This window comes from Ideonella sp. (assembly GCF_041287625.1).
Classification (GTDB): Bacteria; Pseudomonadota; Gammaproteobacteria; order Burkholderiales; family Burkholderiaceae_C; genus Ideonella.
In genome coordinates, this window is the sequence record NZ_JBGGNH010000037.1 from 1 (window position 1) to 56,787 (window position 56,787).

At 67.4% G+C, this 56,787-nt stretch carries 51 protein-coding genes and 1 pseudogene (1 of these 52 only partly in view); 35 read left to right on the forward strand and 17 right to left on the reverse strand.

Annotated elements, in window-relative coordinates; all coding sequences use genetic code 11:
- The 4 genes from ACAH41_RS14735 to ACAH41_RS14750 all read right to left on the reverse strand — a co-directional run.
- Nucleotides 1-1,049: 3-isopropylmalate dehydratase large subunit (locus ACAH41_RS14735; protein WP_370538347.1), on the reverse strand; the 1,049-nt coding region annotated here is incomplete at its 3' end.
- Nucleotides 1,050-1,108: 59 nt separating this feature from the next.
- Nucleotides 1,109-2,062: a LysR substrate-binding domain-containing protein gene (locus ACAH41_RS14740; protein WP_325654026.1), complete on the reverse strand. Its 954-nt coding sequence runs from the start codon at nt 2,060-2,062 to the stop codon at nt 1,109-1,111.
- A 335-nt stretch (nt 2,063-2,397) separates the two neighbouring features.
- Nucleotides 2,398-4,635 carry an NADP-dependent isocitrate dehydrogenase gene (locus tag ACAH41_RS14745; protein WP_325654028.1) on the reverse strand — a complete coding sequence of 746 codons (2,238 nt, stop codon included), beginning with the start codon at nt 4,633-4,635 and terminating at the stop codon, nt 2,398-2,400.
- 171 nt (nt 4,636-4,806) lie between these two features.
- Nucleotides 4,807-6,720 carry a propionate--CoA ligase gene (locus ACAH41_RS14750; RefSeq protein ID WP_370538348.1) on the reverse strand — a complete coding sequence of 638 codons (1,914 nt, stop codon included), beginning with the start codon at nt 6,718-6,720 and terminating at the stop codon, nt 4,807-4,809.
- Between the two features lie 447 nt (nt 6,721-7,167).
- On the opposite strand from ACAH41_RS14750, the gene ACAH41_RS14755 reads away from it, so the two are divergent.
- The 10 genes from ACAH41_RS14755 to ACAH41_RS14800 all read left to right on the forward strand — a co-directional run bounded on the left by ACAH41_RS14755 (nt 7,168) and on the right by ACAH41_RS14800 (nt 16,941).
- Nucleotides 7,168-9,324 (forward strand): hypothetical protein, encoded by a 2,157-nt coding sequence (locus ACAH41_RS14755; RefSeq protein ID WP_325654032.1) that lies wholly within the window; start codon nt 7,168-7,170, stop codon nt 9,322-9,324.
- On the forward strand, nt 9,321-10,646 hold the full coding sequence (locus tag ACAH41_RS14760) for a glycosyltransferase (protein WP_325654034.1): 1,326 nt from the start codon (nt 9,321-9,323) through the stop codon (nt 10,644-10,646). Before ACAH41_RS14755 ends, ACAH41_RS14760 begins: the two co-directional genes overlap by 4 nt.
- A 38-nt stretch (nt 10,647-10,684) precedes the next feature.
- Nucleotides 10,685-10,936, forward strand: a complete 252-nt coding sequence (locus tag ACAH41_RS14765; protein ID WP_325654036.1) for a hypothetical protein — start codon at nt 10,685-10,687, stop codon at nt 10,934-10,936.
- Complete coding sequence (locus ACAH41_RS14770) at nt 10,933-11,952, forward strand: hypothetical protein (RefSeq protein ID WP_325654038.1); 1,020 nt, start codon at nt 10,933-10,935, stop codon at nt 11,950-11,952. Before ACAH41_RS14765 ends, ACAH41_RS14770 begins: the two co-directional genes overlap by 4 nt.
- Before the next feature lie 118 nt (nt 11,953-12,070).
- Entirely contained in the window at nt 12,071-12,889 is an 819-nt protein-coding gene (locus ACAH41_RS14775) for a hypothetical protein (RefSeq protein ID WP_325654039.1), read from the forward strand.
- On the forward strand, nt 12,886-13,056 hold the full coding sequence (locus ACAH41_RS14780) for a hypothetical protein (protein WP_325654040.1): 171 nt from the start codon (nt 12,886-12,888) through the stop codon (nt 13,054-13,056). The genes ACAH41_RS14775 and ACAH41_RS14780 overlap by 4 nt, the downstream gene beginning before the upstream one ends.
- A gap of 117 nt (nt 13,057-13,173) precedes the next feature.
- Entirely contained in the window at nt 13,174-13,908 is a 735-nt protein-coding gene (locus ACAH41_RS14785; RefSeq protein ID WP_325654041.1) for a hypothetical protein, read from the forward strand.
- A 16-nt stretch (nt 13,909-13,924) separates the two neighbouring features.
- A complete protein-coding gene (locus ACAH41_RS14790) occupies nt 13,925-14,962 on the forward strand; it encodes a hypothetical protein (RefSeq protein WP_325654043.1) in 1,038 nt (345 codons plus the stop codon).
- A 65-nt stretch (nt 14,963-15,027) separates the two neighbouring features.
- Nucleotides 15,028-15,327 (forward strand): hypothetical protein, encoded by a 300-nt coding sequence (locus ACAH41_RS14795; RefSeq protein ID WP_325654044.1) that lies wholly within the window; start codon nt 15,028-15,030, stop codon nt 15,325-15,327.
- Between the two features lie 699 nt (nt 15,328-16,026).
- A complete protein-coding gene (locus ACAH41_RS14800; protein WP_325654045.1) occupies nt 16,027-16,941 on the forward strand; it encodes a hypothetical protein in 915 nt (304 codons plus the stop codon).
- 120 nt (nt 16,942-17,061) lie between these two features.
- Here the strand turns inward: ACAH41_RS14800 and ACAH41_RS14805 are convergent, their stop codons facing one another.
- Entirely contained in the window at nt 17,062-19,038 is a 1,977-nt protein-coding gene (locus ACAH41_RS14805) for a DUF1631 family protein (RefSeq protein WP_325654046.1), read from the reverse strand.
- A 472-nt stretch (nt 19,039-19,510) separates the two neighbouring features.
- Here ACAH41_RS14805 and ACAH41_RS14810 point away from each other — a divergent pair, with 472 nt between their 5' ends.
- The 14 genes from ACAH41_RS14810 to ACAH41_RS14875 all read left to right on the forward strand — a co-directional run bounded on the left by ACAH41_RS14810 (nt 19,511) and on the right by ACAH41_RS14875 (nt 28,282).
- On the forward strand, nt 19,511-19,801 hold the full coding sequence (locus ACAH41_RS14810) for a RebB family R body protein (RefSeq protein ID WP_325654048.1): 291 nt from the start codon (nt 19,511-19,513) through the stop codon (nt 19,799-19,801).
- 16 nt (nt 19,802-19,817) lie between these two features.
- Complete coding sequence (locus tag ACAH41_RS14815) at nt 19,818-20,087, forward strand: RebB family R body protein (protein WP_325654050.1); 270 nt, start codon at nt 19,818-19,820, stop codon at nt 20,085-20,087.
- 37 nt (nt 20,088-20,124) lie between these two features.
- Nucleotides 20,125-20,391: a RebB family R body protein gene (locus ACAH41_RS14820; protein ID WP_141291254.1), complete on the forward strand. Its 267-nt coding sequence runs from the start codon at nt 20,125-20,127 to the stop codon at nt 20,389-20,391.
- An 89-nt stretch (nt 20,392-20,480) separates the two neighbouring features.
- Nucleotides 20,481-20,753 (forward strand): RebB family R body protein, encoded by a 273-nt coding sequence (locus ACAH41_RS14825; RefSeq protein ID WP_141291256.1) that lies wholly within the window; start codon nt 20,481-20,483, stop codon nt 20,751-20,753.
- 55 nt (nt 20,754-20,808) lie between these two features.
- Nucleotides 20,809-21,042 carry a RebB family R body protein gene (locus ACAH41_RS14830; RefSeq protein ID WP_325654053.1) on the forward strand — a complete coding sequence of 78 codons (234 nt, stop codon included), beginning with the start codon at nt 20,809-20,811 and terminating at the stop codon, nt 21,040-21,042.
- Nucleotides 21,039-21,605, forward strand: a complete 567-nt coding sequence (locus tag ACAH41_RS14835) for a RebB family R body protein (RefSeq protein ID WP_325654055.1) — start codon at nt 21,039-21,041, stop codon at nt 21,603-21,605. The genes ACAH41_RS14830 and ACAH41_RS14835 overlap by 4 nt, the downstream gene beginning before the upstream one ends.
- Nucleotides 21,606-21,641: 36 nt before the next feature.
- The gene (locus ACAH41_RS14840) at nt 21,642-21,989 is read left to right on the forward strand and encodes a hypothetical protein (protein WP_325654056.1); all 348 of its coding nucleotides are present in this window, start codon (nt 21,642-21,644) and stop codon (nt 21,987-21,989) included.
- 40 nt (nt 21,990-22,029) lie between these two features.
- On the forward strand, nt 22,030-23,115 hold the full coding sequence (locus ACAH41_RS14845; protein ID WP_325654058.1) for a hypothetical protein: 1,086 nt from the start codon (nt 22,030-22,032) through the stop codon (nt 23,113-23,115).
- Complete coding sequence (locus tag ACAH41_RS14850) at nt 23,115-23,393, forward strand: hypothetical protein (protein ID WP_325654059.1); 279 nt, start codon at nt 23,115-23,117, stop codon at nt 23,391-23,393. The genes ACAH41_RS14845 and ACAH41_RS14850 overlap by 1 nt, the downstream gene beginning before the upstream one ends.
- 52 nt (nt 23,394-23,445) lie before the next feature.
- Entirely contained in the window at nt 23,446-25,035 is a 1,590-nt protein-coding gene (locus ACAH41_RS14855; protein WP_325654060.1) for a hypothetical protein, read from the forward strand.
- Nucleotides 25,036-25,094: 59 nt separating this feature from the next.
- A complete protein-coding gene (locus ACAH41_RS14860; RefSeq protein ID WP_325654062.1) occupies nt 25,095-25,985 on the forward strand; it encodes a hypothetical protein in 891 nt (296 codons plus the stop codon).
- Nucleotides 25,986-26,006: 21 nt separating this feature from the next.
- Nucleotides 26,007-27,152: a hypothetical protein gene (locus tag ACAH41_RS14865; RefSeq protein ID WP_325654064.1), complete on the forward strand. Its 1,146-nt coding sequence runs from the start codon at nt 26,007-26,009 to the stop codon at nt 27,150-27,152.
- A 19-nt stretch (nt 27,153-27,171) separates the two neighbouring features.
- Nucleotides 27,172-27,927, forward strand: coding sequence for a GH25 family lysozyme (locus ACAH41_RS14870; RefSeq protein ID WP_325654065.1), 756 nt, complete (start codon nt 27,172-27,174; stop codon nt 27,925-27,927).
- A 97-nt stretch (nt 27,928-28,024) separates the two neighbouring features.
- A complete protein-coding gene (locus tag ACAH41_RS14875) occupies nt 28,025-28,282 on the forward strand; it encodes a hypothetical protein (protein ID WP_325654067.1) in 258 nt (85 codons plus the stop codon).
- Nucleotides 28,283-28,291: 9 nt separating this feature from the next.
- Here ACAH41_RS14875 and ACAH41_RS14880 read toward each other — a convergent pair whose 3' ends face one another.
- From ACAH41_RS14880 to scpA, 10 genes and pseudogenes are all read right to left on the reverse strand, one after another.
- Nucleotides 28,292-29,950, reverse strand: a complete 1,659-nt coding sequence (locus ACAH41_RS14880; RefSeq protein WP_325654069.1) for a helix-turn-helix domain-containing protein — start codon at nt 29,948-29,950, stop codon at nt 28,292-28,294.
- A 301-nt stretch (nt 29,951-30,251) separates the two neighbouring features.
- Complete coding sequence (locus ACAH41_RS14885) at nt 30,252-31,607, reverse strand: cytochrome P450 (RefSeq protein ID WP_370538349.1); 1,356 nt, start codon at nt 31,605-31,607, stop codon at nt 30,252-30,254.
- A gap of 28 nt (nt 31,608-31,635) precedes the next feature.
- Complete coding sequence (locus ACAH41_RS14890; RefSeq protein WP_325654074.1) at nt 31,636-32,103, reverse strand: VOC family protein; 468 nt, start codon at nt 32,101-32,103, stop codon at nt 31,636-31,638.
- Entirely contained in the window at nt 32,100-33,374 is a 1,275-nt protein-coding gene (locus ACAH41_RS14895) for an FAD-dependent oxidoreductase (RefSeq protein WP_370538350.1), read from the reverse strand. The genes ACAH41_RS14890 and ACAH41_RS14895 overlap by 4 nt, the downstream gene beginning before the upstream one ends.
- A gap of 7 nt (nt 33,375-33,381) precedes the next feature.
- A complete protein-coding gene (locus ACAH41_RS14900) occupies nt 33,382-35,535 on the reverse strand; it encodes an acetyl/propionyl/methylcrotonyl-CoA carboxylase subunit alpha (RefSeq protein ID WP_325654077.1) in 2,154 nt (717 codons plus the stop codon).
- A 20-nt stretch (nt 35,536-35,555) separates the two neighbouring features.
- On the reverse strand, nt 35,556-37,088 hold the full coding sequence (locus ACAH41_RS14905) for an acyl-CoA carboxylase subunit beta (protein WP_370538351.1): 1,533 nt from the start codon (nt 37,086-37,088) through the stop codon (nt 35,556-35,558).
- Nucleotides 37,089-37,130: 42 nt separating this feature from the next.
- Entirely contained in the window at nt 37,131-38,135 is a 1,005-nt protein-coding gene (gene meaB, locus ACAH41_RS14910) for a methylmalonyl Co-A mutase-associated GTPase MeaB (RefSeq protein ID WP_325654141.1), read from the reverse strand.
- Between the two features lie 552 nt (nt 38,136-38,687).
- Nucleotides 38,688-38,897, reverse strand: a pseudogene (locus ACAH41_RS14915) (GIY-YIG nuclease family protein); the annotation flags it as partial.
- Nucleotides 38,894-39,358, reverse strand: coding sequence for a GNAT family N-acetyltransferase (locus ACAH41_RS14920; protein WP_325654081.1), 465 nt, complete (start codon nt 39,356-39,358; stop codon nt 38,894-38,896). The pseudogene ACAH41_RS14915 and the gene ACAH41_RS14920, both read right to left, overlap by 4 nt.
- 88 nt (nt 39,359-39,446) lie before the next feature.
- Nucleotides 39,447-41,609, reverse strand: coding sequence for a methylmalonyl-CoA mutase (gene scpA, locus ACAH41_RS14925; RefSeq protein ID WP_325654083.1), 2,163 nt, complete (start codon nt 41,607-41,609; stop codon nt 39,447-39,449).
- Between the two features lie 174 nt (nt 41,610-41,783).
- Here scpA and ACAH41_RS14930 point away from each other — a divergent pair, with 174 nt between their 5' ends.
- The 11 genes from ACAH41_RS14930 to ACAH41_RS14980 all read left to right on the forward strand — a co-directional run bounded on the left by ACAH41_RS14930 (nt 41,784) and on the right by ACAH41_RS14980 (nt 53,852).
- Nucleotides 41,784-42,434, forward strand: a complete 651-nt coding sequence (locus ACAH41_RS14930) for a GntR family transcriptional regulator (RefSeq protein WP_325654084.1) — start codon at nt 41,784-41,786, stop codon at nt 42,432-42,434.
- A gap of 52 nt (nt 42,435-42,486) precedes the next feature.
- Nucleotides 42,487-43,287 carry a hypothetical protein gene (locus ACAH41_RS14935; protein ID WP_325654085.1) on the forward strand — a complete coding sequence of 267 codons (801 nt, stop codon included), beginning with the start codon at nt 42,487-42,489 and terminating at the stop codon, nt 43,285-43,287.
- 47 nt (nt 43,288-43,334) lie between these two features.
- Nucleotides 43,335-43,919, forward strand: coding sequence for a TMEM175 family protein (locus tag ACAH41_RS14940; protein WP_325654087.1), 585 nt, complete (start codon nt 43,335-43,337; stop codon nt 43,917-43,919).
- 251 nt (nt 43,920-44,170) lie between these two features.
- Nucleotides 44,171-45,925, forward strand: a complete 1,755-nt coding sequence (locus tag ACAH41_RS14945; RefSeq protein WP_325654089.1) for a GspE/PulE family protein — start codon at nt 44,171-44,173, stop codon at nt 45,923-45,925.
- A gap of 4 nt (nt 45,926-45,929) precedes the next feature.
- The gene (locus tag ACAH41_RS14950; protein WP_325654091.1) at nt 45,930-47,177 is read left to right on the forward strand and encodes a type II secretion system F family protein; all 1,248 of its coding nucleotides are present in this window, start codon (nt 45,930-45,932) and stop codon (nt 47,175-47,177) included.
- Nucleotides 47,178-47,306: 129 nt separating this feature from the next.
- Nucleotides 47,307-47,714 carry a type II secretion system protein gene (locus ACAH41_RS14955; RefSeq protein ID WP_325654093.1) on the forward strand — a complete coding sequence of 136 codons (408 nt, stop codon included), beginning with the start codon at nt 47,307-47,309 and terminating at the stop codon, nt 47,712-47,714.
- Nucleotides 47,715-47,751: 37 nt separating this feature from the next.
- The gene (locus ACAH41_RS14960) at nt 47,752-48,213 is read left to right on the forward strand and encodes a prepilin-type N-terminal cleavage/methylation domain-containing protein (protein ID WP_325654095.1); all 462 of its coding nucleotides are present in this window, start codon (nt 47,752-47,754) and stop codon (nt 48,211-48,213) included.
- A gap of 40 nt (nt 48,214-48,253) precedes the next feature.
- Nucleotides 48,254-48,853 (forward strand): type II secretion system protein, encoded by a 600-nt coding sequence (locus ACAH41_RS14965; RefSeq protein ID WP_325654097.1) that lies wholly within the window; start codon nt 48,254-48,256, stop codon nt 48,851-48,853.
- Nucleotides 48,840-49,688, forward strand: a complete 849-nt coding sequence (locus tag ACAH41_RS14970) for a type II secretion system protein (protein ID WP_325654099.1) — start codon at nt 48,840-48,842, stop codon at nt 49,686-49,688. The genes ACAH41_RS14965 and ACAH41_RS14970 overlap by 14 nt, the downstream gene beginning before the upstream one ends.
- Entirely contained in the window at nt 49,660-50,148 is a 489-nt protein-coding gene (locus tag ACAH41_RS14975; protein WP_325654100.1) for an agglutinin biogenesis protein MshP, read from the forward strand. The genes ACAH41_RS14970 and ACAH41_RS14975 overlap by 29 nt, the downstream gene beginning before the upstream one ends.
- Complete coding sequence (locus ACAH41_RS14980; RefSeq protein WP_325654101.1) at nt 50,145-53,852, forward strand: LamG domain-containing protein; 3,708 nt, start codon at nt 50,145-50,147, stop codon at nt 53,850-53,852. The genes ACAH41_RS14975 and ACAH41_RS14980 overlap by 4 nt, the downstream gene beginning before the upstream one ends.
- On the opposite strand, the gene ACAH41_RS14985 is transcribed toward ACAH41_RS14980, so the two are convergent.
- Together ACAH41_RS14985 and ACAH41_RS14990 are read right to left on the reverse strand one after the other, a co-directional pair.
- Nucleotides 53,846-54,931, reverse strand: coding sequence for a sn-glycerol-3-phosphate ABC transporter ATP-binding protein UgpC (locus ACAH41_RS14985; protein ID WP_325654103.1), 1,086 nt, complete (start codon nt 54,929-54,931; stop codon nt 53,846-53,848). The two genes, ACAH41_RS14980 and ACAH41_RS14985, sit on opposite strands and share 7 nt — an antisense overlap.
- On the reverse strand, nt 54,918-56,787 hold the 3' portion of the coding sequence (locus ACAH41_RS14990) for a glycoside hydrolase family 127 protein (protein ID WP_370538352.1). Its footprint extends 32 nt past the window's final position; the window shows 1,870 of its 1,902 coding nt (coding positions 33-1,902); the start codon falls outside the window, past its right edge — the gene reads right to left on this strand; it ends in the stop codon at nt 54,918-54,920. The genes ACAH41_RS14985 and ACAH41_RS14990 overlap by 14 nt, the downstream gene beginning before the upstream one ends.

Here is a 56,787-nt window from a genome sequence, read left to right on the forward strand (position 1 = left end):
GTGCACGAGCCGATGAAGACCTTGTCGATGCGGATGTCGCCTATCGCCTTGTTCGGCTCCAGCGCCATGTACTGCAGCGCCCTCTCGATGGCGCCGCGCTTGACGCTGTCCTTCTCCTTGTCGGGATCCGGCACGCGGTCATCGATCGAAAGCACCATCTCCGGCGAAGTGCCCCAGGTGACCTGCGGCTTGAGTTGCGCGGCGTCGATCTCGACCACGTGGTCGAAATGCGCGCCCGGCTCGGAATGCAGCGTGCGCCAGTAGGCGACGGCCTGCTCCCACTCCACTCCCTTGGGCGAGAACGTGCGGCCCTTCACGTACTCGATGGTGGTGTCGTCCTCTCCCACCAGGCCGGCACGCGCCCCAGACTCGATGGCCATGTTGCACACCGTCATGCGGCCTTCCATGCTCAGAGCGCGGATGGCGGAGCCGGCGAACTCGATGGTGTAGCCCGTGCCGCCGGCCGTGCCGATCTTGCCGATGATCGCCAGCACCACGTCCTTGGCGCTGCAACCCGGGGGCAACTGGCCCTCGACCTTGACGAGCAGGTTCTTCGCCTTCTTGGCCAGCAGCGTCTGCGTGGCCAGCACATGCTCGACCTCGCTGGTGCCAATGCCATGCGCCAACGCGCCAAACGCGCCGTGCGTGCTGGTGTGGCTGTCGCCGCAGACCACCGTCATGCCCGGCAGCGTGGCGCCCTGCTCCGGGCCGATCACATGCACGATGCCCTGGCGCATGTCGCTCATCTTGAACTGCGTGATGCCGTAGCGGTCGCAGTTGGCGTCCAGCGTGTCAACCTGCAGCTTGGAGATCGGGTCGGCAATGCCTTGCGAGCGGTCTGTGGTCGGCACGTTGTGGTCGCTCACCGCCAGGTTGGCCGACAGCCGCCACACCGGCCGGCGCGCGATCTCCAGCCCCTCGAAAGCCTGCGGACTGGTGACTTCGTGCACCAGATGCCGGTCGATGTAGAGCGTGGCGGTGCCGTCTTCTTCGGTGTGGACGACGTGTTCGTCCCACAACTTGTCGTACAGGGTGCGTGCGGTGGTCATGGCGTCTGGCTTGTCAAGGCGGCTGGTGGCCGCAGGAGAAGGATTGTCGGGGATTCCGATCAGGGATTCAGCGGCAGGACCGGACTGCGGCGCGGGTCGGGCAACGCCGGCTCGGCTTCGGTGCCGGCCAGCGCTCGCAAGGCATCGGCAAAACGCTGCACCACTGTGGGCAGCACCGCTTGGTCACGCGCGGCCAGCAGGTAGCGGCGCTGCGCCCAGGGCTCGTCCAGCGCCCGCACTTCGATGGCGAACAGCTTGGCGAACCGGTGCGCCACGGCGGCTGGCAATACCGCTACACCCAGGCCGGCATCCACCAACTGGGCAATCGCGTCGAAGCCGCGCACCTGCAGCCGCGCGTTCAGCGTTCGGCCACGCTCCAGCGCGCGCTGCAGCATCAGTTCGTGCACCGAGGCGCCGATGTGCAGGCCGACGATGTCGAAATCCAGCAAGGCGTCGAACGGCAGCGGCGCGGGCCGGCTGGCCAGCGCATGGCCACGTGGCATCACCACCGCCAGCTCGCCGGTGCGATAAGGCCAGGCGCGCAGCCGTGGATCGATCAACGGCGGCGCGAAGATGCCGATGTCCGCCCTGCCCTCGGCCACGGCGGTCTGCACGTCCGCGCTGGTCAGGTCTTCCAGGCTGATGCGGATCTGCGGGTGCTCGCGGGAGAACGCGGCCAAGTCGGCCGGCAGGGCCTCGGCGATGGCACCGGCATTCGCAGCGATGCGCAAATGACCCTTGATGCCGCGGCTGAACTCCACCACCTCGCTCTCCAGCGCATGCAGCGAAGCGTGCAGGCTGCGAATATGGCGCACCAGCGCGCGGCCGGCCTCGGTGGTCTCCACGCCGCGAGCGCGGCGCTCGAACAGCTGCACGCCCAGCCGCGTCTCCAGGTCCTTCAGCCGCTTGCTGGCTGCCGCCAGCGCCAAGTGCTCACGCTCGGCCGCCCGCGTGATGTTGCGCGTCTCGGCAATGGCGAGCACCAGGTTGAGCGTGACCAGATCGAAGCGCATGCGGGGCGGCGGCTTGGAGCAGCGGAGCGGAAAGAAAGCAAGTGTGAAGGAAGCGAAGGCCGCTTGCACTGCCTCGTTTCACCCCGGTCGGGCGGACGAGACAACGGGGAGAGGCACCGGTAAGCGCCAAGCCGGCAACCGTCGCAGACTCGATGATGAACGAAGGCTTGGCGGCGCGCACACGGAGCTTGACTACTGAGGATTCGTGAAGAACGAACGGTAGCAGCATTCTTCGCCGTTCCTGCCGCGTTTGCCGGCCCCATTCCAACGTCAGGTTCCCCAGAAAAGCGGCCACCCGAAGGTGGCCGCTTTTCATGCTGCGAGCAGATGCCTGATCAGCTGTGCGCTGCTTCGAGGGCCGCGTTGAAGGTCTTGCTGGGGCACATCACGGCCTTCAGCTTTTCGGCGTCCGGCTGGTAGTAGCCGCCGATGTCGACCGGCTTGCCCTGCACCGCGGCCAGTTCGGCGACGATGGTGGGCTCGTTTTCGGTCAAGGTCTTGGCCAGCGGGCCGAAGTGGGCGGCCAGTTCCTTGTCGACGGACTGTACGGCCAGTTCCTGGGCCCAGTACATGGCCAGGTAGAACTGGCTGCCGCGGTTGTCCAGCTGGCCGGTCTTGGGCGACGGGTTCTTGTTGTTGTCCAGCAGCTTGCCGGTGGCCGCGTCCAGCGTCTTGGCCAGCAGCTTGGCCTTGGCGTTGCCGGTCTTCAGGCCCAAGTCTTCCAGGCTGACGGCCAGCGCCAGGAACTCGCCCAGCGAGTCCCAGCGCAGGTGATTTTCTTCCACCAGTTGCTGCACGTGCTTCGGGGCCGAGCCGCCGGCACCCGTCTCGTACATGCCGCCACCGGCCATCAGCGGCACGATGGACAGCATCTTGGCGCTGGTGCCCAGTTCCATGATGGGGAACAGGTCGGTCAGGTAGTCGCGCAGGATGTTGCCGGTGGCCGAGATGGTGTCCAGGCCGCGGATCACGCGCTCCAGCGTGAAGCGCATCGCGCGCACCTGCGACATGATCTGGATGTCCAGGCCGCTGGTGTCGTGGTCCTTCAGATAGGTGTTGACCTTCTTGATCAGCTCGGCTTCGTGCGGACGGTACGGGTCCAGCCAGAAGATGGTGGTCATGCCCGAATTGCGCGCGCGGTTGACGGCCAGCTTGACCCAGTCGCGGATCGGCGCGTCCTTGACCTGGCACATGCGCCAGATGTCGCCGGCTTCCACCGTCTGGCTCAGCAGCACTTCGCCGGTGGCGATGTCGACGATGTTGGCCACGCCGCCTTCGGCGACCTCGAAGGTCTTGTCGTGCGAGCCATACTCTTCGGCTTGCTGCGCCATCAGGCCCACGTTGGGCACTGTGCCCATGGTCTTCGGGTCGAAGTTGCCGTTGGTCTTGCAGAAGTTGATGACTTCCTGGTAGATGCGGGCAAAGGTCGATTCCGGGATCACCGCCTTGGTGTCCTTGGGCTTGCCATCGGCGCCCCACATCTTGCCGCCGATGCGGATCATCGCCGGCATCGAAGCGTCGACGATGACATCGTTGGGCGCGTGCAGGTTGGTAATGCCCTTGGCCGAATCGACCATCGCCAGCTCCGGGCGGTGCTCATGGCAGGCGTGCAGGTCGCGGATGATCTCTTCGCGCTTGGAGGTCGGCAGCGTGGCAATCTTGTCGTAGAGATTGACCATGCCGTTGTTGACGTTCACGCCCAGCTCGTCGAAGAGCTTGCCGTGCTTGGCGAAAGCTTCCTTGTAGAAGATGCGCACCGCGTGACCGAACACGATGGGGTGCGAGACCTTCATCATCGTGGCCTTGACGTGCAGCGACAACATCACGCCGGTCGCACGAGCATCTTCGAACTGCGTTTCGTAGAAGTCGCACAGCGCCTTCTTGCTCATGAACATGCTGTCGATGATCTCGCCTTCGAGCAGCGAGACCTTGGGCTTGAGCACGATGGTCTTGCCGCCCGCGGTGACCAGTTCCATCCGCACGTCGCGCGCCTTGTCCAGCGTCATCGACTTTTCGCCGTGGTAGAAGTCGCCGTGCGTCATGTGCGCCACGTGGCTGCGCGAAGCCATGCTCCATTCACCCATCGAGTGCGGGTGCTTGCGGGCGTAGTTCTTGACGGCGGCCGGGGCGCGGCGGTCCGAGTTGCCTTCACGCAGCACCGGGTTCACCGCGCTGCCCAGGCACTTCGCGTAGCGGGTGCGGATCTTCTTCTCGTCGTCGGTCTTCGGATCTTCCGGGAAGTCCGGCAGCGCGTAGCCCTTGGCCTGCAGCTCCTTGATCGCGCTGGTCAGCTGGTGCTGGGAAGCGCTGATGTTGGGCAGCTTGATGATGTTGGCATCGGGTTCCAGCGTCTTCTTGCCGAGCTCGGCCAGCGTGTTGGGCACGCGCTGGGCTTCGGTCAGGAACTCGGGGAACTCGCCCAGGATGCGCGCGGCGACCGAGATGTCGCTCGGTTCGACCAGGATGCCGGCCGGCTGCGTGAAGGTGCGAACGACCGGCAGGAAGGCGGCTGTCGCCAGCAGCGGCGCCTCATCGGTCAAGGTGTAGATGATGGTGGGCTGCGAAGTGCTCAAGGCGGTTTCCTGAGAGAGAGGGAGAGAACAGCGGCCGCGCCCGGCGCGACCACAAAAGCCAGTCCTGGATTTTGATTTGCCAGCCGGCGCCGTGGGATGCTTTTTTGAAGTTCGATACCACAATGCGAAATTTCCGCCGTAACCGGCCGAAATTTCTGGGCTCACGCCCGCTTAAGTCGGCCGCGAATCCGGCGCGCCAAGCAGGTCCCTGATTTGCTGCAGTGCACCAGGATCGTCCATCGTCGTCAGGTCGCCCGGGTCACGGCCTTCGCAAACCGCCTGCATCGCGCGGCGCAGCAGCTTGCCGCTGCGGGTCTTGGGCAACAGGCTGACAAAGCGCACCCGCGCCGGCCTGGCCACGGCGCCGAGCTGTTCTTCGACCTGCTTCGTGATCGCGCCTTCCAGCTTCAGCGCGTCGGCCGGCTCGGCCGCCAGCGCGGCGTCCTTCAGCACCACAAACGCCATCGCCACCTGGCCCTTCAGTGCATCGGCCACGCCAACCACCGCGACCTCGGACACCGCTGCATGGCTGCTGATGCTTTCCTCGATCTCACGCGTGCCGAGCCGGTGGCCCGCCACGTTGATCACATCGTCGGTGCGGCCGAGGATGAAGTAGTAGCCGTCTGCGTCGCGCAGGCCCCAGTCAAAGCTGCTGTACAGCGCCCTGCCCGGCACGCTGGACCAATAGGTCTTCACATAACGCTCGTCGTCGCCCCAGACCGTCTGCAGGCAGCCCGGTGGCAGCGGCCCCTGCACGGCGATCACGCCCTTGCGGTTCGGCTCGGTGATCTCCTCGCCGCTGTTCTCGTCGACCAGCCGCACATCAAAGCCGTAGACCGCGCGGCCCGGCGAGCCGTAGCGCGTCGGCGCCAGCTCCACACCGTTGCAGATGGCCAGGATCGGCCAGCCGGTCTCCGTCTGCCAGTAGTTGTCGATCACCGGCTTGCCGATGGCCCCGGACATCCAGGTCGCCGTCGGCTCGTCCAGCGGCTCGCCGGCCAGGAACAGCGCTTTCAGGCTGGACAGGTCATGCCGCGTCAGGCAGGCCGGATCCTGCTTCTTCAGCACCCGCGCGGCCGTGGGCGCGCTGAACATCACATTGACCTTGTACTGCTCGACGATGCGCCACCACACTGCCGCGTCCGGCCGCGTCGGAAGCCCCTCGTACATGACGGTTGCCATGCCGTTGAGCAGCGGCCCGTAGACGATGTAGCTGTGGCCCACCACCCAGCCGATGTCGCTGGTGGAGAAGAAGGTCTCGCCCGGCTGCGCCATGTAGATGTGGCGCATGCTGGCCGCCAACGCCACCGCATGGCCGCCGGTGTCGCGTTGCACGCCCTTGGGCCTGCCGGTCGTGCCGCTGGTGTAGAGGATGTAGCTGGGGTGCGCACTGTCCACCCATTCGCAGGGCACCACGGCGTCCATCTGGGCGGCGCGCTCGGTCGCGAAGTCCAGGTCGCGGCCGGCCACGCGGGCAAAGTCCACCAGCCCCCGGTCCACCATCAGGACTTTGGCCGGCTTGTGCGCGGCGAGTTCGATCGCCTCGTCCAGCAGCGGCTTGTAAGCCACGACCTTGCCGCCGCGCATGCCGGCATCGGCACTGACGACCAGCACCGGTTGCGCATCGTCGATGCGGCTGGCCAGCGCGTGGCTGGCAAAGCCGCCGAACACCACCGAATGGATCGCACCAACGCGCACGCAGGCCAGCATCGCAAACGCCGCCTCGGCGACCATTGGCATGTAGACCAGCACCCGGTCGCCGCGGCCCACGCCCTGCGCCTTCAGGATGGCGGCAAAGCGCTGCACCTCCGCATGCAGCTCGCGAAAGCTGTAGGTCTTTTCCACGCCGGTTTCGCTGGAGACAAAGATCAGCGCCGCCTGGTCCGCCCGCTCGCGCAGGTGGCGGTCCACTGCGTTGTGGCAGAGATTGGTCAGTCCACCGGCAAACCACTTCGGGAAGCGGGGATCTGCTGCATCGCAAACCTGGTCAAACGGCCGCTGCCAATCGATCAGCGCAGCCTGCTCGGCCCAGAAACCGTCGCGCTCGTCGAGCGAGCGGCGGTAGAAGTCGGTGTACGACGGCATCTGCTTTGTCTCCTGTTGGCTTTGGCTCTTGACGGCACCGGGCAAGGTTAGCAACCCCGCCTGACGCCCGCCTGAAACCAGCGCGGCAAGCCGCGCCTGTCGCGCTCATTCGCCATGTTTGAGCTTGGACAACCCATGAAGACCCACAAGTGTGGGGGGACCATGACATGCGTCACGGAATTGACGCTGCGCAAACCTATCTTTCGCATATCGCGGCGCACAGAAGTAGCAAACAGGCCGCGTGAAGCGCCGCGGCCACCGCCCGGCTGACCGCAGGGAGACATGCACCGCGCCGCCCGCGTGGCTTCGCAGCGCCGCAGTGCGCCAGCCTTCCTGCACGCCGAACCGTGTTTGGAACCACTAGGCCCGCGCCGCCATGCCGAAGATTGCCCCCCTCTCACCGCGACACCTGCTCACCCCGCCGAGCCAGGCCGTGGGTGGCCCGCGATGAACGGCCCGATGCTGGGGCTGCTCAGCGCCGCCGCCCTGGAAATGCGCCCTCGGCCGCCGCGCAGCCAGGCGCCCCGGCACGCACAAGACGCTCCGCATGACTCGCCTTACCGCGGCTATGTGGAAGCGCTGGACCTCATGCGCGGCCTGGTCGGCTGGGCCGCCCATCAAAGCGGCAGCGAGCTGCCGACGGTCACGCTGTGGTGCGACGACCGGCCGCTGGCCGAGACCACGCTGCAGGGCACACGGTCCGACATCTGGCTGGGCAGCAAGCGCGACATGCCCACCTCGTTCGCCTTCGACACCGACGAACTGCTGCGCATTGCCACGCTGACCGACATCAGCCCGCTGGCCAGCCTGCACGTGCGCTGCAACGACCGCGAGGAAGACCTGCCCACCGCGCTGGAGTGGACCTTCGGCGACCTGCAACTGCTGCGCAGCGCCACCGAACGCAGCGACTTCATCGAAGGCGAGCCCGGCCCGCTCGCACCCGAGCTGCGGCGCCTGGCGCGCAAGTCCTATGCTTCGCTGGCTCAGCCACTGCGCCAGGACCCGCAGCGCCAGAGCGGCGTGATCGAATTTGCGGCCCGACTGTCGGACACCCACCTGCTGGTGGGCGGCTGGATGCGCGCCTGCCAGCCCACGCTGTGCGCCATGGTCGTGCTCAGCGAAGGCCACAAGCGCCCGGCCGCGCTGGGCGTGGTCGCCGCGCCGCGGCCTGACCTGCCCGAAGACGCCTGGGCCTTCGCCGGCGTGCTGCACGTGGCCGACGGGCTGGACCTGGCCCAGTTGCAGCACCCCGCACAAATCGCCTTTGCCGGCCAGGCGCAGGAATGGCTTTGCGCCGTGCAACCACTGCGCAAGCCCCGGCTGGCCGAGGCCCTGGGCGAGGCCGAGGCGCTGATCGCCCGCGCAGGCGCCGCCCAGACCGAGCGCGGCCGCGAGCTGCTGGCGCTGATGCGCGCCTGCCTGCCCTGGACGCCGGTGGCCCAGCGCTTCGACACGCTGGGCATCAAGATCGGCATCGACCACTGCCTGGTGATCCCGAACTTCGGCATCGTGCTCTCGGGCTGGCTGCTGCACCCGATGAGCCACCCGAGCATGGTGAGGGCCCGGCTCGGGCAGGCACTGTACGAGCTGGAACCCGGCACGCTGGCCTTCACCCCGCGCAAGGATCTGGCGGCCAGCTTCCCGACCATGGCCGACCGCACGGCCACCGCCGGCTTCAGCTGCGTGCTGCGCAGCGACTCCAAGCCCGACAACCTCGACACCTGGATGCTGCGCTTCGACTTCGAAGACCACAGCACCTGCCTGCACGAGCTGACGCTCGAAACCATCCGCTGTACCGACTACCAGCTGGACCTGGCCAGCATCAACGCCATCCTGCCCGGCATCGAATGCATGCCCTGGCTGGACGAGCTGGTGCACTCGGCCGCCTCGCTGTTGCGCCAGAGCCGCGACAAGCAGCTGACCTGGGTCAAGCGGCAGGCCATGCCCAAGGCCATCGTCTGCGTGCTGCCGCAGGCGCAGCAGCACCAGCTGCTGGTGCTGGAAGCGCTGGCCAGCTGCCTGCGCCGCATTGCCGCACCTGACCTGGGCCTGGTGATCCTGCTGCCCGCCACGATGGCGCCCGGCACCTGGGCCGGCTGGCTCAGCGAACTGCGTGCCAGCAGCCACCCGCGCATGCCGCTGGCCATCGCCCGGCTGGCCGCCGGCGCCGAAAGCTGGTCGCTGTTGCCGGACCTCCTGGCCACCTGCGCGGTGCGGCGCTTTGCCTTCCTTGGCCCTGCCGTGCTGCTCACACCCGCGGGCACCGAGGCCGTGCAAAACCACCTGCAGCAAGCCAGCAGCGAAATCGGCTACCTGGACATCGAATTCTTCAAGGGCAGCCAGGCTGAGACCGGCCACGAAAGCCAGGCCTTTGCCTGGCACACCGCCGGCTTCGAGGCGCACCGCGTCCAGGCCCCCACGCTGCTGCCCGGCTACTGGCGCACCAACGCGCTGCCCCGGCCGCCGGTGCGCCCGCGTGCTGCAGCGGTGCCGCATTGCCTGCGCCTGAGCCGGCCGACCAGCATGCCGCTGCACGACCGCGTCAACCAGCAGCTGATCGCGCGCTGGCAGCCGGATGTTGAGGCGCCCGGGGCCGCGCCATGATCATCGTCTTCTCGCACGCCCACCCGTCCATCAGCAAGGGCGGTGCCGAGGTCAGCGCGTACACGCTCTACAAAGGCCTGCTGGCCCTGGGCCAAAAGGCCGCGTTCGTCGCGATGTGCCCGGAGGCGCAGCTGGCCAAGGTGCGTTTCGAGACGCCGGACGAACACACCATCGCCTACCAGCCAGCGCGCTACGACCACTACTTCCACCTCGCCGAGCCCAGCCAGGTCGGCGCCATGGCCGAGCTGGTCCAGGCGCTGCAGCCCAGCGCGATGGTCTTCCACCACTTCCTGTTCATCGGCATCAACACCGTGCGCCGGCTGGCCGAACGCTTCGCGGTGCCCTCTGTGCTGGTGCTGCATGAATTCCTCGCCATCTGCCACCACCACGGGCAGATGGTCACCCGGCCAAAGAAGAAGCTCTGCACCAGTGCCGGCGCCGTGCACTGCGCCGGCTGCTTTCCCGAGCACGACGCCGAGGAATTCAACGTGCGCAAGCAGTCCTTCCTCTCGGCCATGATGCTGATGACCCGGCTGGTCTCGCCCAGCCACTTCCTCGCCAGCCGCTTCATCGAATGGGGCATCCCGAAGCGGCAGCTGGCCGTCATCGAGAACGGCCTGGCCGGCTACGTGCCACCGCCGCCCACGGCTGACAAGCCACCCCCGCTTCGCGCCGCCAGCGGCCTGCCGTGGCAGCGCAGCGAAGCCGCACCCCGCGCCGTCCAGACGGTGTTCGGCTACTTCGGCCAGATCAACCCCTTCAAGGGCATTGACCAGATCCTCGACGCGCTGGACCTGCTGCCCGCCAGCGTGGCCGGCGCCGCCACCATCCGCGTGCGCATCCACGGCAACGTGGTCGGCGTGACCGAGGAATTCCAGAAGCGCTTCGAAGACGCCCAGGCGAAAGACCCTCGCATCGAATACGTCGGCCCCTACAACAACCAGGACGTGCACCAGCTGATGCAGGCCTGCGACTACATCGTGATGGCCAGCAAGTGGTGGGAGAACTCGCCGGTGGTCATCCAGGAGGCCTACGCCGCCGAGCGCCCCGTCATCGTGCCCGGCCTGGGCGGCATGGCCGAGAAGGTCACCGAAGGCGTGAGCGGCCACCACTTCAAGCCCAACGACCCGGAGGACCTGGCCCGCGTGCTGCTGAAGTGCGCCAGCCGCCCCGGCGCGCGCAAGAAGATGCAACTCCCCCGCCCGCTCACGGCCGCACAGATGGCCAAGCGCTACCTCGTGGCCGCCGGCCTGGGGCCGACCGATGGTCCGCATGCGAACAAGCCGGGACAGCCGCGGCCGCAGGCCGAAGGCATCCATTGAGACGACCGACATACAGCCACAGAACTCCGGAGCACCCCATGAACATCAAGCAAGCCAGCGAGAAGATTGCCCAGACCAACCCGGTGATCTCGGCCACTGCTGCTGCCATCGTCATCCGTGCCTTCGTGGCCCAGCTGCGCGACGAAATGGAAGCGACCACCAGTGGCTCAGTCGCAGTGCCCGGCCTGGGCCAGTTCCGCATCACCGAAGTGACGCAGGGCGACCAGGTCACCCGCCGCGTGATGCTGGTCGCGCCCAAGGTCCAGCCCGAGACCACATCAGCCGCATGAAAAAGCTGTTCCTGCACATCGGCGTCGAGAAGACCGGCACCACCTCCATCCAGACTTATCTCGCGAGGAACCGGGACGTCTTGCGCGCTCGCGGCGTGCTCTATCCCACTGCGCCGGGCGCCCAGAACCACATCGGCCTGGCGGTGCTGGCGTGCAACCGCCGCCAACGCGTGCAGGACCTGCTGATCGGCCTCGGCATCGAATCTGACACGGACTGGGACGCCTATCGCGAACGGCTGTGCGAGCAATTGCAGGCCTCTTCAGCCCAAGCCGACGTGGACAAGATCGTGCTGTCCAACGAGCACATGTCCTCGCGGCTGATCGAGGCCGGTGAACTGCAAGCCCTGCGCGAGGCCCTGCTGCCGCTGGCCGATGAGATTCAGGTCATTCTTTATGCCCGCCGGCAGGACGAGGTCATCCTCAGCGACTATTCGACGCAGGTGCGCTCTGGTGTTTGCGAGCCCTTCCGCTACCTGCCTTACTACCGGCGCAAGTACAGCTACTACGAGCTGGCCAAGCTGTGGGCGGGGGTCTTCGGCGAGTCGGCCATGCACTGCCGCGTGTTCGATCCGCAGCACTTCGTGGAAGGCAACCTGCTGACCGACTTCATGGCCGCGATCGAAGTCCCGGCCGACGGCAGTTTCATTTCCGGCTCGCGCGAGAACGAGAGCCTCAGCGCACGCGCGCTGGAATACCTGCGCATGCTGAACCAGCACCTGCCGGCCGTCGTCGACGGCAGGGCCAACGTCGAACGCGGCCCGCTGGCGCACGCGGTGAGCCGCATCCCCGGCGAGCGCGCCCGTCTGGACGGCATGACGGCGGCCGGCATCCTGTCCCTCTTCGCCGACAGCAACGCCCGCTTCGCCCACAACTACCTCCATGGCAGCGCCGATCCTTTCAGCGCCTGTCCGGACCCGACCGTGCGCGGCAACCTGGCAGCGCTCAGCGCGGCCGACAGCGTGGAGCTTTCCGCCTGGCTGTGGCGCGCCAGCAGCCAATGGCGCGCGGCCGGATGACAGCCATTCGCGGCCCTCGCGATGCGCTGCGGCCGCCGCCCCTTTTCTGCAGTACCCGCTGCGGCGCCACCGGCCGGTGCGGTAGCCAACTCTCCATTGAACACAGGGAACGAACAATATGCTGAAGGGCTTCATTGAGCAGATCTCCGAGACCGCGATTTCGGGCTGGGTCTACTGCGCCAATTTCAACGTCGCCGGCCATCGCCTGCTGGCCTTCGACCGGGACCAGTGCATTGGCGCCGGCCACATCGACATCCACCGCCCCGACCTGGAAGCCGCTGGCATGGGCCAAGGCCCGCAAGGCTTCAAGATCACCTGCGCGCCCGGCGCCTTGAAGCGCAATGCCAGGCTCAGCGTGCGCCTGGACAACTCCGACTTCGCGCTGCTGCCCCTCGCCGCGCTGAAAGGCGGCGAACCACGCGAGGTGACCGCCGGCCTGTTCAGTGCCACCGAAGCCCGACGCGTCGAATGGATGGCGCGCCAGGGCTGGCTCTCGCAAGACCAATTTCTCGCACTGCTCGCACTCAATGGCCTGGGCGCCTACCAGCGCACCTTCTCTCGCAGCGAGCTCGGCGACCTGCCGCTGGCGCGTAAGGCCGCGGACCTGTACCTGGAAATCATGTGCCTGCTGTTTCGCAGCGAATTCGGCGCCGCGCAGCTTCAGTCGCACGCGCTGACATCGCGCGACCTGTCGCAGCTGGACTTCCTCCTCATCGGCGGCGAACACGGCTTTGTCGGCCTGTTCGGCGGCGAGCTGACGGCCGAGGTGGCCGAGGGCGCCCACATGCCAGGCGGGGACGGCAGCGACGCGGCTGCGGCACCAGTCAGCTACCGCTGCGCACCGCATCAGCTGCTGCTGGTACACGCCAGTTGCCTGCGCTCGCTGTCTCTGGCCAAGGACAGCGGCGTGCAGGTGGTTGCGATGAACGCCGTATGAAGCTGATCCTGCACATCGGCCCCGGGCAAGCCACTGCCAGCGCCCTGCAGGCCTCGCTGAAAGCCAACGCCCGCACGCTGGCCACACATGGCGTGCTGTACCTGGGCCAGATGCTCGAACACGCGCCCGCGCAGTTGTTCGACTGGCAGCGCCCGGACGGCCACTAAGCCTTTTTCGCGCTGCCGCGCGCCGAGGCCGAAGCCCAGTTCAACCGGCTGTGGCAAGGCACGCTGCGCCGCACCGGCCAGGCGGGAGTGCACACGCTGATATGGAGCAACCCCGGATTGTTCAACCGATCCGAGCCGCTGCTCGCGCCGCTGCAGCGCGCCCGTGCGCAAGGCCTGGACTTGATGGTCCTGGCCCACGTGCAGTCGCACGCCGCCTGGGCACGCGAGGCCTACGTCGAGTGGGCGCTGCAGCACAAGCACTACCCGGGCCGCTTGCGCAGCTTCGAACAGTGGGCCGAACAGCGCATGCCCCTGTTCGCCCCCGCATTGGCACGTCACGACCGGGCCTTTCCTGGCTGCCTGACCGTGCGCAATGCTGATGCATGTGACGACCCGGTGCAAGACGTCTGGCAACTCGCGGGCCTCGCCGACTTGCCGTTTGAACGCGCCGCCGCGATCCGAGCGCAGGCGGGCACCGAGCTGTTCCTGCGTGCGCTGTTCAACGACCGCCCGGAGCGCGACGCTTCGCCAGCGGCCTTCGCCGAAGCCATCGGCCGGATGCTGCCGCAAGCGGTGTCGCCCACGGCCTTCCTGCAGGCGCTCTACCCCGGCCCGCAAGACATCGACCATGTCGTGCGCGATGCCGAAGGCGACCGGCTCGCGGTGGACACGATGCTGGTGCAACAAGGCCAGCCGCCACTGTTCACCGGCGCCACGCCGCCCAAGTCGCCCAGCATCGACGAGGATCTGCTGCTGGGTGCGCTGGCGCAGCTGTGCATTGCCAACGCCAGGCGGCTCGAGGCACTGGAGGTCGCGCACCGCCAGCCGTCCACGGGTGCCACGGCGCGCTGAACGGTCGCGACACGCCATGACCCGCTCGCCTGTCCGCCTGATCCTGCACGCCGGTTGCGGCAAGACCGGCACCACCTCGATCCAGGCAACACTGGCGCAGGCGCGCCCGGCGCTGGAGGCGCAAGGCGTCTGGTATCTCGGCCTGACGCTGGAGCATGCGCCCGTCGTGCACCATGCCTGGCAACAGTTCGGCGGCCCGCCTCGCCTGAATGCGCTGCCGCATGCCCAGGCTGTCGACGAGATCCACGAGATCCTGTCGCTCACCGTGGATGCCGCCCTCGCGCGCGGCATCCACACACTGATCTGGAGCAGCGAATCGCTGATCGATCGGCCGGAAAAGGCGATTGCCGCGATCCAGCGGCTGGACCCGACGCAGGTCGACCGGCACGTGCTGATCTACGTGCGCCGCCATGACGCCTGGGCCGTCTCGGCCTATGTGCAATGGGGCATCCGCCACAAGACCTACCGCGGCCGGCTGCAGCACTTCGCGCTGTGGGTGGAACGTCGCGGCGGCGTGCGCTTCCACCAGAAGATCCAGCGTTTCGCTGAGGCCTTCCCGGACAAGCTCACGCTGCGCAATTTCGACCACGCCCACAACGCCGTGGCCGACTTCCTTGCCGTCTGCCGGATCGACGCCAGCGGCATCACCGAGTTGCGCGGCAACGTCACCGCCGACGACACCGAGCTGTACCTGCGCGCGCTGTTCAACGACCAGTGCCACGAACCGCAGTTCCCCATGGCCTTCAACAAGGTCATCGCACGCGCCATCAGGCACGACTCATCGCCCGACGCATTGCTGCATCACCTGCTGGGTGCCGACCCACTGCCCGCTGGCCATGAAGCCCAGGTCCAGGCGGACAGGCTCAGGGTCAACCGATGGCTCGCAGCCAGCCACAGCCCGCCGCTGGCCGAAACGGGCACCACGCCTGCGCCACCACGGGTCGACCGGCAGCGGCTGCTGCTCGCGCTGGCCGCGCTGGCGCTGGACCAAGGCGTGCGCATCCAGCAGCTCGAAGCCCGGTTGGCCGTGCCAGCTTGCGACCCCGCCGCCTGACCGCCTTCTTTCCTGCCGCCAGTCGCGGACGGCATCCATTCCGCGCCCCCCCGAGGAACCCCACCATGAAACCCGCAGAAATCGTTTCCCACCTCCGCCAGCACGACCCCAAGGTCCTGGGCGACGTGCCCGACAAGCGCGCCGAGCAGATCCTGCGCGCCGCCTTCTCGCTGATCCGTGAAAACGTGGCGGCCACCACCGAAGGCAATGTCAACGTGCCCACACTGGGCCGCTTCATGGCCCGCGAAGTGGTGCGCAAGGATGCCGGCGAGGACGCGCCCAAGGTCAAGCGCGTGGTGTTCTTCCCGGCCAAGCCACTGGAGAAGAACGTTGCCCCCCTGTTGGTGAATACTTCAACAGCCTGAGACCGCCTACCTTTGCGGGTGAGTCCCGCAACGCGGCCAAACACACACGCCGCATCCCAATCGGGCATTCCGACGTTGAAATTGCAGCAACCTGAAGCTGTTTTCGCCTGAATCATTTGGAGCATCGACGATGCGGCGGACAAACAACCCTCCGAAGCACATCACCACAGTAGCCGCCTTTATGGCGTTAACAATCCCGCTGCTTACATCCCAAATCGCTTATGCGCTGGCTGATACAGGTCGAGGTTGCCCGTATGTCAACCCGCTGCCGACGCAGAATTCGCCGGTCATCCTCGACGTTTCGAGCCGGTTTTCCACACCAGCATGGGGACCGGTGGACCGACCAGCGCTCCAGCAAGCCATCGCATGCGCGAAGACGGCGCTAGGCAGCACTTGGCCCGGTGCCGGCAACACCGTAGTCGTGCAACTGCCATCTGGATCGGTGGATCTTTCGACTGCAGTGCGAGATCCGTCAGGCGCGCTTCTAACGGGGTCTATCGACCTATCGGGCCTGAACTGCCCCAGCTTCACCGCTGCAAATTGCGGTGTGCCGCCGTCAGCGGGGGTTTCCCCATCTGCCAACCTATTTGTGCTTCAAGGCGCAGGTGATGGCTCGACAGTAGTCACATTTACGCAAGATCAGATACGCACATTGAAGAGATTCCAGGAATTTTTCTTCGCAACTCGATCAACGTTTCAGTGAAACAAATCACATTCACCTATCCCCACCCTACTGTTACACAGGGGCAAATAAAGCGCATTGACAATGTTTCAGCGGACATCGCCATTGAGCCCGGATATCCCGATCCCTCAATTATAGCCGATCCCGTTAATTTCCCTACGCAAGGCCGATACCTGCATCGTTATCAGCAGGAATTGGACCCGGTGACCGGACACCTCTCCTGCAAATTCGCGCCCGATGCTGTCGACGCAAATGAGGCGTTAGTATTGACCCAAATTCCTTATCAGGCTAACGGAATTTCGCAAACAACCCAAGGGTGGTGGCATGTAGATTTCGGCACAACGTACTCCGCAGTACGCCCCCCGCCACTGAAAGTCGGTGACTACGTGGGAATTAAATCCAAGGCGGGGGTCAACGCATATGATGTCCGCAATGCTGCATTTTTCAGGTTTGATAGCGTCCTCTGGCGTCGCAAGTCACGGGGAGTTTTTGGTGGTACAAACAACGGCGGCGCCCATGCGCCGACTCAAATCACTGTCACTCGCAGTTCAATTGCCTTAGAGGATATGCCAGGCTTGGCATCGCCTTGTTTGTCAACGCCAGACGGCGGCCCTCAATTCGGCGGCACTACCGGATTCCCGTCCTCGGGACATATTGTGACGGACAATACTTTTGCCTCCACGGGCGACGATGCGGTGGCGTTCTTCGATGCCACAAATACAGAGGTGAGCAGAAACATTTTAGCTGATGCCTATTCAAATCGAGCTGTATTTTTCCGCTTTTCCGCGACAACTGCACCCGCCATATCACCAACCCAAGGCGGTGCTGGATTCACAGTATGCACACCCGGAAACCAGTTGTTGCGCGACAGCTACTTCTGGAACGTGGGCGACGAGTCGAATATAAATACAAAAAAAATCGCTTGCCCGTGACGATGTGCATAACAGGATGGTCTACCAGTGTCAGCCAGGTGACCAGCGCCAGATAGTGAGGCGCCATGCAGGCGAAAATCGGATCCGAGCCACTGCAACCACAAAGCCAACCTGACTATCCTATGTAACTTCACCTGAGCTGAGCGCCTGCCGCGCCCGCGCCAGCATCTGCCCGGGCTCGATGTGCGTGGCCAGGCCTTCGCGGCGCAGGCGGTCCAGCGCGCGGTGGGCCAGCGTGTGGCTGCCGGCGGCGTGGCGGCTCTTGAACATGAAGAACTGGCCGTTGTCGCTGCGCCAGGTCAGCAGCGCGGTGGTCCAGCGGCCTTGCAGCATCAGCCGGCACAGCTGGCCGGCTTTCAGGCCTTGCAGCCAGGCCTCGCGTGCCGCCCTCGCGGCCTCCGCTTCTTCGGCCATGGCCATCGGCACGGTGGCGAGTTCGGCGTGGCCGTGCCACTCCTCGCGCGCGGTGTCGGTCCAGCCGCGCATGTTGGTCGGATCAAAAGCCGGTGGCGGCGGCTCGGGTTCGGGCTCCGGCGGCGGCTCTCCCTTGGCGGCCGCCAGCATCGCAGGTGTGATGACCAACGTCGGCGAATCGGCCGCCTCCGGGCTGCTGTGGGTCGCCGCCACCCCGCTCAGCACCGCGGCCAGGTCGGCCAGGTAGCCGTTCACCATGTGGCCCGGCAGGCCTGCGGCGTCCATGCCGTCTTCGGCGGCGTCCAGCAGGCGCTGGCGCGCCATCGGCGCGAGTGGCTGGCCGCGGCGCTGCTGCGAGGCTGCGGCCAGCAGGTCCGGCACCAGGTTCATCGCATGCAGCGTGGCCGGGGCCTGGGTGCCGTCGCGCGCCAGCACCCGGCTCAGCACCTGCACCCAGGGGCCGAGCAGGAACTGCTTGAGCACCGGAGGCAGCATCAGGGCCCGCAGCTGCTCGACCAATTGGCCGCGCACCGCCGGCTCCATTTCGCGGCGCCGCGCCTCGTGGTCCAGCGCCGATTCGAGCGCCTGCGGGCTGACGGCCGGCATCGGCGCGGGCAGGCTGTCGAGCTGCGCCAATGCGCTGTCGAAACTGGCGCCGGAGAGCGTGTCGCCGGCCGCCTCCAGCTGCACCAGCATCGGGTCCAGCTGGTCGGCCAGGCGCTGCATCTGCGGGTCGTCGGCCGACTGGACTTCGCTGAGGCCGGCAATGCGGTCCAGCAGGCGCCAGAACGGGTGATCGTCCTGCTGAAGCGCGGCCAGCTGCGCGGGTGCCAGCCGCGTCATCGGCGAATGCAGGCGCTGCCAGACGGTGTCCATTGCCGGGCCTGAGTGGCTTTGGCGGGACAGGATCTGCAGCAGCTCGCCAAGTTGCCGGGGCTGGGTCCCTGCCGTGTCGGCGCGGTCTTGCGCCGGGGACTGCGGGCTGGGCGCGGCAGCAGCCGTTTCGCCCCAGGCCAGGCCCGCACCGCTGGCCGAGCGGATCACCAGCGGCGCCGGCAAGACGCCCGCGTCACGCAGCAGCTGCAGGTGCTGCTCGAAGACCTGGGCCAGCTGCTTGGCCAGCAGCGGGCCGGCCAGCCGCATCGCCGTCAGCTGCTGCTGCGCGGTGAAATGCAAGGCCTTGAGCGCGCGGCCATAGGCCTCGGCGCAGACCTCGGGCGTCAGCGGGTAGGCGCTGCCGGGCAGGTGCATCGGCCGGCCCGGCAGGTTGCCGCACAGGCCACGCAGCTCGCGCAGGGTCCATTCCCCCGCCTGGTCGATCTGCCGTTCGATGCGCACCTGCTCGATGCCGGCCTCCACGTCGTGCTCCTCCATCAGGCTGAGCGTGCCGGCGTCTTCCATCAGGTGCAGCGGCCGGTCGTGGTTCAAGGGTGCCGGCTCGGCCAGCTCCTCGCGCATGCGCTCGGCCAGGCTGCGGGCAAAGGCTTCGCCGAGCTGCCGCGGCCGGCCGCGCAGCGCGCTGACCAGTTCGTTGACCTGCCCGCGCTGCCCGGCGCTTTGCCAGGCATCGCCCAGCGCCACCGTGGCGGCGTCGAGCAGGCGCTGCTCGACCTGCCCGGTCCAGCCCGGCAGGCCATCGAGGAGCTGTTGCAGGAAGGACGCGAAATCAAGGGAACTGGACATGCAAGGGCGCAAACGACGGCGACACGGCAGCGATACAGCAAGGCCCGGCACGGCTGGCCGGCTCTCGCCAAGCGGAACAAGTTTAGGCCCGCCCGGCCCGCAGCGATGCAACAAGCGGTCAAGCCGGTAGCGCGGGACGTGAACAGGTGGACAGGCGCCCGGCCCGCAGATCGTCGATTCCACCGGGTCTCCCTCGGCACCGGCTCGGCGCCCGCACCAGGGGCCGGTCGCCGAATGCGGCCAAACCGCTTGCCGGCTTTTGCCGCACCGCACGTGGCCAGCGTCATCGGCGCCGTGTTTCCCCGTCGCTGAAGCGTCCTATTCCGTCATCGGCACAGATCGCCGGCGGACCGGTCCTCCTAGCATGAACTCACGCAAACGACGGGTCTGCAGCCAGCGCAAAGCCAGCCACCCGCCGTCTGCCGGCCCATCCACCACAGGACCCGCGAGGTCCGAACGCACAGGAGTCGACATGGCATTTCCCACCTCCGTCAACGACCAGATCACCGATTCGGTCACCCAGGCCAACACCAAGGTGCTGGGCGATGCGCCCGCCATCGCGATGGGCAACCTGTTCCAGGCCACCGCCCAGGCGCTGGCCAACGCCGCGCACAACGCGACCAACGCCCAGCAGCAGAGCTACGTGACGGCCCAGTCGGCCACCACGATGGGCGTGGCCACGCTGTATTCGATCGACACCGCCACCACCGGCGTCGCCACCAAAAGCATCCTGAGCACCGGCGTCAAGGGCCTGGGTTCTTAACTCCTGAGGAATCGACATGGCCTTCCCTACCGCCGTCAACGACCAGATCACCGACTCCATCACCCAGGCCAACACCAAGGTCCTGGGCGACGCACCGGCGATCGCCATGGGCAACCTGTTCCAGGCCACCGCGCAAGCGCTGGCCAACGCAGCGCACAACGCCACCAACGCCCAGCAACAGAGCTACGTGACGGCGCAGTCGGCCACCACCATGGGCGTGGCCACGCTGTACGCGATCGACACCGCGAGCACCGGCGTGGCCACCAAGACCATCCTGGGCAGCTGAGCCCCGATCCCACCGCTAACGACAAGGAGCTGAGCACATGGCTTTTCCAACCGCCGTCAACAGCCAGATCACCGACTCCGTGACGCAGGCCAATGTCCAGGTGCTCGGAACCTCGCCAGCCATCGCGATGGGCAACCTGTACCAGGCCACTGCCCAGGCGCTGGCCAACGCGGCCCACAACGCCACGATGGCCCAGCAGCAGATGTACGTCACGGCGCAGGCCGCGACCACGATGGGCGTCACGCTGCTGTATTCGCTGGACACCGGCGCCACCGGCGCAGCCACCAAGAAGATCCTCGGCTGAGCCGGGCGACGCGCGGGCTGCGCTGAGGCGCCCCGTGTTCCCTCGCTGTTTCCAACCGTTCCCTCCCTCAACTGCAAGGAGCATTCACCATGGCATTTCCAACTGCCGTCAACAGCCAGATCACCGACTCCGTCTCGCAGGTCAACACCAAGGTGCTGGGCGACTCGCCTGCCATCGCGATGGGCAACCTGTTCGTGGCCACCAGCCAGGCGCTGTCCAACGCGGCGCACAACGCCACCAACAACCAGCAGCAGTCCTACGTGACCATGCAGGCCTCGACCACCCAGGGCGTGGCCACGCTGCTGGCGGTGGACACCGCGTCCACCGGCGTCGCCACGACCGAGATCCTCGGCCTGAAGTAAGGCTGGCAGCCCGGCCTGGTTCGCGCCCGGCCGGGCCCTGCAGCGGAGCCGCTGATTGCCACGCCCGTCGGCCGTCGTCAGCCTGAGTGGCGACATCGCCGCCGGCTCGCTGGCCGCCATTGGCCAGGCCCCCGCGCTGGCCATGGGCATGACCTATGTCGCGATGGCCGACAGCATCGGCCTGGCGATGGAAAACGCCGTGGCCAACCAGCAGCGCGGCCAGGTGCTGGCCGATGCCGCACTGGCCCAGGTCCTCGCATTGATCATCTACAAGGGAGCCGGTTCATGACCGACGACAGCAGCGTGAACAGCCAGATCGTCGACGCCGTCAGCAGCGTCGTCACGCTGGCCACTGGCCAGTCGCCCTCGCAGGCCCACGGCATGCTCGATGCCGTGCTGCTGGAAACGCTGGGCATGGCCATGTACAACGCGGTGAACCGCCAGCAGAGCGCCAGCATGATCGGCTCGGCCGCCGTCACCGCGGCCTGCGCCAGGATGCTTTCGGCGCCCTTCCCCAGCCCGCCGCCGGCGCCCGTGCCGCCTCCCGGGCCGCCACCGGTGGTGCTGCCACTGCCCGGCCCGCCGCCTGAGCCGCCGCCACCCGCGGTGGTGATCGCCGCCGCGCTGGCCGAGGGCCAGACCGCGATCCAGGTGCTGCAGGCCCAGGCCACCGATTCCTCGCAAGACGCCAGCACCGCACAGGCCGACCTGCAGCAACTCGCCCAGGCCGCCGCGGCGCCAGTGCCGGCCCCTGCGCCTCCGCCCGCACCGGCGCCTGCCCCCGCCCCGGTGCCACCCGCACCCGCACCTGCGCCGGAACCCGCCCCGGCCCCGCCCCCCAGCGGCAGCTGAAGCCGCTGAAGCGCCCCCGCCCACCCAGGAGCAGCCATGGATCCGACAAAGGTCAACGCCCAGGTCATCGACGTCATCAACCAGGTCCAGCTGGCCACGATGAGCCCGCAGGTCGTGATGACCAGCGGCGCCGGCAAGGCCTACCAGTCGGTGGCCCAGTCCACCGCCATCGCGGTGCAGGACGCGGCCGACGCGCTGCGCAACATCTCGACCATTGCGACCACCGCCGTCGGCGTGGCCATGGCCCAGCTGCTGGCCACCGGCGACACGAAGTACCAGACGGCCATCAGCGAGGCGCAGAAGCTGATGCAAAACGCCACCACCGACTTCAGCAACGTGGGCACCGCCGCGGCCAACGTGCTCAAGGGCTTCCCGGCGGGCTGAGCCAGCCGCTTGCACGCACAACGCAACAGGAGCCATCGCCATGTCCGTCTCCGTCGCCGGCCGGCCGGTCCAACAGCCAGGCTCGCTGTCCGACCTGGGCCGCCTCGCGCTGGCCTTTGTCGACGGTGGCCTGGAGTGGCTCGCCTGGGCCATTGCCAGCACCGCCGTGCGCTATGACTTCCCCGACGAAACCACCTTGCTGGCCCAGGTCCAGCTCGGCCTGCACGGCTCGCCGCTGGCGCTGCTGCCGGTGCTCACGCTGTTGGCCAGTCCGGTCAAGCTGATGTCGCTGGGCCTGGCCGACCTGCGCGTGCTGGCCAAGGCCGAAGGCGACGACGACAACGCGCTGCTCGCCACCCAGCTGCGCCGCGTCTGCACCGAACACCAGTTGCTGAACCAGGCCGAACTCACCGCGCCGCAGGCCTGGCTGGCCAAGCTGGGCGTGGACGGCGCGCCGGTCTTCCAGGCCATGGACTTCCTCGACCGCGTGGCCCTGGTGCGGCTGATGAACGACCCGCTGCTGGCCGCTGGCGACAACGCCGTCACCAGCGAGGCCGCCACATTTGCCGTGCAGCAGGCCCGCACGCCGCTCGAGTTTTGCGACTACCTCGGCTTCTACCAGGCGCTCGCCGCCCAGCCCGGCGCCCCGCAGAGTCCCGAACAGCGGGCCACGCAGGCCGAGGATGCCAAGAACACCCTGCTGCCGCTGTTCTTCGCCGCGCTGGACTGCCCACAAGTCAACGGCCTGCCCTCACCCGCCGAGGTCGGCCAGGCGGTCGGGTCCTGGCTCGCCAGCGGCAAGCAGGTCGGCTTCTCGCGCCTGTCCGAGGGCCTGATGCAGATCGTGCGCCACACCAAATTCCAGGGCGAAACCGGCGACGCCGCCCGCCGCCTGGTGGACACCTACCTCGCCTCCGCCCAGAGCCTGCTGGCCGCCACCCGCCCCCACCACGCCCGCATGGGCCAGGACGGCCACACCTGCCTCTACCGCCTGTCCTCAGGCGAACAGCAGGCCGAGCTGCTGCTCAGCGGCAACGGCGTGATCTCACTGCGCGAATTCGGCCTGCGCAGCGCGCCAACCGAGCCCCGCATCCCGCTGGCCCCCACTGAACCGGAGAACACGTGATGAACGACGACACCCTTCCGTCCAGCCCACCCGATACCGCTCAAGCGGCGCTCAACTTTGCGATGCGCGCCGCTGAAGACGCGGTACGCAACACACAGCAGCAAATCGCCGCGGCCATCGCAGCAACCGACGCCGCACTGCGCACGGCCTTGCAAGTGGCCACTGGTGCCACGGCCATGGCAACAACCATGGCCGAGACCGACGCCGCCCTGCGCGCCAGTGAAGCCAGCGTGTCCCAGGCGGTGCAGCAGACCGCGCCATCTGTCGGCGGGCCATGAGCCCGCGGGCCATTGCCTGCACCCGAGCTTCCATGGCAAGCGGAGACGAAAAATGAAGATCCTCAGAGAAGGAAATGGACAGATCACCTTCGTCTTGGACCAGCCAGGGCAGGTTCAAATCCATTTTGTGCGCGGTGCAGAACAGCTGCCGAACAACACGTATGGCTTCGAAATCGAGTTCTGCTCTCACGACAACCCCATTTTCACTTTCACCCATGTGGAAGTGATGAGCTTGGTGATCAATGGCTTTGGAAAGTGGCTGGTCGAATCAGACTCTGGCTCCGTTCTTGAACTTGTGACGGAACCTTTGATATTTGCAAAACCGGAAGATGCACACGCATTCAAGCTGGAACTCGGCCAGTTGCTGACAGAATCGGTGGATGTTCCAATGGAAAACCTCAGATTCATCTCTTTGGGTGATTGGAGAAATTACATTCGGAGCCGCCTCCAAAAACTTACCAACAACTACTTTCAACAAAGAAAGTTGTCAGTTTCGAATGAAACAATCAGCTTCTCTGAATACCAGATGAGCAGCTGGGAGAAGGTGAAATCCCAAATATCCATTGAAAACGTAGATGACGGCATCAACATTGCTGCGGCACGAGCCCGCCTCGCATCCAATGCAGGAGAAAAATGGGATCCGTTCATTGCCAGCACCATCTTATGCCGCAGCGAGAAGGATTGGGGGCGCGGCTATTCCTCTCAGGCCAATGTGCCCATGACGCTCGCCGGATATTTTCTATACTCGATCAGCAAAACACAACAAGCACGCGACCGTGAAGTTGAACTGCGCACCGGACCAATCGCACCCAGCACCTCGGATGCAAAAATCCAAAAAGACTTTGACACATGGTTCTGGCGCCGACTGATCTGGGAGGTTTTTGCCTGGCTGGGCGATGCCATCTTCGGCGATGGCGCGACCAACGTCGACGCGTCGCACTGGACGCTCGATAGGGCCAGGCAAATGGGGTTACTGTACGTGATGGTCAATAAAACCTTGACCGGCGCGATGGGCGCCCTCAGCGAACCGTATCAACTTCTTCTGCAAACCAAGGCATTCGAAAAGCAATCCACCCAAGTGCTCTGTTTCGACAATCCGGAGCAGGAAACCTCCGAACTGCCAGGAAGCGATGCCACCTGGTTGGAATATCACAGTTCAATGAAGGATTTGACTGGACTATGGTTCAAGGCATCGCTGGTGTCCGTCATTGGGGATGTGTTGAGCAACGCAACTGCCGAACAGGCCAGCAATTTCATTGCTGCCATCGTGCAGCGCCTGGTGCAACTTCCAGCCATTTGGTACAGCTGTTTCAGCCTGGGCAGCAAGCTGGAAAACGAGTTCTATTCCAACATTTCCCAAAAGCGGCCCAACATTTCCAGCGATTTGAACAGGGACTGGTCTCCCTTGGTCGGGCAGATCAAGGAGGTATGCGAAGCGCTGGCCGATTTTCTTCACAACTGGCGAATCAATTCCCTCACCCCTCAGCAACAGTCGTGGCAAACATTGCCGCCGCGCAGTGAGCGAAGGTTTCTGCACTACCGATCCGCACCGCCGTGGGAGGGCCGATACGACACCATGTACCCGCCCTTCGATCGATTCAAACCCGCTTTCACCTATCTTGTCGAGCACAGGTTTAATTGATTTCAAGGCCAGCCCGCTGACTCGGCAACACGACAATTCCTCTCGAAGAAAGCACCAACATGCCCAGCCTCCGACTTGCGACCTGGAATTCAGGCGGTGAAGCCGCCGGACGCGGTGCCCAACTGGCGGCGGCCGTGAACATGACCAACGGCACGCCGCCGGCCGTCGAACTTGTGGCGATCCAGGAAGCCAAGGTCGCCCTGGTGCCACAAGGTACGATCCGGGCCCAACTGACCAGCGGCGCCGCACCCTTCGCCACCTTTGCCGTGCCGCCGGACCACGTGCGTGAACTTGGGCCGGGCCAGCCTTTTGCCGTGGGCGTCAACCGGGCCTACCTTGTGGCGTGGGACGCTGCCGGCCCGGGTGCGCTGGCACCGGCCGCTGCAGCCGCACGCATCTCGCTCGCGCCGGTGGCAATGCCCGCCGCCAACGGGGTCGAGACGTACATCGCCGCGCTGCCCATCAGCGGGGGCCAAAAAAACAACCTGCGACAGGCCGCGCGCAACATCCGCGCGCCGGTGCGCAAGCAGTTCACGCTGACAGCCGGCATGCCACCGGTGGCGCACACCGTCTATTTCTACACCTGGCACGCCGATTTGCAGGCCAATTGGCTCAACGCAACATGGGCCACCGTCGGGTTGGTCGCGAACCCCTTCACCGGCCCCGGGATGTATCCCGCCTTCGAGTTCTTCCAGAACTCGGACCAGTTCCAGGCGGACCTGGCTGCCACGGGGCCCAACGACGTGATCGTCATCGCCGGGGACTTCAACATCACCGGCGCCGACCTGAACAACAACCCGGCCCTGTTCCCGAACTTCGCCGGCGCGTCCCACAACCTGAGCCATGTGCTGGCCTACAGCCCCAGCATGGCGTTGGGGCTGGCCCAGACCTGGAACGTGGTCACGCCCTACCCGCCACATTGCATCATCACCGTCGAAGTGCAGTGGTGAGGAAACGAAATGGGAGCCCCAATGAACATCACCGATCCCAACGGCAACCCGCCTGCCACCGCGTTGGCACCCTTCACCCAGGCCACCTACCGCCTGTCGAACCTGCCGCAGGGACCCGGCACTGTCGCATGGACCTTGTCCGGCGACACCTCGGCGCTCGCGACCACTGGTGCGACCGACACCGACCAGCTCACGCTCATCGCCCGGCAACGGTCGCAGCAGGCCAATGCCAGCGTGCTCACTGCGACCTTCACACCGCAAAACCAGGGATCGCCCACTGTGGCCAGCCTGGGCCTCACCGTCTTCGAACTGGCCATCGCCATGGCGCCGCCGACTGCGGAGGACGCTGCCGAGAGCCTTTGGATGGGCGTTGGCGAAACCCGGGTGCTCAGCGCCAGCACGCTGCCAGCAGGCGTGGTGGCCGGCCAGGCAGGCCAGTGGCAATGGACGGTGGGCGCGGACCTGCAGGTCATGGGCGATGCAAACGGCCCGGCGGCCACGGTCGTGGCCAACAGTGCCACCAACAATGCCGGGGTGGCCGTGTCGCTTGGGTTCGCCGGCGGTACCGCTCAGGCCCAGCAGCAACTCATCACTTGCGCCGTGCAGATCACGGGCGCCGACGGTGGCCCGCCCCTGTGCGGCGTGCCAGTAGGCCTGCCGGTGGGCTACCAGGTCCAGGTGCTGCCTTCGCCCGATGACGCCCAGCTTTTCTGGACCGGCAGCGGCGGTTTCGCCCTGGCAGTGCAAGGCGCGGCGGCCGTCCTGCAAGGTGTGCAACCCAGTTCAGCCGAAGGGGCCGATGGCTTGGCGGTGAACGTGCTGATGAACGGCGCCCAGGCCCATGCGGTGATACCGGTGACTGTTTACGCCACCACCATCACGGCGCCTGGGGGCACACCGGCCCTCACCCAATTGCCGGCGAATGGGCGCCAGCGCTACGCCGTGAGCACCGCTCCGCCGCTGTCCGAAGTCACGGTGAGCTGGGCAGTGCTGGGCCCGGCGGCGCTCACAGGCGCCACCACGCAGGCAGAGGTGGAATTGGTGACCCTGGGGCCGAGTGAAAGCGCGGGCGACATCGTGCTTGGCGTTTCGGTGCTTCCCCCCGGCATGGCCCATCCTCAGCCCACGGCGATTCTGCGCATCACCGCCGGCACGCCCAGGCGTTAACCCCCGTAGACCACCGGCCATGCCTGCACGTCATCGATTCGCCGCACTGCTGCTCGCCGCCTGCCTGGCTGCTTGCGACAAGCCGTCGCCCGACGTGGCCGCGAGCGGCCAACCGGCCCAGGCAGGTGTCACTGCCCCGGCGCCCGCCGATGCCGGCGCCCCCATCGCCGGCATCGACCTGTCCAACTGGCAAGGCGGCGCGGTCGACTTCTCGCACCTCAAGGCCGCCGGCAAGAGTTTTGTGTTCATCAAGGCCACGCAGGGCGCCAGCGTCGTGGACCCTGACCATGCTGGCAACCTGCAGCGCGCACGTGCTGCCGGAATACCGGTGGGCAGCTACCACTTCTACGTCACCAGCGACACGCCGGACAGCCAGTTCGCCAACTTCTCCGCCCAGGTCAGCGCGCTCCAGCCTGGCGACCTGCCGCCGGTGGTGGACATCGAAGTGCTGAGCAAGCAGTCGCTGCCGGGGCTGTCGGCCGACCTGCAACGCCTGCTGACGCTGATGGCGCAGCGCTACGGCGTGAAGCCCGTTGTCTACACCGGCGAGTCCTTCGCCAGCGAGTACCTGGCCGGGTTCTCGGCCTATCCCCTGTGGCTGGCCGAATACAGCGGCAACCCGGCGCCAAAACTGCCGCTGGACTGGTCGCAATGGACCTTCTGGCAGTACAGCCAGAGCGGCACCGTCGAAGGCATCACCGGTGCGGTGGACCTGAGCCGCTTCAACGGCACGCCGCAACAGTTCGACCGTCTGCGGGTGCCACCGGCCCCCTGATCGATTCCCCAGGGCTTCTTTCCGCCCTCCCGGCCTGCCCAGCGGCGCCAGGCCGGGCCAGTGCGTGCGCCGCGACATCCCCATAGAAAGGTACTCCATGTCCAACTCATTGAGCAATGTCTCCATCACGATCGCCGGCCTGGGTGCGCTGATCGTCTACGGCGCCGAAGGTAGCGTCGACGGCCCCGTCGTGAAATGCGGCGGCGGCACCGTGGTCGAAGGCCAGGACCCGCCCGAGCAGCAAGGCGCGTACAACATCAAGTCGGACCAGCAGTCGTTCAGCGACCTCACTTGCATCGGCACCTCGGGCAACAGCTGGACCTTCCAGCTGAACAACAGCGCCGCCGCGGAGTAAGACCGCGGCTCAGGCCACGCCCAACTGCGCCCGCCGATGTTCGCGGGCGCTCTGGCCGATGGCGCGGCGGAAGCAGCGCTCGAAATGGCTGAGGTCGGCAAAGCCGGCGCGCAACGCCACTTCGGTGATGCGCAGCTGCGGCTCCAGCAGCAACAGTTGCTGCGCCACATGGATGCGGATGCTGAGCAGGAAGGACTTGAAGCTCAGGCCCAGCGTGCTGCGAAACAGGTAGCTCAGATGAGAGGCGCTGACATGCGCCTGCTCGGCCAGCTCGCCCAGCGCGATCGGCTCGGCATGGTGCTCGGCCAGGAACACCAGCGCCCGCCGCAGGCCGGCATGCACCGTGTCCAGCACCCGGGTCTGGCGCTCCAGCACCACCTGCACCCACTGCGCGGCCGTGCGCGGTGCGGCGGTGGGCCGTGAACTGACGGCGGCAGGCGGCGGGCGCAAGGCCGCTGCCGCCGGCAGGCTGGCGGACTGCTCCGGCTGCGCTGTGGTCGGCGCCACGGGTTCCACCGGCGCCGCCGCGCGGTGGCCACCCGTCAACCATGGCGCATGCTGCAGCACCTCGGCATGGCCGATGGCCGGCTGGTCCGTCATGACCGCGAGGCGGGCAATGGTGCGTTCCAGTTCGGAGACGTTTTCCGGCCAGTCGTAGCCGCGGCAGGCCTGCAGAAGCTCGGCGCTGCAACGCTGGGGCGCGGAGAAACCATGGCGCTCCAGCGTGGCGCTGATCAGCGCCTCCATGTCGTCCTCACGCACCCGCAGCGGCGGCAGCTCGGCACCGAGGAAATCCAGCTCGGCCAGCAAGGCCCTGGAGAAGCCGGCTTCGGCGCCCGGGCGCCACAGGTCCGCGGTGGCCGAGGCGACGATGCGTGCGCCGCCGGCCCCGGCGGTCTCGCCCAGGTGGGTCGGGCAAAGGTGTTGCAGGTGGCGGTGCAACTGGGTCTGCAGTCGCGGGCTCAGCTCGTCAATGCCGTTCAGGAACAGCGTGCCGCCCTGGGCGCTGGCCAGCCACTGGGCCGGCTCGCCGGCAGGGTCTGCGCAATGCACCTCCACCACCGGGCCGGCACTGCGCCGGCTGCCCACATGGATGGCCGCGGCCGCCCAGGCCTTCTCGGTGCCGAACTCGCCGTGCAGCAGCACTGGCAGGTCGCTGCCGGCCGCGCGTTCGATGAAGCATTCCAGTGCGTGCAGCGGCTGGCTGATGCCCACCAGCAGGCTGGCCCGGCGCAGCTGCTGGCGCGACCAGGCCTGCACCCGGTAGCGGTGCGCCAGGTAGGCGCAGCGCTTGGCAAAATGCGCCACCCAATCGACATGCCGCGCGCCACCCTCGGCCTGCGCCTGCCAGCCCAGCGTGAGCTCGCCGATCGGCATGCCGGCGTAGTGGGCGGTGAACGCGGTCTGCACGTCTGCCGCCGGCAGCGGCTGGCTGTCCAGCGGCAGCCAGCCCTGCTCCCACGCTGCGTCGTGCCACCGGGTGCCGATGCCGCCCGCAGGCTCGCCGTGAAAGCTCAGCCGGCCCACGCCGCTGACTTCCAGGCTGCCATGCTGCACCGGCAGCTGCGCCATCAAGGCGCAGGCCAGGCCGCTCAATACCGCGGGCAAGTCGCGATGCGGGCGATAGGCACCACGGACCAGCGCGTCGACCTGCGCCGTCGAAACCATCGCTTGACCCGCCGTCGCTTGCACCGCCCGTTCTGATCCAGGCACCGTCGACCCAACGTGATGTTTTTGAGCTTCCCGGCGACTCGGCGCGGAGAGCAAGGATCACAAGGGCTGGCCACCAACGGGCAGGCGCCTTGCAGCGCAACTTCCTGGATCCAGCATAGGTGCTGCGGCGCGCGGTCGGACCTGTCAAGCTTGACAGGCCGCGCCCCCAGTGTGGAGGACGCCTGCGGCCTCCGATTGACGATGGCTCAACGCATGAGCTGATGCGCCTGGCGATGAGGTCTGCTCAGCCCTGCAGCTACAGCACCAATGGGGCATGCACATGCCGTGCCGGCATCACCGGCAGGCTGCGCAGGCCGCGGTACAGCGCATCGGGAATCCAGTCCGGCTGGGAGGCCAGCAGTTGCGGCGGCTCGTGCCAGCGCTGCACCATCTGCTGCAGCACCACCTCGGCTTCCATCTGCGTCAGCGCCGCGCCGATGCAGACGTGCGGACCGGTGCCAAAGGCCAGCGACGCGCCCTGCTGGCGCGCCAGGTCCAACTGCTCGGCTTCGCTGAAGCGGGCTTCGTCTCGGTTGGCGCAGCCCACCATCGCCAGCACCAGCTCGCCGCGGCGGATGGTCTGGCCGTGCCACTGCACGTCCGCCACCGCGCGGCGGCCGGTGTATTGCACCGGGGTTTCCAGCCGCAGCACCTCGCGCACCGCGCGTGGAATCAGGTCAGGCTGCTCACGCAGCATGCGCCAGCGCAGCGGGTCGCTGGCCAGCGTCTGCACCAGGCTGCCAATCAGGTGGCGTGTGGTCTCGTGGCCGGCGAACAGCAGCATCACGCATTGCGCCAGCAGCTCGGCATCGCTGGTGATGCGGCCCTCGGCCTGGCCTTGCAGCAGGCGGTCCAGCAGGTCGGGGGAAGGCGTGGCCTGCACCGGCGCGCAAGGAACCGCCGGGCCGCCCCAAGGTTCCTTGTCCCCCTCGGGGGGCGGGCTGGGCGCAGCCCTGCCCTGGGGGCTCCGTGTCTCGAGCACGGCTTCGAAGCCGCGCGCCAGCCGCAGCATCGCGCGCTGGGCGCGGCGGGCCTGCAGTTCGCTGGGCTGGGCCGCGCCGATGAAGGCGGCCAGGTCGTCGGACGAGGCCACGCTGAACAGCTCCGGGTCTTCGTCGGACAGGCCCAGCAGCAGCGCCATCACACGTGCCGGCAGCGGGCGGGCCAGCAGCGCGATCAGGTCGGAGGACTGGCCCACGGCGGCTGCCGCATCGGCCTGGTCCAGCGCCTGCGCGACAAAGCTTTCGATCTCGCTGCGCAGGCCACGCATGGCCGCCGGCGTGAAGCCGGGCTGCATCAGCTGGCGCAGGCGGCCGTGGTGCGGCGCGTCCACGAACAGCATGGCGCGGGCGAACAGGCGCTGGAACTCGCTCAGCTCGCCGCGCTCGCTGGCCTGCTGCGTGACCCAGCCACCGGTGCGGCGGGCCGAGAAACGGGTACTGTCGCGCAGCAGCGCTTCGCAGTCGGCGTAGCGGGTGACCAGCCAGGCGCCGTCGAACCAGGCCTCGCTCCACAGCAACGGGCCAGCCTCGCGCCAGTGGCGGTACTGGTCATACGGCAGGGGCGGCGCGCTCAGGTCCTGGCGCCAAACGGCTTGCGGTCTCGTCAACATGACCCCGAAGGTAACACCAGGTTCGGGATTACCCGAGGACGGCGATCACGTCAGCCGGCGCCTGCACCAGCTCGATCAGCACGCCCTCGCCCGAAAGCGGGAACTCGTCGTTGGCCTTGGGATGGATGAAGCAGATGTCGTGGCCGGCCGCGCCAGCGCGGATGCCGCCCGGCGCAAAACGCACGCCATTGGCCGTCATCCACTCGACGGCCTTGGGCAAGTCATCCACCCACAGGCCCACGTGGTTCAGCGGTGTGGTGTGCACGGCCGGCTTCTTGTTGGGGTCCAGCGGCTGCATCAGGTCCACCTCCACGGCGGTCGGCCCGCTGCCCAGCGCGCAGATGTCCTCGTCGACGTTCTCGCGCTCGGAGACGAAGCTGCTCTTGACCTGCAGGCCCAGCATGTCGACCCACAGCAACTTCAGCCGCTGCTTGTCCGGCCCGCCGATGGCGATCTGCTGGATGCCAAGAATGCGGAAGGGTTTGCTGCTGCTCATGAGGTTTGCTCCATCGGAAACGAAAGCGGGGGCGGCGTGGCGGTGTCCAGGTCCAGGCGACCAAACAACCAGCCGGACTTCATGCCACTGAGCGTGGCCATGGACTGGCCCTTGATCCACGGCAAGCGACCGGCAGTGCCGAAGAAGGCGTCTCGGAAGGCGGGGCCCAGGCGTTGGTCGGACTGGAACAGCGGCGTGAGCCAGCGGCTGGCAGCCTGGTAGAAGCGCAGGTGGGCGCGGCGCTCGCGGCTGTAGTCGGACAGCGCGGCGAGCACGTCGTCACGCGCGGCCAGTCGTTGCGACAGCACCCAGGCGTCGATCAACGCCATGTTCGCGCCCTGGCCCAGCTGCGGGCTCATGCCGTGCGCGCAGTCGCCCAGCGCCACCACGCGGCCCTGGTGCCAGTGCCGCATGCGCACGTCGGCGTAACGGGCCACGCGCAGCTGCGCCGGGTCGGTCAGGCCGGCCAGCAGCGGCGCGACCTCGGGCAGCAAGGCCTGCATGTCGGCCTTCAGCGCCGACAGCGCCGCGGCATCGGGCTGCGATTGCCAGCGCTTCAGGGCGTCGTCGCGCAGACTCCAGAACAGGTTCACGCCGGGCGGCGCGTGCGGCGCACCGTGCGGGCGGCCCACCGGCATCAGCCCCAGCATCTGCCGCGCGCCGCGAAAGCGCTGGCGCAGCAACTGCAGCGGCGCGTCTTCGGGCTGCGGCAGCACGCACCACACGGCGCCCCACGGAAACAGCGTTTCGCGCTGCGGCACCGCGAACTGGCGGCGCAGCTGCGAAAACGTGCCGTTGGCCAGCACCAGCAGGTCGAAGCGGCCAAGTTCACGCTCCCGCTGGCGCAGCGTCACGCTGGCCTCGTCCTGCGTGAACCCTTCCACCGCCATGCCGCAATGCCATTCGGCGCCGCTGGCTCGCAACGCCTGCCACAGCAAGCCCATCAGTGCGCCGCGCTGCGCGCCCAGGCCGTGCACCTGCGGCCCGAGGCAGCGGTAGTCCATGTCCAGCACGCTGCGGCCGGTGGCCGTGTCGCCCACCAGCTGATGCACAACTGCGCCCAGCGCAATCATTTCGTCGCGCAGCCCGAGCTGCCCAAGCACCTGCAAGCCGGTGGGCTGCAACAGCACACCCGCGCCAATCGGCGCCGGCTCGGCGACCGCCTCGAAAACCTGTACCGCATGGCCTGCGCGGCGCAGCAGCACGGCCGCCGCACAACCGGCCACGCCGGCGCCCACGACCGCGACCTTCAGTGGGCCCGAAGACTTCAACACGGCCTCACTCGAAGGCCAGGATGGACTGGTCCACCGCCAGGCTGTCACCCTTCTTGGCGAGTACGTCCTTGACCACGCCGTCCTGGGTGGCGACCAGGATGTTCTCCATCTTCATCGCCTCGATCACCGCCAGCTTCTCGCCGGCCAGCACCTTCTGGCCGACCGCGACGGAGACCTCGGCCAGCAGGCCGGGCATGGGCGACAGCAGGAACTTGGACAGGTCCGGCGGGGCCTTGTAAGGCATCAGCCTGAGCAGCTCGGCGGCACGCGGCAGCAGCGCCAGCGCGTCAATGGCCGTGCCGTTGTGAGAGACCCGCAGCGCCAGCGGCAGGCGGGCCGGGCCACGCTCGACCTGCGCGCTGAAAGGCTTGCCGTTGACAGTGCCGGTCATCAGCACTTCACCGAGCTTGGTGTCGCTCTGGATCACGAAGGTCTTGCCGCTCACGGTCACGTCCAGCGTGCCTTTGAGGGCGCCGAACTCGCCCAGCCTCACGGCATGGTGCACATGACTGCCCTGCTCGCCCAACTGCACCACGACCAATTCGTCCGCATGCGCCACGTCATGGCCCTGCAATTGGCCGGTGATGCCGGCGGCACGCTCGCGGGCCTTGCGGCGAACGAATGCGGCCAGCGCGACCAGGAACAAGGGGTCATCGTGCGGCACGTCCTCGGCGCGGAAGCCGTGGCCATAGTGCTCGGCGATGAAGCCGGTGTTGAAGTCGCCAGCGACGAACTTCGGGTGTGCCAGCAGCGCGGCCTGGAAGGGGATGTTGCTGGAGATGCCGCGGATCACAAACGCGTTCAGCGCTTCGCGCATCTTGGCAATCGCGTCCAGCCGGTCGCGGCCATGCACGATCAGCTTGGCGATCATCGAGTCGTAGAACATCGGGATCTCGCCGCCTTCGTAGACGCCGGTGTCGACCCGCACGCCGTAGGTTGGCTGGGCTTCGACAGGCTCAGCCCGAACGGAAAGGGGATTTGCGGCGCCAACTGACATCTCAGCCACCCCGCTCCCCGTTCGGCCTGAGCCTGTCGAAGGCCCAACCCGAGACATTCCCGCTTCCAGCGTCGTCGCCGGCGGCTGGTAACGCACCAGCCGGCCGGTGGACGGCAGGAAGTTGCGGAACGGGTCTTCGGCGTTGATGCGGCACTCGATGGCCCAGCCCTCGCGCTTCAGGTCCGCCTGCGTGAAGCCCAGCGGCTCGCCGGCCGCCACGCGGATCATCTGCTCCACCAGGTCCAGCCCGGTGATGCACTCGGTCACCGGGTGTTCCACCTGCAGCCGGGTGTTCATCTCCAGGAAGTAGAAGCTCTGGTCCTTGCCGACCACGAACTCCACCGTGCCGGCGCTCTGGTACTTCACAGCCTTGGCCAGCTGCACCGCCTGCGCGCCCATGGCCTGGCGCGTCGCTTCGCTGATGAAGGGCGACGGCGCCTCCTCGATCACCTTCTGGTGCCGGCGCTGGATGGAGCACTCGCGCTCCCACAGGAAGACCGCATTGCCCTGCGAATCGCCCAGCACCTGGATCTCGATGTGGCGCGGCTCCTCGACGAACTTCTCGATGAAGACCCGGTCGTCGCCAAAGCTGTTGCGCGCCTCGTTGCGGCAGGACGAAAAGCCCTCGAAGGCTTCCTTGTCGTTGAAGGCCACGCGCAAGCCCTTGCCGCCGCCGCCGGCGCTGGCCTTGATCATCACCGGGTAGCCCACGCCCCTGGCAATCTCCACCGCCTGCTCGGGCGTGTCAATCGCCTCGTTCCAGCCCGGGATGGTGCTGACGTTGGCTTCCTTCGCCAGCTTCTTCGAGGCGATCTTGTCGCCCATCGCAGCAATCGAGTAGTGCTTAGGCCCGATGAACACCAGGCCCTCTTCTTCGACGCGGCGGGCAAACGCCTCGTTCTCCGACAGGAAGCCATAGCCGGGGTGGATGGCATCGGCGCCGGTGGCCTTGGCCGCGGCAATGATCTTGTCGGCCACCAGGTAGGACTCGCGCGAAGGCGCCGGGCCCAACAGCACGGCCTCGTCGGCCAGCGCCACGTGGCGCGCCTCCTTGTCGGCCTCGGAATACACCGCCACCGTGGCAATGCCCATCTTCTTCGCAGTCTTGATGACGCGGCAAGCGATCTCTCCGCGATTGGCGATCAGGATTTTCTTGAACATGTTCTTCTTCTCCGGCTCACTCACAGAGGGATGTTGCCGTGCTTGCGCCACGGGTTGTCGAGCTGCTTGTCCTTCAGCATGACCAGCGAACGACAGATGCGCTTGCGGGTTTCGTGCGGCTGGATCACGTCGTCGATGAAGCCGCGGCTGCCGGCCACGAACGGGTTGGCGAAACGGGCCTTGTATTCGGCTTCCCTGGCGGCCAGCTTGGCCGGGTCGCCCTTGTCTTCGCGGAAGATGATCTCCACCGCGCCCTTGGCGCCCATCACCGCGATCTCGGCGTTGGGCCAGGCGAAGTTGACGTCGCCGCGCAGGTGCTTGGAGCTCATCACGTCATAGGCGCCGCCATAGGCCTTGCGGGTGATCACGGTGATCTTCGGCACCGTGCATTCGGCGTAGGCATACAGCAGCTTGGCGCCGTGCTTGATGATGCCGCCGTACTCCTGCGAGGTGCCGGGCATGAAGCCGGGCACGTCGACGAAGGTGACGACCGGGATCTGGAACGCGTCGCAGAAGCGCACGAAGCGCGCGGCCTTGATGCTGCTCTTGATGTCCAGGCAGCCGGCCAGCACCTGCGGGTTGTTGGCGACGATGCCGACCGTGGCGCCTTCCATGCGCGCAAAGCCGATCACGATGTTGGCCGCGTAGTCGGGCTGCAGCTCGAAGAAGTCGCCGTCGTCCACGACCTTCAGGATCAGCTCCTTCATCTCGTAGGGCTTGTTCGGGTTCTCCGGCACCAGCGTGTCCAGCGACAGGTCCATGCGCGTTGCGGGGTCGCCGCTGGGGCGCACGGGCGGCTTCTCGCGGTTGGACAGCGGCAGGTAGTTGAAGAAGCGGCGCAGCATCAGCAGCGCTTCCACGTCGTTGTTGAAAGCCAGGTCGGCCACGCCGCTGCGGCCGGTGTGGGTGAGCGCGCCGCCCAGTTCCTCGGCCGTGACGCTCTCATGCGTCACTGTCTTCACCACCTCGGGGCCGGTGACGAACATGTACGAGCTGTCCTTCACCATGAAGATGAAGTCCGTCATGGCCGGCGAATAGACAGCGCCCCCAGCGCACGGGCCCATGATCATGCTGATCTGCGGCACCACGCCGGAGGCCATCACGTTGCGCTGGAACACGTCTGCATAACCACCCAGCGAGGCCACGCCTTCCTGGATGCGCGCGCCGCCCGAGTCGTTCAGCCCGATCACCGGCGCGCCGACCTTCATCGCCTGGTCCATCACCTTGCAGATCTTCTCAGCGTGCGCCTCGGAGAGCGCGCCGCCGAAGACTGTGAAGTCCTGGCTGAAGACAAACACCAGGCGGCCGTTGATGGTGCCGTAGCCGGTGACCACGCCATCGCCGGGAATCTTGTTATCGGCCATGCCGAAGTCGGTGCAGCGGTGCTCGACGAACATGTCCCATTCCTCGAACGTGCCTTCGTCCAGCAGCAGCTCCAGGCGCTCGCGCGCCGTCAGCTTGCCCTTGCCATGCTGGGCGGCGATGCGCTTCTCGCCGCCGCCCAGCCGGGCCTTCTGGCGCTGGTCTTCCAGCCTTTGCTGAATGTCTTGCATGGCTTGTCCTCTTGTCTTGTTTGGTATCGGGATGAATCGGGTTCAGCGCTGGTCGAGCAGGTCCAGCAGCCGGCGCGCGGCGACGGACGCGGCCAGTTCACCGGCGCGCACCGCGGCCGTGAGCGGCGCGAGTTGTTCGCGCACGCCAGGATGGGCGCGGAAACGGGCCTTCAGGCCGGCATCCAGCCGCTCCCACATCCAGGCCTCGTCCTGGCGCTGGCGGCGCGCCGCGATCTGGCCGGCCGCGGCGCGCAGCGTGCGGAAGCGCTGAACGGTCTGCCAGAAGCTGTCCACGCCCTGTGCCTTCAGCGCACTGAGCTGGATGACCGTGGGCTGCCACTGCTCGGGCGCGCCGGGTTCAGGGTGCGCCATGCCGTGGCCGTGGAACAGGCGCTGCGCCGAGCTGATCTGTGCGCGGGCGCGGGTGGCGGCGGCTTCGTCCAGGTCGGCCTTGTTGATGACGACCAGGTCGGCGATCTCCATCACGCCCTTCTTGATCGCCTGCAGGTCGTCGCCAGCGTTGGGCAGTTGCATCAGCACGAACATGTCGGTCATGCCGGCGACTGCGGTTTCGCTCTGGCCCACGCCCACGGTCTCGACGATGACCACGTCGTAGCCCGCCGCCTCGCAGACCAGCATCGCCTCGCGCGTGCGCTCGGCCACGCCGCCCAGCGTGCCGCTGCTGGGGCTGGGGCGGATGTAGGCGGACTCGTTGACGCTGAGCTGCTCCATGCGCGTCTTGTCGCCCAGGATGGAGCCACCGGACACGCTGGAGGAAGGATCCACCGCCAGCACCGCCACGCGATGGCCCAGGGCAATCAGGTGCAGTCCCAGCGCCTCGATGAAGGTGCTCTTGCCGACACCCGGCACACCGGAGATGCCCAGCCGGAACGAGCGGCCGGTGTGCGGCAGCAAGGCGTTGAGCAAGGCATCGGCGCGCTGGCGGTGGTCCGCGCGGGTGGATTCGAGCAGGGTGATGGTTTTGGCGATGGCGCGGCGGCGCGGGGCGGCATGGGTGCCGAGGAGGGCTGGGAACAGGGGGTCGATGGGCCCTTCGACAGGCTCAGGGTGAACGGATGGAGCGGTTCTGCCTCCCTCCCGTTCGGGCTGAGCTTGTCGAAGCCAGGGTTCCTTGGCCCCTTCGACAGGCTCAGGGTGAACGGGAAATGAGGGTTCGGACTGAGCTCCCTCCTCCCGTTCGGGCTGAGCTTGTCGAAGCCAGGGTTCCTTGGGCCCTTCGACAGGCTCAGGGTGAACGGAAAGGGTGGGCTCAGCGTGAAAGGAAAGCGTGGGCTCGGCGCGGACGGATGGAGGAGCGCTCACCTCGCCCCGTTCGGGCTGAGCTTGTCGAAGCCCTGCCTCACTCGATGAAGTCTGGCTGCGCAAGCGGAGCAGCCCTTCGACAGGCTCAGGGCGAACGGTAGTGGGAGGCTCAGGGCGAACGGTAGTGGGAGGCTCAGGGCGAACGGTGGAGGTAAGTTCCGGGCTCTGCCCTTCCCGTTCAGGCTGAGCTTGTCGAAGCCCCCGCTCCACCCCATTGCGGGCCAGCGCCTGAACTCCCTCCCAGTCCCCGCGCATCAGGGCCTCCTTCTTGGCCCGCGACCAGCCCTTGACCTGCCGCTCGAACGCCAGCGCCCCATCCCGCGTCTCGAACTCCCCCGTCCATGCCAGCGCCAGCGGACGGCGAGTCGACGTGTAGCCCTCCTCACCGTCCTGGTGCTGCCGCAGTCGTACCGCCAGGTCGTCGGTGTGGCCGACGTAGTAGCTGTCGTCAGCGCAGTGCAACATGTAGACGGTGAAGGGCTTCATCGTGCAGCGCGCAGGTAGTACAGGTCCCACTCGCCTTCGGCCTGCAGCACGAAGCCGTGGCGCAGGTAGAAGCGGTTGGCGTCGCTGTGCTTGAGGGCGGTGACGCTGACGGCCTTGTGCTGCGCGTCGGCTTCCCGCAGCACTTGCGCCAGCACCCACGAGCCCACGCCTTCGCCTTGCGCGCTGGGATGGATGTAGAGATGGTCCAGCAGCCAGTCGTGCTCGCGCGGCACGACGACGACAAAGCCGACCAGCTCGCCGCTGCGCAGGATGTGCCGCGTGTACGCCGGCAGGTAGCCGCGCGAGAGGCGCTCGCGGGCGCGCTGCGGGTCGAAGCGGCCCGCCTTGTCCAGGCTTTCGCGCATGGCGGCCAGGCGCAGCGACAGCAGGGCCTCGAAGTCGCCTTCGCCGGCCGGAGCCAGCGACAGCGAGCCGGCGGGTGGAACAGGGGGGAGCGTCATGCAACAGTCCTCGAGGCGACGGCGGCCCGCGGAGTGCGGACGCTGGCCGGCGGCCGGTCAGTCAATCAATCAGTGTCGATCAAACCACTCAGGCGGACTGTGCGGCGCGGATCTGCTCCAGCACGTCCTTGGCGCTGACCGGGATCGGCGTGCCAGGGCCGTAGATGCCCTTGACGCCGGCGTCCCACAGGAAGCCGTAGTCCTGCGCTGGGATCACGCCGCCGACGAAGACGATGATGTCGTCCGCGCCCTGCTTCTTCAGCTCGGCCACGATGGCCGGCACCAGCGTCTTGTGGCCCGCCGCCAGCGTGGAGATGCCGACCGCGTGCACGTCGTTTTCAATCGCCTGGCGGGCGCATTCCTCGGGCGTCTGGAACAGCGGGCCCATGTCCACATCGAAGCCCAGGTCGGCAAACGCGGTGGCCACGACCTTGGCGCCGCGGTCATGCCCGTCCTGGCCGAGCTTGGCGATCATCACGCGCGGCCGGCGGCCGGCCTCTTCGGCAAACGCGGCAATCTCGTTCTGCAGCTTCTCCCAGCCTTCGGCCGAGTCGTAAGCTGCGGCATAGACGCCGGTGACTTTCTGGATGTCGGCGCGGTGGCGGCCGTAGGCCTTCTCCAATGCGTCGCTGACCTCGCCCACCGTGGCGCGCAGGCGCACGGCCTGGATGCTCAGGTCCAGCAGGTTGCCCTGCCCGCTTTCGGCAGCAGCCGTCAGCGCAGCCAGCGCGGCCTCGACCTTCGCCGTGTCCCGCGCGGCGCGCAGGTTCTTCAGCCGTTCGACCTGCGCCTCGCGCACCATGACGTTGTCGATGTCCAGGATGTCGATCGCGTCTTCCTTGCCCAGCTTGTACTTGTTGACGCCGACGATCACGTCCGCGCCCGAGTCGATGCGGGCCTGCTTCTCGGCCGCCGCGGCTTCGATCTTCAGCTTGGCCCAGCCGGACTCGACCGCCTTGGTCATGCCGCCCATGCCCTCGACTTCCTCGATGATGGCCCAGGCCTGGTCGGCCATGTCCTGGGTCAGTTTTTCCATCATGTAGCTGCCGGCCCAGGGGTCGACCACGCTGGTGATGTGCGTCTCTTCCTGGATGATGAGCTGGGTGTTGCGCGCAATGCGGGCACTGAACTCGGTGGGCAGCGCAATGGCTTCGTCCAGCGCGTTGGTGTGCAGGCTTTGCGTGCCGCCGAAGACGGCTGCCATGGCCTCGACGGTCGTGCGCACCACGTTGTTGTACGGGTCCTGCGCGGTCAGGCTCCAGCCGGAGGTCTGGCAGTGGGTGCGCAGCATCAGGCTCTTGGCCTTCTGGGCATTGAAGCCCTTCATGATGCGGCACCACAAGAGGCGCGCCGCGCGCATCTTGGCGATCTCCAGGTAGAAGTTCATGCCGATGGCCCAGAAGAAGCTGAGCCGGCCGGCGAAGTCGTCCACGTCCATGCCCTTGGCGATGGCAGTCTTGACGTACTCCTTGCCATCCGCCAGCGTGAAGGCCAATTCAAGTGCCTGATTCGCGCCGGCCTCCTGCATGTGGTAGCCGGAGATGCTGATCGAGTTGAACTTCGGCATGTGCTTGGCCGTGTACTCGATGATGTCGCCGATGATGCGCATGCTCGGCTCGGGCGGGTAGATGTAGGTGTTGCGCACCATGAACTCTTTCAGAATGTCGTTCTGAATGGTTCCGGAGAGCTGGTCCTGTGCCACGCCTTGTTCTTCGGCGGCGACCACGTAGCCGGCCAGCACCGGCAGCACCGCGCCGTTCATCGTCATCGAGACGGAGACCTTGTCCAGCGGGATCTGGTCGAACAGGATCTTCATGTCCTCGACCGAGTCGATGGCCACACCCGCCTTGCCCACGTCGCCGGTGACGCGCGGATGGTCGCTGTCGTAGCCGCGGTGGGTGGCCAGGTCGAAAGCGACCGACACGCCCTGCCCGCCGGCGGCCAATGCCTTGCGGTAGAAGGCATTGCTGGCCTCGGCAGTGGAGAAGCCGGCGTACTGGCGGATGGTCCAGGGGCGCACCGCGTACATGGTCGCTTGCGGTCCGCGCAGGAAGGGCTCGAAGCCGGGCAGCGTGTCGGTGTAGGCCAGGCCTTGCAGGTCGGCCGCGGTGTACAGCGGCTTGACGGTGATGCCGTCGGGCGTCTGCCAGTTCAAGGCCTCCACATCGCCGCCGGGCGCGGACTTGGCGGCGGCCTGTGCCCATTGCGACAGGCTGGCGGGCTTGAATTCGGGCGGGGGATTTGACGACATGCGGACTCCAGAGGGGCCCGCCAAGACCGCGGGTCCACGTTTTCCATCATACGTGATTCATAATTATGGATGCAATATCCAGTCAGGCCTGAGATTTGCGTACGCAACGCCGCCGGATCCGCCGGGATCTGACCGCGCGCCCTGACCTCTTTTCCACCGCTGACCGATTCGACCGTGACCGCTGACGACACCGCCACCCTCTTCGCCCCGCGGGCCCTGTACCAGCAGGTGGCCGAGAAGCTGCGCGAGCAGATCTTCAACCGCGAGCTGGAGCCCGGCAGCTGGATCGACGAGCAAAAACTTGCGCTGGACTATGGGATCAGCCGCACGCCGCTGCGCGAGGCGCTGAAGGTGCTGGCGGTCGAAGGGCTGGTGACGATGAAGGTGCGGCGCGGCGCCTATGTGACCGAGATGTCCGTCGACGACGTGGGCCAGGTCTACCACCTGCTGCGCCTGCTGGAGAGCGATGCCGCCGCCGAGGTGGCCCGCCGTGCGACGGACGCCGAGCTGGTCGAGCTGCAGCAACTGCACGACCTGCTGGAAACCCAGGCCAGCCAGCGCGACGCCTTCTTCAAGACCAATGAGCAGTTCCACCTGCGCATCCTGGAACTCGCCGGCAACCGCTGGACCCGGCAGATCGTGATCGATCTGCGCAAGATGATGAAGCTCAACCGCCACCACTCGCTGTTCAAGCAGGGCCGCATTGCCGAATCGCTCGCCGAACACCGCGAAATGATGGCTGCGCTGCAGCGGCGGGACGCGGCCGAAGTGCAGCGCCTGACGCAGTTGCACTTCACCAACGGACTGGCCGCCGCAGCGCAGTGACCGGGCCTTTTGGGGGGCGCCGCCGCCCCTGCTCGCCGCTATGCTGCCGCCCATGTCATCACGTCACGCACACACCCTTTCACTGCTGCTGGCTGCCCTGGCCCTGCAGCCCCTGGCCGCACAGGCCGATTCCGCCTGCTGGCCAGAAGCCAAGCTGATCGGCACCAGCGCCACCGGCTATGTGCGCGCCTACAAGCTGTGGGCGCAACGTCCGGACGCCGGCGACAAGCCCGCGCCCGCAGACGCCGTGCCGACCTGGACCCGCGACGGCCAGCCCGGCAAGCCGCTGCGCTGCGAAGACATCGGCACCTTCAATGGCGCATGCCGCGACGAATACGCCTATGTCCCGCTGTGGGGCAATCCGACGGTGCCTCGCGTCGAAACCCGCAGCGCCACTGGCGAGCCGGTCTGGCTGCAGGTTGACACCCTCGACGGCCAGAGCGGCACGCCGGTCATGGCCATGGGCCGCCGCGGCGAGCTGGTGAACCCGGAAGGCGCACCGCTGCTCACCGCGCACAACCCCAAGGCCGCGCCGGTCAAGTCCACCCCGGCAAGCGAAAAAGCCGTGCTGGCCTACATGCAGAAACAGGACAGGAAGACACCACGCGCCAAGCTGCTGGCCGCCGTGCGCGGAGACGACGCGGTCGACGGCTGGAGCCGCGAGGTGCGCGTGCTCGCATTCGCCAAGCTGCCGGACGGCCTGTGGATGCAACTGGCCGAAAGCTGGGCCCGGTCAGGCCCGGAAGCAAGCAAGGACGACGAACCCGGCCCCATCCTGCGCACCGGCTGGCTGCGCCACCGCGATGTGCAAGGCAAGCTGCTGGCAGTGGTTCAAGCGCCTTGGTGCGACTGAAGCCTGCTCACGCAGCCCAAGCCCAAAACAATTCAACAGGAACCCCGATGGGCAAGACCCGACTCGAAGCCTTCAGCGATGGCGTGCTGGCCATCATCATCACCATCATGGTCCTGGAGCTGAAGGTGCCGCATGGCGAAGACCTGGCCTCGCTGCTGCCCCTGGCGCCGGTCTTCCTGAGCTACGTGCTCAGCTTCATCTACGTCGGCATCTACTGGAACAACCACCACCACCTGCTGCACGCCACCAAGCGCGTGAACGGCAGCGTGATGTGGGCCAACCTGCATTTGCTGTTCTGGCTGTCTCTGCTGCCCTTCACCACCGGCTGGCTCGGCGAAAACCATTTTGGTTCGCTGCCCAGCGCGATCTACGGCGTGGTGCTGCTGATGTGCGCCGTGGCCTGGTACCTGCTGCAACTCTGCATCATGGCGGTGGATGGCAATGAATCGATGCTCAAGCGCGCCCTCGGCAGCGACTGGAAAGGCAAGCTCTCGCCCTTCCTGTACAGCGCAGGCATCGCCACCTCGTTCTGGATCACGTGGCTGGCACTGTCTTTCTATGTGCTCGCGGCGCTGATCTGGCTGGTACCGGACAGGCGGATTGAGCGGGTCGTGAATCGAACGGAAGACTGAACCTCCGGGCATGCGTCACGTAAAACCATGACTGCGCTGAACTCGTTGCTGCAATCGCCGCTCTTGCTGCTGAAAAAGCGGTACCGCGGCCCAGAAGAAGGCATCTGAGGCAACGATTGGGCCGCCCTGGGCGGGCTCACCAAGATCTGCCCGCCAATTCCCTCGCTCATCGCCTCATCGCATTTCGCGCCACTTCCTAAGATCCTCGGTACCCGACATTGCGCTGCGCGTTTCCCGCGTGGCTGCCTGCCATGAGTGCCGATCCGACCGCCCCCGCCAGCAGTGCCACGACCACGTTCGCCAAGCCGCCCAAGCTGCGGCTGGGGGACGTGCTGGTGCAGCAGAAGCTGGTGTCCGAGGCGCAGCTGCAGCAGGCGCTGGAGGAAGGCAAGCAGACGGGCAAGCGCCTCGGTCGCCTGCTGATTGAGCGCGGGCTGGTGACCGAGGAAGCGGTGGTGCAGGCCCTGGCCACGCAGCTGCGCATTCCGTTTGTCAACCTGAAGACTTTCCCGCTGCGCAGCGACACGGTGAAGCTGCTGCCCGAGTCGCCGGCCCGGCGCCACCGCGCCATCGTGCTGGAGGACAAGGGCGACTTCTGCACCGTGGCGGTGGCGGACCCGCTGGACCTGTTCGCCTATGACGAGCTGGTGCGGCTGCTGCGCAAGCCGATCCAGATCGCGGTGGCGGCCGAAAGCCAGCTGCCCGCCGCCTTCGACAAGCACTACCGCCGCAACGACGAGATCACCGGCCTGGCCAAGGCGCTGGAAAAGGACGTGGGCGATGCGGTGGACTTCGGCACGCTGCAGGCCAGCCTGGGCCAGGAAGCCGCGCCCGTGGTGCGGCTGCTGCAGTCGCTGTTCGAGGACGCGGTGAACGTCGGTGCGTCCGACGTTCACCTGGAGCCGCAGGAGCGCGAGCTGCTGATCCGCAACCGGGTGGACGGCGTGCTGCAGACCCAGGCCCAGGCCGACAAGCGCATTGCCGCGGCCCTCACGCAGCGCCTGAAGCTGATGGCCTCGCTGGACATTTCCGAGAAGCGCCTGCCGCAGGACGGACGCTTCTCGCTGCGCCTGAAGGACCGCACGCTGGACGTGCGGCTCTCCACCCTGCCCAGCCAGCACGGCGAATCGGTGGTGATGCGCTTGCTCGGACAGGACAGCGCGGTGCGCCGGCTCGACAGCATCGGCATGCCGGCAGCCATGCTGCGGCGCTTCACCGAGATCCTCGGCCGCGTCTCCGGCATGGTGCTGGTCACCGGCCCCACGGGTTCCGGCAAGACGACCACGCTCTACGCCGCACTGGCCGAGGTGGACGCCGAGCAGAACAAGATCATCACCGTCGAAGACCCGGTGGAATACCGGCTGCCGGGCCTGACCCAGGTGCAGGTCAACGACAAGATCGAGCTCACCTTCGCCCGCGTGCTGCGCGCCTGTTTGCGCCAGGACCCGGACGTGATCCTGGTCGGCGAAATGCGCGACCCGGAGACGGCCGAGATCGGCCTGCGCGCCGCGATGACCGGCCACATGGTGCTCTCCACGCTGCACACCAAGGACGCCATCAGCACCCCGTTCCGCCTGCTGGACATGGGCGTGCCGGCCTTCATGGTCGCCACCTCGCTGCAGGCCGTGATCGCCCAGCGTCTGGTGCGTGGCGTGTGCGAGCAATGTGCAGAGCCGCACGCCCTCACGCCGCAGCAGCAGGCCTGGCTGAGCGCGGTGGCCGGCGAGCGCGCGGCCGGCATCGTGCCCAAGCGCGGCCGCGGCTGCACCCAATGCAACAGCACCGGCTACACCGGCCGCCACGGCGTGTACGAGATGCTGGAGATGGACGCTGACCTGACCCAGGCCGCGACCCAGGGCGACCCGACCGCCTTCCTCGCCGCCGCGCGCAAGCGCATGGCCGGCCGCAGCCTGGTGGACCACGCGCTGGAACTGCTGCGCCTGGGCCGCACCTCCATCACCGAGACCATGCGCATGGCCTCGGACGTGGACAACTCGGGCCACTGAACCCATGGCCACCTATGCCTGGCGCGGCCGCAACAGCCGCGGCGAACTGATCACCGGCAACAGCGAGGCCGAGAGCGACAACATCGTCGCCGACCAGCTGCTGGCCAGCGGTGTCACGCCGATTACCGTCACCCTCACCGAGCTGGCCGCCGCCGTCAGCGGCGAGCCCGCCGGCTCGCCCATGCTGCAAGCCCTGCTGGGCAACAAGGTGACCGGCGAAGACACCCTCGTGCTGTCGCGCCAGCTCTACACGCTGCAGAAAGCCGGCGTGCCGCTGCTGCGCTCGCTCAACGGCCTGCAGGCCTCGTCCGACAAGCCGGCGCTGACGCGGCTGCTGGCCGACCTGCGCGCCAGCCTGGACCAGGGCCGCGAACTCTCGGCCGCGCTGGCCCGGCATCCGGACATCTTCAGCGCCTTCTATGTGGCCATGGTGCAGGTGGGCGAGATGACCGGCAAGTTGACCGAGGTCTTCCAGCGCCTGGCCGACCACATGGCATTCGAGCTCGACACCCGCGCCCGCATCAAGCAGGCGCTGCGCTACCCGATGATGGTCGGCATGGCCATCGTTGCCGCGCTGGTGGTGATCAACATCTTCGTGCTGCCCACCTTCGCCACGATGTTCGCCGGCTTCAAGACCGAGCTGCCGTTGATGACCCGGGTGCTGCTGGGCGTGTCTTCCTTCACGGTGCACTGGTGGCCGCTGCTGCTGGCCGGCAGCATCGGCAGCGTGATGCTGCTGCGCCAGTGGCTCGCCACACCTGAGGGCCGCTACCTCTGGGACCAGAAGAAGCTGCGCCTGCCCATCATCGGCCCCATCGTGCTGAAGGCCACGCTGGCCCGCTTCGCCCGCAGCTTCGCGATGGCCTCCAAGAGCGGTGTGCCCATCAGCCAGGCGATGACCGTGGTCGCCCGCACGGTGGACAACGCCTGGATCGGCTCGCGCGTCGAGCAGATGCGCGACGGCGTGGAGCGCGGCGAAAGCATCTCGCGCTGCGCAGCCACCGCGGGCGTGTTCACTCCGGTGGTGCTGCAGATGATTGCCGTGGGCGAAGAAACCGGCGAGCTGGACACGCTGCTGGTCGAGATTGCCGACATGTACGAACGCGAGACCGACCACGCGATCAAGGGCCTGTCCTCGGCGATCGAGCCCATCCTGCTGCTGGTCATCGGCGCGATGGTGCTGGTGCTGGCACTCGGCGTTTTCATGCCGCTCTGGGGCATGGGCCAGGCCGCGATGGGGCATTCATCCTGAATGCAAGCGCGCCCTCAAGCCACGCAAAGACACGCCGATAACACGCTCACGCTGCCATCAACCCTGGACGAGGTCGGCGATCCAAACCCTTTGCGGCCCGCCCGCCGCGCGACTCGAAAGGTCTCCCCCATGCACACGCACCAACGCTCCCGCAACCTGCAACCGATGCGCCTGAACAGCGGCTTCACGCTGATCGAACTGGTGATGGTCATCGTCATCCTGTCGGTGCTGGCCTCGGTCGCCATTCCGAAGTTCATCGACCTGGGCACCGACGCCAAAGCTGCCGCGCTGTCTGGCGTGGCCGGCTCGCTGAGCTCGGCCGCTGCGGTCAACTACGCCAGCCGCAAGGCGAAGGCGACCAACGGCAATGCCGTGGCGAACTGCACCGACGTGGCCACCTCGATGCAAGGCAACACCCTCCCGACCGGCTACACCATCACCGCTGCTGCCGTGGCGGTGGACGCCACGGTCAACTGCACGCTGACCCAGACCTCCACCAGCAACACCACGACCTTCCAGGCCATCGGCATCCTCTGATTGGACCTGACCTGAGCGAAGCCCGCTGCCGACCGCCATGCGCTCTGCATCGCGCACCCGCAGCGCCGGCTTCACGCTGATCGAGCTGGTGATGGTGATGGTCATCACCGCGGCCCTGGCCGTGGTGGCGCTGCCGAAGTTCCCGGACGTGGGCAACTGGCAGGTCATGGCCTATGCCGACAACGTGGCCAGCGCGCTGCACAGCGCGCGCCGTGTGGCGCTGGCCCAGCGGCGGCCGGTGGTGGCCACGCTCACGGCCACCGGCATCACCGTGGCTTACGCGGCTGGCGGCAGCATTGCCAGCCTCGCCTGCCCGGCGGCCTACAGCCCTTGCATGCTTGAGTCCGGCACCCGCAGCATCACCTTCAATGCCAGCAACAGCGGCGCCTCGGTGACCTCCACCGGCGCCGCACTGACCCTGACCTTCACGCTCAGCAGCGGCACCGCCCGCGTGCTGCAGATCGAGACCGAAACAGGCCTGGTTCGCGTGCTTTCTTGAGGCACTGCCACGGGTGCCGCAGCCCTAGCATGCTGGCACCGTGCGCTCACCTGCCCCTCTTTCCCGTCGCATCTCCGGCCCGGCCGGCGGCCTGCCTTTGCAGGCCCGCCAGCGCGGGCTGTCGCTCATTGAGCTGGTGATGCTGATCATGGTGCTTGGCATTGCGCTCACCGCCATCCTGCAGGTCTTCATCCGGGCCACCCGTTCCAGTGCGGACCCGCAGCTGCAGCGCCAGGCGCTGGCCGTGGCCGAGTCGCTGATGGAAGAGGTGCAGCTGATGCCTTTCACCTGGTGCGACCCGGACGACGCCAATGTCGACACCGCCACCAGCACCGCCAGCTGTGCCAGCGTGGCCGAGGTCATCGGACCGGAAGGCGGCGAGCAGCGCAGCGGCACGCCGCAGTTCGACAACGTCAACGACTACAACGGCCTGACGCTGAACGGCATCACCGACATCAGCGGCAGCACCGTGCCGGGCCTGTCGACCTACAACGCGACGGTGCGCGTGGCCGCCGCGGCCCTGGGCAGCGTGCCGAGCAGCGAAGCGCTGCAGATCACCGTCACCGTCAGCGGACCGGGCGGCGTGCAGGTCACGCTCGACGGTTTCCGCACCCGTCACGCTCCCAATGCCGGACTTTGAACCGCTTCGTCGCCAACGCGGCTTCACACTGATCGAAGCTGTGATGGTCATCGTGCTGAGCGGCATCATCGTCGGCATCGTCGCCAAGTTCATGGCGGTGCCGGTGCTGGGCTACCTCTCGGCCAACGCGCGGGCGAACCTCACCGACACCGCCGACGGCGCGCTGCGCCGCATCGGCCGCGAGCTGCATGCCTCGCTGCCCAACAGCGTGCGCATCAACAGCGCCGGCACCGAGATCGAGCTGATCCCGGTGGCGGCCGCCGCGCGCTTCATGACCGAGGGCAGCGGCGCGCTGGATTTCGGCGTCACCGACACCGACTTCGACCTGATGGGCCCGCCGATCACGCTGGCCGCCAACCAGTGGTTCGTGGTCTACAACCTGGGCGCCGGCATCACCGGCTCGGACGCTTATGCCGCCAACGGCAGCGCCGCCGAGCAGGCCGCGTCGAACCGCCGCAGCATCAGCTCCGGTGCCGGCACCGTCTCTCACCTGGCGCTCTCTTCAGTCGCCGGCCTGCCGGTGTCGGACTACGCCGCGCCGTTCCGCGGCTTCGTCGTCAACGCACCCGTCACCTTCCGCTGCGACCCTTCCGCCGGCACGCTGACCCGCTACAGCGGCTACGGCTTCAACGCCGCCCAGCCGGACCCGCCCAGCGGCGGCAGCAGCGCGCTGCTGGCCAGCGGCGTCACCGCCTGCCAGTTCAGCATGGACGAGGTCGCCGTGGCGGCCCGCGCCGCGCTGGTCAGCCTGCGGCTGCAACTCAGCGCGACCACGACGAGCGGAGCCGAAACCGTTTCTCTGCACCATGCCGTCCACATCGACAACCTGCCCTGAGCGCAAATACGTGCAGCGCGGCTTCACGATGGTCACGATGATCTTCGTGCTGGTGATCCTTGCCGCGCTGGGCACCGCACTGGCCGCGCTGAGCCAGCGCCAAAGCCTGGGCTCGGCCATGGACCTGGGCAGTGCGCGCGCGATGCAGGCGGCGCGTGCCGGGCTGGAATGGGGCGCCTGGCAGGTCATGCGCAACCCGGCGGCGCCGGCCGCCGCCCCGGCCTGCCCGGCCACCACCAGCTTCGTGCCCGGCGGCACGCTCTCGGGCTTCACGGTCACCGTCGCCTGCAGCCGCACGCCGACCAGCGGCACTGTGAGCGACGGCGCCACGAACCTGGCCTTCTACCAGCTGACTGCCACCGCCTGCAACCTGCCCAGCGGCAGCGCCTGCCCGGCCACCGGCACGCCGAATGCCGTGTACGTCGAGCGCCAGCTGACCTGGACGTTGGCACGTCCATGACCGCCTTGCGCCGCTCCTCCCACCGCGGCCGGCACCCGAGCGGCGAGGTGCGTTGCGGCATGGCCCTGGGCGGCTGGTTGCGGCAGTTGGCGCTGCTGTTGCTGCTGGGCTGGCTGTGGCCGGCGCAGGCGGCAACCTACACCTTCAAAAGCGACACCTACAGCTGGGAATCCACCAGCAACACCATCACCTGGGACCAGGCCTGCACCGGCTACCCGAAAGACGATGACAAGGCGACCGTCGCATTCACCGGCGGATTCAGCTTTCCGTTCGCCGGCAGCAGCTACGGCAGCGTGCGTGTGATGGCCAACGGCATGCTGCAGTTCGGCCCGGACGTGGGCCTCCACCGGACGTACACCAACACCACACTGCCCATCGCCGCCGTGCCGAGCTACAACAGCGGCTGCGGCGGCGGCACGCCGGCCGCCGTGCTGCTGGTGTACTGGACCGACCTGGATCCCGGCCGCTCCACCAGTGGCGGCGTGACCTGGGAAATCAAAGGCACGGCGCCGAACCGCCGTTTCGTGGTGACGTGGAACAACGTCTACCAGTACAACACCACCACGCCCTACACCTTCCAGGCGGTGCTCTACGAAAGCGGCGAGTTCAAGTACCAGTACGGCAATGCCAACGCCTCGGGCTCGAACGCCACCATCGGCGTGGAAGTGAACAGCAGCGACTACACGCTGTACTCCTTCAACAGCGGCTACAACGCCAATGGCTCGGCCATCCGCTGGTTCGTGCCGTCGGGCACGCCAGACAAGCTCGCCGAATACCGCATGGACGAATACGTGTGGAACGGCACGGCCGGAGAAGTCGTCGACAGCACCGGCAAGGGTTTCAACGGCGTGCGCGTAGGCAGCACCACCGCCACCAGTCCCATCGCGCAGGTCTGCAGGTCGCTGAACGTGCCCGCCAACACCACGGCCGCCATCAATGCGGTGGACACCGCGCTGGACGTGGACAGTGCCGTCGGCAGCAGCGGCACCATCGGCTTCTGGCTGCGCGAGGCCACGGCCTGGAACAGCGGTACCGCCGCCATGCTGTTCGACGCCACCTCCAACGCGACCTTCCCGTTCTACCTGATGCGCAACAGCACCGGCAGCCTGCGGTTTGCGGTGTCCGATGCCGCCGGCGCCGCGTTGGTCGCCACCACCGCCAACCGCACCACGGCCGCCAGCACATGGGTGCATGTCGCCGTCACGTGGCGGCTGGCCAGTGGCACCAACCAAAGCACGGTGCGGATCTACGTCAACGGCGTGCTGGCCGCGACCACGCCAGGCACCACCACGGGCCAGCTCTCCGGCACGCTGAACTCCGTGTTCATTGGCGACAACCGTGGTACCGCCACGCCCAGCGGGGCCACGGTGAACTCTGCCAACGGCCTGATCGACGAGGTGCAGGTCTACAACTACGAACTGAGCGGCGCCGAGCTGCTGGTTGCGATGGCTGCGACGCACGGCTGCCCACCGCCGCTGGACCATGTCGAGCTCGTGCCTTCGAACACCAGCGGCTCCACCTGCGCCGCCACTCCGGTGACGTTGCGGGCCTGCAGCAACGCAAACTGCAGCGCCCTGCTCGCCAGCTACACCGGCACCGTCACGCTGAGCAGCACCACCGGCCGCGGCGCATGGACCGCCGGCAGCGCCGATGCCCCGCAAGGCACGCTCGCCGGCGGCTCGGACAACGATGGCGGCGCGACCTACACCTTTGCAGCCGGGGACCTGGGACAGGTCTCGTTGAACTTTGCCCACACCCTTGCGCAAGACGTGCAACTCACCGCGGTGGACACCTCGCTGCCGGCCAGCGCCACCACCACCAGCGGCATCGCCTTCCGCGACAACGTCTTCAGCTTCGCCGAAGACCTTTCCAGCCTGATCGCCGGCAGCGACCTGGCCGTGGCCGGCCGGCCGCATGACATGACGCTGAGCCTGATCAAGAAGGACCCGAGCACCGGCAGCTGCGGCGTGGCCACCGACTTCAGCGGCACGCGCAACCTCAAGCTCTGGCGCACCGACAGCGGCACCACCGGCAGCTGGACGGCGCCCGGCGTGGTCTCGCCCGCGCTGACGATTCCCGCGGCCAAGCCTGCGGCCAGCAACCTTGCGCTGGCCTTCGCCAGCGGCGTGGCCCGCTTCAACCTCGGCACCACCGACATCGGCCGCTATGCCCTCAGCGTCGCCGACGATTCGCTCAGCTACGCCAGCACCAGCATCGGCGGCGCCAGCAACACGCTGACCGTGCGGCCATTCGCGCTGGTCGTGCAAGCCATCAAGCAAGGCAGCACCCAGAACCCCAACGGTTCGGCCGCGACCGACACGGTCTTCGCCCAGGCCGGCAGCAGCTTCCAGGCCACCGTCGGCGCCTACCGATGGACCGCTGCGATGACCGGCAACGGCACCGACGCCAACAACGACGGCGTGCCCGACAGCGGCGCCACGCTGGCCAACACCACGGCCGGCGGCCTGGCGCCTTCGTTCAACAGCAGCCTGACGCTTTCGCCGCTGGCCGCGAGCCAGACGCCGGCCAGCGGCGTGCTGGGCACCCTGGCCAACGCCACCGTGGGCACCTGGACGGGCGGCAGCGCAGCGCCCAGCACGCTGCAGTACAGCGAAGTGGGCAGCTTCATGCTGGCCACCAGCGGCGTGGTCAGCAACTTCCTCGGCAGCGGCCTGTCGCTGGACGCCATCGTCTTCAACAGCGCCGGCGTGCAGAACACGCGCGTAGGCCGCTTCATTCCGGCCGGCTTCGCCGTCAGCGGCAGCGCCGTCAGCTACCGCCCTGCGGCCGCCTGCACCACGGCCTCGACCTTCAACTACCTGGACGAGCCGTTCACGCTGGGCTTCACGCTGACTGCCAAGAACGCGCTCGGCGCTACCACCGCCAACTACACCGGCGCCTTTGCGAGGTTTGACCCCACGGCTGCCAGCAACTTCGCGCTGGCCGGCATTTCCGGCAGCACCGTGTTCAACACCAGCGCGCCAGCCCGCCTCGTCCTGGGCAGCGCCACCGGCGCCTGGGCCAACGGCGTGGCCAGCGGCATCACCCTGACCGCCCAGGCCACCCGTGCCACGGCGGCTGACGGCCCGTTCCCCGCCGCGCTGTTCGGCATTGCCCCGGTGGACAGCGACGGCGTGAAGATGCTCAGCCACGACCTGGACACCGGCTCGCCCGCCACCAGCTCGAACCACACGCAGCTCGCCAGCCTGGTGCTGCGCCACGGCCGGCTGCGCCTGCTCAACGCCATCGGCGCGGCCGACCATGCACTCAGCCTGCCGCTGCAAGCCCAGTACTGGAACGGCAGCGCCTGGGCACCCAACACGCTGGACAGCTGCACCAAGGTGCCGGCCACCGCCGTCAATTTCGGCAACTACCGCAGGACCCTCACCGCGACTGACACCAACCTCGCCGCCACCAGCACCACGCTGTCTTCCGGCCAGGCCAGCCTGGTGCTCAACGCGCCCACCGCCACCCACCGCGGCAGCGTGGACGTGGCGCTCAGCCTGGGCAGCAGCGCGGCCGATGTCTCGTGCCTGCAGCCGTGGACCCCAGGCACCGGCGACGCCGCCAGCGCCGGCGCGAACCTGGCCTACCTGCGCGGCGCCTGGTGCGGCGCCGCCAGCGACAAGGACCCGAGCGCCCGCGCCAGCTTCGGGCTGTACCGCGGTGCGGACCCGCTGATCTTCTCGCGCGAAAACTATTGAAGCGTGCGACCGCCCTGGTCGAACCACTGCGCCCTGCCCGGCTGCGGCTTCAGGTGAATCAACGTTGACGCTTCCGGGCACGCCACCTCGCTGGTCAGCTTGACCGTGACCGCGTGGCCCGAGGCCAGAGAGGCGTGCACGATCACCACGTCGCCCAGGTACTCCACCAGGTCGACCCTGGCCTTCAAGCCTTCACCTTCACCGCACAGCTGCCAATGCTCGGCGCGCACGCCCAGCTCGATGGGCGCGTGGCCGCCTGTGAGCAGGTCGCTGTCGCCCAGCGCCAGCCGCTCGCCGCTGGCCAGCGCCACCTGGCGGCCACCGTCCGCGCCGCGCGTCAGCTGGCAGGGCAGGAAGTTGATCGCCGGCGAGCCGAGGAACTGCGCCACGAAGCGGTTCACCGGCCGGTCGTACAGCTCGCGCGGCGTGCCGATCTGCTCCAGCCGGCCCTCGTTGAACACGGCAATGCGGTCGCCCAGCGTCATCGCCTCGACTTGGTCGTGCGTGACGTAGATCATCGTCGTGCCCAGCGCCTGGTGCATGCGCGCCAGCTCCACCCGCATCTGCACGCGCAGCGAAGCGTCCAGGTTGGAAAGCGGCTCGTCGAACAGGAAGACCTTGGGATTGCGCACGATGGCGCGGCCGATCGCCACGCGCTGCCGCTGCCCGCCCGAGAGCGCGCCAGGCTTGCGCTGCAGCAGTGCGGTGATGCCCAACACCTCGGCCGCGCGCTTCACGGCAGCGTCAATCTCCACCTGCGGGCGCTTGGCCATCTTCAGCGCAAAGGCCATGTTCTCCTGCACCGTCATGTGCGGGTACAGCGCGTAGCTCTGGAACACCATGGCCACGCCGCGCCTGGCCGCCGGCAGCTCGTTGGCCCGTTGGCCGTCGATGCGCAAGGTGCCGCCGGTGATGTCTTCGATGCCGGCAATCATGCGCAGCAGCGTGGACTTGCCGCAGCCCGAAGGTCCGACGAAGACCACGAACTCGCCGTCGCCGACGTTCATGTCCAGCTTGTCGATGACCCGCACCGGCCCGTCGTAAGACTTGCTGACCCCCGTGAACTCAAGGCTGGCCATGGGGCACCTCCTGGCGGGCCTGCTTGAGCCAGACCTGCATTGCACCGGCGCGCCGGTTGTTCCACGCGAAATAGGGGATCGCGGTCAGCGCGGCCGCCGTTGGTGGTGCCGTCTCATCTTCCGCCGGTTCGAGGTAGAGCTGGTTTTGCCAGCGCGCGCTGGCCGCCTGCACCTGTCCCGCCGAATGCAGCACCACCAGCCCGCCCAGCAGCTCGGGCTGCCACTGCGGCTGCACCTCGCCTGGCCGGCCCAGCACCAGGTCGGTCAGGTCCACGCCGGGATGGTCATGGGCCTCCACGCAATACAGCAGCGGCCCGCGCGTCAGCGCCACGCGGCCGGTGTTCTCCAGCACCCGCGGGTGGCTGGCCAGCAGCCTGGGCGCCATCGGCAGCTGCAGGCGCAAGGTGTCGCCCGACTGCCAGTGGCGGGACACCTCGACGAAAGTGCCCGGCACCAACTCGCCCGGCCAAGGCTCGCCGTTCACCGAAAGCCGGGCGCCGCTGCGGCACCAGTGCGGAATGCGCAGCATCAGCTCGAAGCGGCCGTCGGCCTCGACGGTGATTGCCACGTCGCCGTCCCATGGGTAGCGGGTCTGCTGCTTCAGGCCCACGCGCAGGCCGTCCAGGTCCAGCGTGGCTTCGGATTCGGCATACAGCATCACGTGCACGTGGCGGCCGCCGGTGAAGTAGACCGAGCCCGGCAGCGCGGCCACCGTGCGCGCCACGTTCGGCGGGCAGCAGGCGCATTCATACCAGCGCTGGCGCACATGCTGGCCGTCGTTGGCCAGCGGGTTGACATAGAAGTAGCCGCTGCCGTCGGCCGACCAGCCGGGCAGCATCGCGTTGTAGAGCGTGTGCTCGTAGAGGTCCGCGAACTTGGCGTCGCCGGTGGCGGCCATCATGCGCTGGCACCACATCATGCTGCCGATGGCCGCGCAGGTCTCGGTGTAGGCCTGCTCGTTGGGCAGCTCATGGTCAGCGCCCAGCGCCTCGCCATGGTGGCGCGAGCCGAGGCCGCCGGAGACGTAGAGCTGGTTGGCCGCCATGTGATCCCACATCTGCTGCAGCGTGGCCAGCAGGCGCGGCTCGCCGTCTTCCAGGTAGAAGTCCGCCACGCCGGCATTGAAGTACAGCGCCCGCACCGCGTGGCCCACCATCTTCTGCTGTTCGAGGAACGGCAGGTGGTCCTGGAAGTATTCAATGCCGAACCAGCCGCCTTGCAGCGTGCGCTGGCCGCGGCTGCGGATGAAGTGGCCCGCCAAATTCAGGTAGCGCTTTTGCCCCGTCTCTCGGTACAGCTCCACCAGCGCCAGCTCGATCAGCTCGTGGCCGTCGATGCCCGGGTTCTTGCCCTCGCCGGCCGGGCCGAAGACTTCGCAGAGCAGGTCTGCAAAACGCTCTGCAACCTGCAGCAGCCGGCGGCTGCCGGTCGCGCGGTGGTGCGCCACCGCGGCCTGGAACAGGTGGCCGGCGCAATACAGCTCGTGGTTGTCGCGCAGGTTGCTCCAGCGTTCGCCAGCCCGTTCCAGCGCGTAGTAGGTGTTGACGTAGCCGTCCGGCCCTTGCGCCGCCTCGATCAGGCCGATGAAGCTGTCGAGCCGGCTTGCCAGTTCCGGGCTGGGCCGCTGCGCGACGACCCAGCTGGCGGCTTCGATCCACTTGTACACGTCCGAGTCGTTGAACACCTTGCCGCGGAAGGGTCCGAGCGAAGGCTGATGCAGGCGGCGGAAGTTGTCCAGGTTGCCGTATTCCTCCAGGCACAAGGCCTGGGACAGCAAGGCGACACCGGCATTGGTGTCCCAGCGGGCCTTCAGCAGGCCACCGGTGAGTTGCACGGCCGTGGGCGGCACGGGGCCG

What these genes read in the sequence shown, in the direction of transcription:
- ACAH41_RS14740 (WP_325654026.1), bottom strand. Translation starts at nt 2,062, where the DNA reads ATGCGCTTCGATCTGGTCACGCTCAACCTGGTGCTCGCCATTGCCGAG.
- ACAH41_RS14750 (WP_370538348.1), bottom strand. Translation starts at nt 6,720, where the DNA reads ATGCCGTCGTACACCGACTTCTACCGCCGCTCGCTCGACGAGCGCGAC.
- ACAH41_RS14755 (WP_325654032.1), top strand. Translation starts at nt 7,168, where the DNA reads ATGAACGGCCCGATGCTGGGGCTGCTCAGCGCCGCCGCCCTGGAAATG.
- ACAH41_RS14760 (WP_325654034.1), top strand. Translation starts at nt 9,321, where the DNA reads ATGATCATCGTCTTCTCGCACGCCCACCCGTCCATCAGCAAGGGCGGT.
- ACAH41_RS14765 (WP_325654036.1), top strand. Translation starts at nt 10,685, where the DNA reads ATGAACATCAAGCAAGCCAGCGAGAAGATTGCCCAGACCAACCCGGTG.
- ACAH41_RS14770 (WP_325654038.1), top strand. Translation starts at nt 10,933, where the DNA reads ATGAAAAAGCTGTTCCTGCACATCGGCGTCGAGAAGACCGGCACCACC.
- ACAH41_RS14775 (WP_325654039.1), top strand. Translation starts at nt 12,071, where the DNA reads ATGCTGAAGGGCTTCATTGAGCAGATCTCCGAGACCGCGATTTCGGGC.
- ACAH41_RS14780 (WP_325654040.1), top strand. Translation starts at nt 12,886, where the DNA reads ATGAAGCTGATCCTGCACATCGGCCCCGGGCAAGCCACTGCCAGCGCC.
- ACAH41_RS14790 (WP_325654043.1), top strand. Translation starts at nt 13,925, where the DNA reads ATGACCCGCTCGCCTGTCCGCCTGATCCTGCACGCCGGTTGCGGCAAG.
- ACAH41_RS14795 (WP_325654044.1), top strand. Translation starts at nt 15,028, where the DNA reads ATGAAACCCGCAGAAATCGTTTCCCACCTCCGCCAGCACGACCCCAAG.
- ACAH41_RS14805 (WP_325654046.1), bottom strand. Translation starts at nt 19,038, where the DNA reads ATGTCCAGTTCCCTTGATTTCGCGTCCTTCCTGCAACAGCTCCTCGAT.
- ACAH41_RS14810 (WP_325654048.1), top strand. Translation starts at nt 19,511, where the DNA reads ATGGCATTTCCCACCTCCGTCAACGACCAGATCACCGATTCGGTCACC.
- ACAH41_RS14815 (WP_325654050.1), top strand. Translation starts at nt 19,818, where the DNA reads ATGGCCTTCCCTACCGCCGTCAACGACCAGATCACCGACTCCATCACC.
- ACAH41_RS14820 (WP_141291254.1), top strand. Translation starts at nt 20,125, where the DNA reads ATGGCTTTTCCAACCGCCGTCAACAGCCAGATCACCGACTCCGTGACG.
- ACAH41_RS14825 (WP_141291256.1), top strand. Translation starts at nt 20,481, where the DNA reads ATGGCATTTCCAACTGCCGTCAACAGCCAGATCACCGACTCCGTCTCG.
- ACAH41_RS14835 (WP_325654055.1), top strand. Translation starts at nt 21,039, where the DNA reads ATGACCGACGACAGCAGCGTGAACAGCCAGATCGTCGACGCCGTCAGC.
- ACAH41_RS14840 (WP_325654056.1), top strand. Translation starts at nt 21,642, where the DNA reads ATGGATCCGACAAAGGTCAACGCCCAGGTCATCGACGTCATCAACCAG.
- ACAH41_RS14845 (WP_325654058.1), top strand. Translation starts at nt 22,030, where the DNA reads ATGTCCGTCTCCGTCGCCGGCCGGCCGGTCCAACAGCCAGGCTCGCTG.
- ACAH41_RS14850 (WP_325654059.1), top strand. Translation starts at nt 23,115, where the DNA reads ATGAACGACGACACCCTTCCGTCCAGCCCACCCGATACCGCTCAAGCG.
- ACAH41_RS14855 (WP_325654060.1), top strand. Translation starts at nt 23,446, where the DNA reads ATGAAGATCCTCAGAGAAGGAAATGGACAGATCACCTTCGTCTTGGAC.
- ACAH41_RS14860 (WP_325654062.1), top strand. Translation starts at nt 25,095, where the DNA reads ATGCCCAGCCTCCGACTTGCGACCTGGAATTCAGGCGGTGAAGCCGCC.
- ACAH41_RS14865 (WP_325654064.1), top strand. Translation starts at nt 26,007, where the DNA reads ATGAACATCACCGATCCCAACGGCAACCCGCCTGCCACCGCGTTGGCA.
- ACAH41_RS14870 (WP_325654065.1), top strand. Translation starts at nt 27,172, where the DNA reads ATGCCTGCACGTCATCGATTCGCCGCACTGCTGCTCGCCGCCTGCCTG.
- ACAH41_RS14875 (WP_325654067.1), top strand. Translation starts at nt 28,025, where the DNA reads ATGTCCAACTCATTGAGCAATGTCTCCATCACGATCGCCGGCCTGGGT.
- ACAH41_RS14880 (WP_325654069.1), bottom strand. Translation starts at nt 29,950, where the DNA reads ATGGTTTCGACGGCGCAGGTCGACGCGCTGGTCCGTGGTGCCTATCGC.
- ACAH41_RS14885 (WP_370538349.1), bottom strand. Translation starts at nt 31,607, where the DNA reads ATGTTGACGAGACCGCAAGCCGTTTGGCGCCAGGACCTGAGCGCGCCG.
- ACAH41_RS14890 (WP_325654074.1), bottom strand. Translation starts at nt 32,103, where the DNA reads ATGAGCAGCAGCAAACCCTTCCGCATTCTTGGCATCCAGCAGATCGCC.
- ACAH41_RS14900 (WP_325654077.1), bottom strand. Translation starts at nt 35,535, where the DNA reads ATGTTCAAGAAAATCCTGATCGCCAATCGCGGAGAGATCGCTTGCCGC.
- ACAH41_RS14905 (WP_370538351.1), bottom strand. Translation starts at nt 37,088, where the DNA reads ATGCAAGACATTCAGCAAAGGCTGGAAGACCAGCGCCAGAAGGCCCGG.
- ACAH41_RS14920 (WP_325654081.1), bottom strand. Translation starts at nt 39,358, where the DNA reads ATGACGCTCCCCCCTGTTCCACCCGCCGGCTCGCTGTCGCTGGCTCCG.
- scpA (WP_325654083.1), bottom strand. Translation starts at nt 41,609, where the DNA reads ATGTCGTCAAATCCCCCGCCCGAATTCAAGCCCGCCAGCCTGTCGCAA.
- ACAH41_RS14935 (WP_325654085.1), top strand. Translation starts at nt 42,487, where the DNA reads ATGTCATCACGTCACGCACACACCCTTTCACTGCTGCTGGCTGCCCTG.
- ACAH41_RS14940 (WP_325654087.1), top strand. Translation starts at nt 43,335, where the DNA reads ATGGGCAAGACCCGACTCGAAGCCTTCAGCGATGGCGTGCTGGCCATC.
- ACAH41_RS14945 (WP_325654089.1), top strand. Translation starts at nt 44,171, where the DNA reads ATGAGTGCCGATCCGACCGCCCCCGCCAGCAGTGCCACGACCACGTTC.
- ACAH41_RS14950 (WP_325654091.1), top strand. Translation starts at nt 45,930, where the DNA reads ATGGCCACCTATGCCTGGCGCGGCCGCAACAGCCGCGGCGAACTGATC.
- ACAH41_RS14955 (WP_325654093.1), top strand. Translation starts at nt 47,307, where the DNA reads ATGCACACGCACCAACGCTCCCGCAACCTGCAACCGATGCGCCTGAAC.
- ACAH41_RS14960 (WP_325654095.1), top strand. Translation starts at nt 47,752, where the DNA reads ATGCGCTCTGCATCGCGCACCCGCAGCGCCGGCTTCACGCTGATCGAG.
- ACAH41_RS14970 (WP_325654099.1), top strand. Translation starts at nt 48,840, where the DNA reads ATGCCGGACTTTGAACCGCTTCGTCGCCAACGCGGCTTCACACTGATC.
- ACAH41_RS14975 (WP_325654100.1), top strand. Translation starts at nt 49,660, where the DNA reads ATGCCGTCCACATCGACAACCTGCCCTGAGCGCAAATACGTGCAGCGC.
- ACAH41_RS14980 (WP_325654101.1), top strand. Translation starts at nt 50,145, where the DNA reads ATGACCGCCTTGCGCCGCTCCTCCCACCGCGGCCGGCACCCGAGCGGC.
- ACAH41_RS14985 (WP_325654103.1), bottom strand. Translation starts at nt 54,931, where the DNA reads ATGGCCAGCCTTGAGTTCACGGGGGTCAGCAAGTCTTACGACGGGCCG.